The organism is Paractinoplanes lichenicola (genome assembly GCF_016785085.1).
Classification (GTDB): domain Bacteria; phylum Actinomycetota; class Actinomycetes; order Mycobacteriales; family Micromonosporaceae; genus Actinoplanes; species Actinoplanes lichenicola.
This window is the reverse complement of record NZ_JAENHO010000010.1, coordinates 112,654-168,199: the sequence shown is the minus strand read 5'-3', so window position 1 is coordinate 168,199 and position 55,546 is coordinate 112,654. Positions and strand designations below refer to the sequence as shown.

Here is a 55,546-nt window from a genome sequence, read left to right as displayed (position 1 = left end):
CCGCGCGGACCTTACTAGAAGTTGAACAGGCCTGGAAGAGAGGCTGGGGCGTGTCGGAAATCGAGGAGCTTTTCGGTCACGCGCCGTTAATTTGCCGGTGATCTACCCGATGGGGGGAACCTTGTGGACGCCGAACACGTGGCGGACGATCTCGAAGCGGTGATCTTGACCGAGGAGCAGATCCTGGCCCGGGTCGCGGCGCTGGCGGCCGAGCTGCACGAGGTCCTCGAAGCCCGTACGCCGGTGCTCGTGGGAGTGCTGGGCGGGGCGGCCACCTTCACGGTCGACCTGGCTCGGGCGTACCCGGGGCAGGTCGAGATCGGCTGGATGGCCGTCAAGTCGTACACCACCCACAACCGCGCGTCGGGATCCGTACGGCTGCTCAAGGATCTGGACGTCGACATCACCGGCCGCGACGTCGTGATCGTCGACGGCGTGATCGACACCGGGCTGACGATGTCGTGGCTGATCGCGAACCTGGTCCAGCGCGACCCGGCCTCGATCGCGGTGTGCGCGCTGCTGCGCAAGCCGGAGACCGCCCGGTTCGCCGACACCCCGACGTACGTGGGCTTCGACGTCGGCCCGGGGCTGATCGTGGGCTACGGGCTGGACCATCGGGGCCGCTACCGCAACCTGCGGTGCGCCGCCGTGCTCGCTCCGAGCGTCTACGCGGTGGCCCCGGCCTGAGGGCTGCTCAGCGGATCGGCCGGGGTGCCGATCAGTACAGAGTGCGCGACGGCGGGCGGTTCAGCGGACTCGCGCTGGTGTTCGCGGTGCTGGTGACCGGCACTGTGGTCTCCTTGGCGATCTTCGACGCCCAGCGGCGCAGCGAGGACGTCTACGCCTCGCAGCTGATGGACCGCTACGCCGACGACGTCACCTCGGCGATCGACGACCGGGTCAGCCGGTACGGCGAGACACTGTCCGACCTCGCCTCCGCGGTGGGCGCCCAGGCCGACCTGGATGCCGACGACTTCGGCCGGTCGAGTGCCGCGCTCAACGCGGCCCGCCTGCCGGGGGCGAGCGCGGTCGCGTTCGTGGTGCCCGCGGCCAGTGCCGAGGTGGCCGCGGCCCAGCAGCACTGGCGGGGCCGCGGCGCCCCCGGGCTGACGCTGAAGCCGAAGGCCGGCGCCGCCCAGCACTACTTCGTGATCTTCAACCGGGTCTTCGACAACGGCACGGCCCTGCCCGGCACCGACCTGGCCGCGAGCCCCGAGGCGACCAAGGCGATGACGCTGTCCCGGCAGATCAGCGCCATGGTGATCAGCCCGGCCTATCAGCTGCTGTCGGACCGCGCGGTGGCCGCCGACCGCCGGCAGACCTCGATCGTGCTCGCCGTGCCCGTGCTGACCGGGGTCGGCACCGACGAGCCGGACCGGTTCGAGGGCTGGGTCGTGATGGGTGTGCGGGGTCAGAACTTCCTGTCCCAGACGCTGATCGATCGCGGACAGGGCGCGGTGCAGGCCAGCCTGACCGACGCCGCGGCCGACAACCGCCTGATCGCCGCCGTGCTGCCCGGCACCCGCGTCTCCGACGACAAGCTGCTACGGGAGCGGTCCGTGCGGGCCGGGCAGCGCCGCTGGCAGGTCACGATGTGGCCGACGACCCGGCTGCTGGCCGCGACCGACCGGGGCATGAGCGTGCTCTCGGGCGGCGCCGGCCTGGCCCTGACGATCATGCTGGCGGTGGTCACCGGGGTACTGCTGAGCAGCCGCAACCGCGCCTTCCGGCAGGTCGAGGAGGCCACCGGGGCGCTGCGCAAGGACATCGTGCGCCGCGAGGCCGTGGAGGCGCAGCTGCGCGAACGGGAGCAGCAGCTGCATCAGCTGGCCTTCCACGACTCGCTGACCGGGCTGGCCAACCGGCAGTCGTTCTACGAGCGGCTCGAGCAGGCCCTGGCCTCCGACGGCGAGGGCGCGGTGGCCGTGCTCTTCATCGACCTGGACGGCTTCAAACAGATCAACGACGCCCGCGGTCACCACGCCGGCGACACGGTGCTGCAGGTGGTGGCCGAGCGGCTGCGGGACGGGATCCGGCAGGGCGACACCGTGGCCCGGTTCGGCGGCGACGAGTTCGCGATCCTGCTCGAACGGGTCAGCGACATCGTCGACGCGCACGCGGCGGCCGAGCGGATCATCGCCGACGTCCGGGTGCCGATCGACATCGCCGGGGTGCCCGCATACGTGTCGACCAGCGTCGGCATCGCCCTGCACCACCCCGGCTGGGACGCGGCCGACCTGCTGCGCGAGGCCGACGCGGCCATGTACGCGGCCAAGGCGGCCGGCAAGAACCGCTACGTGATGGCTTGACCGGCGGCCGGGACCGGGCGAACCCTGAGACGCATGGGGGCCCAGATTCACTCCGTGCCGGCGGTCGTCTCCGCCGAGCCGTGCGAGGTCGCGACGCGGGCCGCGAGTCCCGAGCTGCGCCCGTACGTCTTGGGCTATGCGGGCTTTCGCTCCTGTCACGGCCGGCCGATCCCGCATCTGCTGCTGCCCCTGGCGTACACGACGGTGATCGTGGACTTCGGCTCGCGCGCGGGGCTCGTTCACGGGGCCCGGGCGGCCGCCACCACCCGCGGCGAGACGACCTGGGGGCACGGGGTCAGCGTCGGCCTGACCCCGCTCGGCACGGCGGCGCTGCTCGGGGTGCCGATGGGGGAGCTGGGCGGCGGCGCCGTGCCGCTGGACGCGCTGCTGGGCCCGGCCGCGACCGAGCTGCCGGGCCGGCTGGGCGCCGAGCCGGGCTGGGCGCAGCGCTTCGACCTGATCGAGCGGATCCTGACCGGCCTGCGCCGGACCCGGGGTGGGGCGCAGCCCGGCCCGACCGCGCCGCCCGAGCGGGCCGTGGTGGCGGCGTGGCAGCGGCTGCAACGCGCGGACCGGCCGAGCATGGAGTCGCTGGCAGCCGACCTGAACGTGACGCGGCGCCGCCTCGAGCGCGGCTTCCGGCAGCACCTGGGCCTGTCCCCGGCGACGGTGGCGCGGATCGCCCGGTTCCAGCGGGTGGTCGACCGGCTCAGCACCGGCGCGGGCCCGTCGCGGGCCGCGGCCGACAGCGGCTTCGCCGACCACCCGCACCTGGCCCGGGAGACGCGGGCGATGGCCGGGCTGACCCCGACCGAGCTGGCCGCCTTCCTGAGCACGCCACCGGTCGTCGCAAACGTCCAAGACGGACGGGACCGGTGAGCCCTAGCGTGCCCTCATGAGTCTTGAGGGGAAGACCGCGCTGGTCACGGGCGGGTCGAAGGGGATCGGGCGGGCGGTCGTGGAGCAGCTCGCGGCGCGCGGCGCGACGGTCGTGTTCACGTACCGGCAGGACAAGACGGCCGCCGACGAGGTCGTGCAGCAAAACCCGGGCACGACGGCCGTGCGCGCCGATCAGGAGAGCCTCGACGGTCTCGACGCCATGTTCGAGCCCGTACGGGCTGGTCTGGACATCCTGGTGAACAACGTGGGCCTGGTGACGGCGGCCCCGATCGGCGAGCTGACGCCGCAGGACTTCGACCGCGTGTTCACCGTCAACACCAAGTTCCCGCTGTTCGCCATCCAGCGCGCCACCCCGCTGCTGCGCGACGGCGGCCGGATCGTCAACGTCTCGACGCTGAACACGCTGCTGCCCGCGGCCCGGCTGGCGCTGTACTGCTCCAGCAAGGCCGCCCTGGAACAACTCACGGCGGTCGCGTCCCGAGAGCTCGGCCCGCGCAACATCACCGTCAACACGGTCTCACCCGGCGCCACCGACACCGGCACGCTGCGCGCCGCCAACCCACCCGAAGCCCTCGAAGCCGCGGCCACGATGACCGCCCTGGGCCGGCTCGGCCACCCCGCCGACGTGGCCGCCGTCGTCACGTTCCTGGCCTCCGCCGAGGCCCGCTGGATAACCGGCCAGAACATACGCGCGACCGGCGGGCTCTACGTGTGAGGGCCCGGCCGGTCGCGGATCGAACGGTCAGATGAACGCGCGGATGATGACGATGGCGAAGAAGACGATGAGGAACGCCACGTCGATGGCGGCGCCGCCGAGGCGGAGCGGGGGGACGACGCGGCGGACGGGGGCGAGGATCGGCTCGGTGACGGTGTAGACGCCGGACATCAGCCGGGAGCGGAAACCGCCGGGAGCGGCCGGGCCGGCCAAGACCGTGCTCCAGTCGAGCAGGGCCCGCGCCACGAGCAACAGCTGCACCAGCAGCAGCAGGAAGTCCACGAGGGCCAGGACCACAAATGCCTCCAGATACGGGGGTGGGAAGTCCCTCTACTGTGCGTCGTCCAGCTGTGTGCTTGCTGTACGAGTGTTGAGTAAACGGGACACCAGGGCGTGCACCTGCCGTTGCTCGTCGTCGCTGAGTACACCATCGAGCCGTTCGGCCACCGCCCGGTCGTACGTGCGGCTCGCCTCACGCAGCACCGCGCGGCCCCCGGTCGTCAGGGCGATCAGGCTGGCCCGCCGGTCGTCGGGGTCGGGCCGCCGCTCGATCAGGCCCGCGGTCCGCACCCGCTCCGCCAGCTTGCTGGCCCCGCCGACGGTGATCCGCAGCTCGCGGGCCAGGTCGCCGATCCGCAGCGTCTCCTGCCCCGACCGGTCGAGCGTCCAGAGCGTCTCGAACGCGGCCAGCGAAACGCCGTGCGCCTGCTTGAGGCGGGCGTCGACGTGTTCCCACAGCATGATCTCGACGCGGACGAGGTCGTTCAGCCACCCGATGCGCCGGTCGGTCGTCATGCCGGGAACAGTAGCAAAACATTCCGCGGAATTAGATTCCATGGAATGTTGTTAGGCCGGGCATGAGAGCGATCGTCTTGAGCGAGCCGGGTCCTGTCGAGAACCTTGAGTTTCGTGAGCTGCCGTTGCCTGTGCCGGGGCCTGGTCAGGTGCGGATCCGGGTCAGGGCCTTCGGGATCAACCGGTCCGAGTTGCACCTCCGGCTGGGGTATGCCGAGGGGGCCAGGTTTCCGATCGTGCCCGGGATCGAGGCGGTGGGGGTGGTCGACGAGGCGCCGGGCAGCGACCTCGAGCCGGGGCAGCAGGTCGTCGCGATGATGGGGGGCATGGGGCGCAGCTTCGACGGCGGGTATGCCGAGTTCACGGTGGTGCCGCGGGAGCAGGTCATCCCGTTCCGCTCCGAGCTGCCCTGGGCGATGCTCGGCAGTGTTCCCGAGACCTTACAGACCGCGTACGGGTCCTTGACCGCCGGTCTTGATCTGCGGGCCGGGCAGACGTTGCTGATCCGTGGTGGCACCTCGGCCCTGGGCTACGCCACCGCCGCGCTGGCCAAGAGTCTCGGCGCGACGGTGCTGGCGACCACCCGGCAGCCGGGGCGGCTGGCCGAGCTCGCGGCGCACGGCGTCGACCACCCGATCCTGGACGACGGCGCCGTCGCGGTCCGGGTGCGGGAGCTCGTGAGGGACGGGGTCGATGCCGCCCTCGAACTCGTGGGCACGCCGACGCTGCCGGACACGCTGGCCGCGACCCGGGTGCACGGCACGGTGTGCTTCGCCGGGATGCTTTCCAACCAGTGGACCGTCCCCGACTTTTATCCGATCGCCTACCTGCCGACCGGGGTCCGGCTCACCTCGTACAGCGGCGACGCCGGTTCGCTTCCGCCGGCTGTGCTGCAGGACGCCCTCGACCGTATCGCCGCGGGGACGCTGAGCCTGGGGCCGGTGGACGTGCGGTCGTTCGAGGACATCCGCGGCGTGCACCGGGACGTCGAGGAGAACCGGGTCAGCGGCAAGGTGGTCGTCGTGGTCGGCTGAGCGGGACTGACCCGGGGGCGCGAAGTCGCTACGGTGACCCGATGCGCGTACGGGGAACGGTTTTCGGGGAAGTCGCCGACGACTACGACCGGATTCGGCCGGGTTATCCGGTTGAGCTGGCCGACGAGCTGCTCGGGCTGGCCGGCGGGCCGGTGCTCGAGGTGGGCTCGGGCACGGGCAAGGCGACCCGGCTCTTCGCCCGCGACGGGGTCGACCTGACCTGTGTCGAGCCCGACGCGCGGATGGCCGAGGTGCTGCGCCGCAACCTGCCCGGCGTCGAGGTGGTCGAGTCCGCGTTCGAGGACTGGACACCCCCGCGCCCGTACGGGCTGCTGGTCAGCGGGCAGGCGTGGCACTGGGTCGACCCGGCCCGCCGCGCCGATCTGGCCTTCGCCGCGCTCGCGCCGGGCGGGCTGTTCGCGCCGTTCTGGAACGTGTTCCTGGTCGCCGACCCGGGGTTGCACGCGGCGCTGGCCGAGGTCGACGCGCGGCACGGCCTGACCGGTCACACGTCGCACCGGCTGAGCGCGGCAGGCCTGGTCCCGCTGGGCGAATTCGAGCAGGAGTGGGCCGACCTCGGGCTCACCGACGGGCGCTTCACCGGCCTGCGGAGCCTCCGATACGAGTCGGTTCTGTCCTACGACGCCGAGCAGTATCGTGAGTATCTGATGTCGACGTCGCTGCTCCGGATGCTCGACCCGATCAAAGCCGACGTCGTGCTGGACGAGACGATCGCCGTCATCGAGGGCTCCGGCGGGGTGGTCGATTTCAAGGTGTGCACCGACGTTGCGCTGGCTCAGCGGGTGTAGCTGAGCGTCCGCATCCGCTGCATCAGGGTGGTGGCGGTCGTGGCGTCGAGCGCCTCGGGCGTGAACTCGTAACCCGGCAGCACGTCGCGCAACGCCACCCGCAGGTCGGGCGAGGTGCTGTCGACCAGGCCCATCGACCAGTCGGGGAAGCAGCGCTCGGCGACGTCGCCGACCGCGATCAGGGCGACCTCGCGGTGCCGGGGGTCGTCGCTGATCGTCCGGAACGTCCTGGTCACCTGCTCGGCGTCACCTTCGAGGCACTGCAGGAAGTAGTCGCGGTTGAACAGCAGCACGCCGGTGAGGTCCCGCTCCGCGTTGTTGCGGCGGGCCTGATCCTGGATCGCGAAGATGCCGTTGGGCGGCAGCGTGTTCTTCCGGCTCCGATAGATCAGCTGGGTGACGCTCATTTTCCCAGGTTAGCGCCTGTTGCGTGGCTGGGGTGGCAGCGAGGCCGGGTTCAGATTTCGTCTGGTGGTGGCCCGGGGAAGCTCGGCTCCCGGGGTTGGAACCGGGCTTCCCCGGGACGCCGCCAGGCGGGATCTGGGCCCTGCCGCAGCCCCGCCCCAGCCACGCAACAGGCGCTAAGCCGTTGCTCCGAAGGTCACCGGCACTCCGGGCGAATAGAGCACGCTCAGCGGCGGGCCGGCCGGCTGGGGGAGCCCGGCCGCGGCGATCAGCGTGTCCGACAGGGAGAGCAGCTCGGCCCGGTGCAGCGGCCACGCGGGGTGGTCGTTGGCCAGGTGGATCGTGCGCCCGTGGGCGCTGGTGTGCAGGCCCCAGCGGGCGGTGACGAACCGCTCGAACGGCGTCGGGTCCTCGATCGGGGCGTCGACCCGCACGGTCATCTCGCTGACCGCGTCGCGGGGGCCGGGCCAGCGGCGGCGGGTCGTGTACGACAGCACGTCGCCGTCGCGGGTCAGCCGCATCCGCGACCACATGTACGGCAGGTTGAGCGAGGCCCGCGCGACCAGCACCGGGATCAGGCGCTCGGCCTCCAGCGACCGGAAGACGACCCCGCGGCGGCCCTCGGCGTCGACGCTGTAGAGCCGCACGTTGGTCTCGGCGAACGTGCCCAGATAGGGCACCCCGGGGCCGCGCAGGAAGCCGACGCCCTGCATCCGGAAGCCGATCAGACCCACGTACGTGACGCCGTCGAGCGTGTCGGGCACCGTGCCCGCGGGCAGCAGCGGGGCGACCAGGGCCGGGTCGGCCGCCCAGTGCAGGAACGCCAGGTCGGTCCAGCGCTGCACGAGCAGTGAGCGCCGCACCGGCCGGGGCGTGCGCAGAGTGACGGCTTCCGGGGTCATGTGAGCGAAGGTACGCGCCCGGAACGAGTCATCCGGGGGAGAATGGTCGCGGCAAAGCCCACCACGATCACGGAGGCTCATCCTGAACGCGCGACAACCCGCCGCGGTGCTCTTCGACATGGACGGCACGCTGGTCGACAGCGAGAAGGTGTGGGAGATCGCCCTGCACGAGCTGGCCGCGAACGCGGGCGGCACCCTGTCGCCGGCGGCCCGCCAAGCCATGATCGGCAGCAGCATGGCCAACAGCATGCAGATCCTGCGTGACGACCTGGGCCAGCCCGACCGGCCCGAGGCGCCCGACGTCGAGTGGCTGACCGACCGGGTGTTCGAGTTGTTCGGCGCGGGCCTGGTGTGGCGGCCGGGGGCGCTCGAGCTGCTGCACGCGGTGCGCTTCGCGGGCCTGCCCACGGCCCTGGTCACCTCGACCGGCCGCAAGCTGGTCGAGGTCGCGCTCGACACGCTGGGCCGCGAGAACTTCGACGTGGTGGTCTGCGGCGACGAGGTGTCGATGCCCAAGCCCGACCCCGAGCCCTACCGTACGGCGGCCGCCCTGCTCGGCGTGGCCATCGAGGACTGCGTGGCCATCGAGGACTCGCCGACCGGTGTCTCGAGCGCGCTCGCCTCGGGCGCGGCCGTGCTGGCGGTGCCGGCCGAGCTGGAGCTGCCGCCGACCGACGGGGTCCACCTCCGCACCTCGCTGGTGGGTGTGGACCCCGCCTACCTGGCCGACCTGCTCGTGCACCGGGGGCTGCTCCAGCCGGAGCGCTGAGCCCGTTCTCAGTCGTGGGCGATGGCGGCCAGGACGTTGAGCCTGGCCGCCTTGATCGAGGGCAGCACGGCCGCCAGCACGCCGACGATGGCGGCCAGCCCCAGATAGAGACCCATCTGCCCCCAGGGCAGCACCAGGTCGGTGATGCCCTCGCCCTCCAGCGCCCGCACCACCGCGGCGCCCAGCCCGGAGCCGACCACGACGCCCAGCAGCGCGCCGAAGACCGAGATCACCACCGCCTCGACCGTCACCATGCGCATGGTCTGGGCCCGGCCGAGGCCGACCGCGCGGAGCAGACCCAGTTCCCTCGTACGCTCCAGGACCGACAGCGCCAAGGTGTTGATCACGCCGAGGACCGCGATGAGGATCGCCAGCCCCAGCAGCACCTGCACCATCAGGATGACGGTGTCGAACGTGCCGACCTGCTGGTCGATGAAGCTGCTGCGGTCGGTCGCGTTGACCTCCGGGCTGTCCGCCACCAGCGCCTTGACCTGCGGCAGCACCTGAGCCACGGTGGCGCCGTCGGCGAGCCGGACGAACCCGAAGCTGGGCTGGGTGATCCCGAACTCCTTGGTGGCCGCGGCCGGCAACATGATGCTGCCCGGCACCCTTTCCTCGTCGTACGTGGTGACGATCGTGTAGCTGTGCTCGCCGCCGCGCGGCATCTGCACCTTGACCACGCTGCCGGTCGCCCAGCCGTGCTCGGTGGCCTGCTTCGTGCTCACGGCCATCTGGTCCGGCTTCAGGGCGGGCAGGGCCGGCGACCCGAACGCCTCGGCCAGCTCGGCCAGGTTCTCGGTGGCGGTCACGTACGCCCGTTCGCCGTCGATCAGCACCTGCTCGTTCCAGATGCCGGCCGCCGCCCGTACGCCGGGGATCTTCGCGGCCTCGGCCAGGACGGCGTCGTCGAAGACCGGCGGCCGGGGACCGTTCTGGTCGCCCCCGATGACGATCTCGGCCTTGACCGTGTCCTCGGCCGTGGCGGCCACGCTGGCCTTGACCGAGCCGATCACCACCGTGACCCCGGTGACCAGCGCGATGCCGACCATCAGGGCCGCCGCCGTGATCGCCGTGCGGCGCGGGTTGCGGCCCGAGTTGAGCCGGCCCAGCCGCCCGGGCACCGACCACGAGAACAGCCGGCCCAGCCCGCCCACGACCGGCTTGGCGATCAGCGGGGTGAGCAGGGCGACGCCGATGAACGTGACGAGCACGCCGCCCAGGATCAGCCACAGCGACCCGCTGCCGTACAGGCCGACGCCGAGCAGGGCCGCGCCGATCGCGCCGATGACGCCGCCGGTGACGGTGACCCGGGTCAGCGGGCGGTCCGGGGTGGCGACGTCCTGCATCGCGGCGATCGGTGAGATCCGCGAGGCCCGTACGGCGGGCAGCACCGCGGCCACGACAGTGACCACGACCCCGACGATCAGCGAGCTCAGGATCGCGGCCAAGGGCACGCCGACCGGGGCCGGGTCGAGCCCGCCGCCGATCGAGCCGAACAGGGTCACCAGCAGCCAGCCCACGCCGATGCCCGCGGCCAGGCCCAGCACCGCCGCGATCAGGCCGATGACCAGCGCCTCGACGAGCACCGAATTGATCACCTGGCGGCGGCCGGCGCCGAGCGCGCGCATCAGCGCCAGCTCCCGGGTCCGCTGGGCCACGATGATCGAGAACGTGTTGAGGATCAGGAACGTGCCGACGAACAGGGCCACGCCGGCGAACCCGAGCAGGATGTTGTTGAAGAAGCCGAGGGCCTCCTTGAACTCCGCGGCGCTGTCCGCGGCGAGCTGCTTGCCGGTCTTGACGTCGTAGCCACTGCCGAGCTGGGCCGCGATCTGATCCCGTACGCGGGCCGGGTCTTGATCTTTGGTGACGTCGACGACGACCTGGGTGAACATGCCGCTCTGGCCGAGCATCGAGCGCTGCGCCTGCGCGGTCGTGAAGGCAGTCTCCTGCACGCCGCCGATGCTGTCCCGGTCGTTGGTGTAGCCCCACACGCCGACCAGCGTGAACGTCTGCTTGGGGAGCTGGGTGAGCACGCCGACCTGGTCGCCGACCTTGATGCCGGCCGCCTTGGCCACGGCCTCGTTGACGGCGATCTCGTTGTCCTTCTCGGGGCCGCGGCCCTGGCGCATCTGCATCAGGTCGTCGGTGCCGACCCAGTTCATGCCGATCCGCGGCGGGCCGTAGCTGGTGACCACCTTGCCGTCCGAGCCGATCACCCGGGCGCCGTCGTCGGAGATCACACCGGTCGCCTTCTCGACCCCGCCGACCTTGGCCACCTGGTCGACCAGCGCGGCCGGCAGCGGGGTGAGGATCTGCTCGCCCTCCATCTCGGACACCGCCACCTTGGGCTTGGCCGTCACGGCCACGTCGACCTGCGAATAGCCCTCGGCGAACAGGTTGTCGAACGTGCGCCCCAGCGTGTCCGTCGTGACGAACGCGCCCGCCACGAACATGACGCCGAGCACGACGGCCAGGCCGGAGAGCACCAGCCGAAGCTTGCGGCTGAGCAGGCTCTTCAGCGTCGCGCGCAGCATCAGACCAGCACCTCCCCGGCCTTCATCGCCTCGAGCACCGTCTCCGGCGTCGGGTTCTCGAGCTCCGAGACGATCGCGCCGTCGGCCAGGAACACGACGCGGTCGGTGTAGCTCGCCGCGACCGGGTCGTGGGTGACCATGACGATCGTCTGGCCGTGCTCCATCACGCTGCTGCGCAGGAACGACAGGATCTCGGCGCCCGCCTTGGAGTCGAGGTTGCCGGTCGGCTCGTCGGCGAAGATGACGTCGGGCCGGCTCATCAGCGCCCGCGCGCACGCCACCCGCTGCTGCTGACCGCCGGAGAGCTGGTTGGGCCGGTGGCCGAGCCGGTCGCCGAGACCCACGGTGCCGATCACGGTGTCCCACCACTGCGGGTCGGGCTTGCGGCCCGCGATGTCGAGCGGGAGCCGGATGTTCTCGGCCGCGGTCAGCGTCGGCAGCAGGTTGAACTGCTGGAAGATGAAGCCCACGCGGTCGCGCCGGAGCCGGGTCAGCGCCTTGTCGCTCAGGCCGGTGACCTCGGTGCCGCCGATGTGCACCGAGCCGCGGGTGACCGTGTCGAGACCCGCGAGGCAGTGCATGAGCGTCGACTTGCCGCTGCCCGACGGCCCCATGATGGCCGTGAACTTGCCGCGCGCGAAGCTCGCGCTCACCCCGCGCAGGGCGACCACGCGCGCCTCCTCGGAGCCGTACACCTTCCACACATCATCGGCGCGCGCCGCGACCGGCTCGGCCGCCCTCGTCCCGATCATTCCAGCCCCCTGGAGTCATGCGGACCGCCCCCGTCGGCCGGTCCGTGCGACTCAGTGTTTCGTCGCCCGAGGGCTCCGGCGTCCGACCACGGGCGTAGAGGGACGCGGAGATTTCGATACGGGGAACACCCAGGGGACTCTCAGGGTCGACCCTGAGATGTCACCGTGACGCTTGACTGACGTCATCAGTGACGTCATAGTGGAGTCATGGATTTGACGCCGTACCTCGAGACCCTCCGCGCCGACCTCACGGCCGCCGCGGCGCCGGCCGGGCCGGAGACGATCCGGGCGGCCGAGCTGCTCGGGCACTCACTCGAGTCGTCGGCCCGGCTGGCGCTGCTGGAGGCGCTCTCCGACGCCGCCGCCGAGATCACCACGCGGCTGCCCGAGTCGAGCGTCGAGGTGCGGCTGCGCGGCCGGGACGCCGACCTGGTGGTCACCCACCACGCGCCGGAGCCCCCGGCGCCCCCGGCCCCGCCCGCCCCGCCGGTGCCGCCCGACAGCGGCGACCTGAGCCGGCTCACCCTGCGGATGCCCGAGTCGCTCAAGACCCACGTCGAGCAGACGGCCGCGGCCGAGGGCATCTCCGTCAACGCGTGGCTGGTGCGCGCGGTGACCATGGCTGTCAACGTGCCGCCACCCGCCCCTTATCCGGGCGGTCGCAACCCCAAGCGAGTGACCGGCTTCTTCCAGGCCTGATCTCCCTCCGTTCCGCCTCTTGACTCTTCCCCTGGGTGAGGGTCGAGCGTTTCCGCATGCCCTCTTCACCGTTAGGAGACCCCTCATGTTCGAGTTCGAGCACCCCACCCCGGTCACGGTCACCCTGCGCGCCAACTCCGGCGTCGTGGCCCTGCACGCCGAGGAGCGCGACACCGTGCAGGTCACGGTCGAGCCGATGGACGACCGGGACAGCTCGGCCGAGGCCGCCGACAAGACCCGCGTCGTCCTCGACGGCGACACGCTGCTCATCGAGGTCCCGCACGACGCGAAGATCTGGCGCCGCTCGGCCAAGCTCGCCATCACGGCCCGGGTGCCGATCGGAAGCGCCCTCAACGGCAAGAGCGCCTCGGCCGACATCCAGGCCGCAGGCGTCTGGTCGGACGTCAAGCTCGACGTCGCCTCGGCCGACGTGGAGCTGGCCGAGGCCACCGGCAACGTCTCGCTGGACTCCGCGAGCGGCGACCTCAGCGTCGGCCGGGCCGGCGGCCTGGTGAAGCTGGACACCGCCTCCGGCGACGTGCGGCTCAATGACGTCACCGGTGACGCCAAAGTGAAGTCGGCGAGCGGCGATGTGTTCGTCGGAACGGCCGCGGGAGCGCTCCGGGCGTCCACGGCGTCGGGCGACGTCATCGTCGGCCGCCTCAGCGCCGGCCAGAGCGAGATCCGTACGGCCTCGGGCGATGTGCAGGCCGGCATCGCGGCCGGCGCCGGGGTGTGGCTCGACCTCAACACCGCCTCCGGCCGCACCACCAGCGACCTCGCGCCGCAGAGCGAGACCCCGGCCACCGGCAGCACGATCGAGCTGCGGGTCCGCACGGCCAGCGGCGACATCCACATCCACCGCGCCACCACCGAAGGGAAGGCCCTCTGATGCTGCCCGACAACCGCTTCGAGATCGAGAACTCCGCCCGCCGCCGCCTCACTGGGGGCCGCCGCAAGCGAGCCGGACGCTTCACCCCGCCGGAGTGGCCGGTGAGCCGGGGCCCGACACCCAACCCGCGCCGCGAGAACTGAGCCTGTGGACGACTCCGGATCGGCGGGACCGGCCTGGGGACAACTGCGGCAGCGGGCTTGACGGCGCGCTAACCTGGCCCTCCCTCCCAAGGCTGGGGTGGGGGTGGGGGCGGCGGCTCGGCAAGATCCTTGATCAAGGGCGGTTGCCGATCTTGGTCAGGCGCCGGGTTTGACCAGGCCCGTCTCGTAGGCCAGGACCACCGCCTGGGTGCGGTCGCGCAGGCGCAGTTTGGTCAGCACGTGGCCGACATGAGTCTTGATCGTCGTCTCGCTCACCTGGAGCGCGGCGGCGATCTCGGCGTTGGAGTGCCCGCGCGCGACGTGGATCAGCACCTCGCGTTCGCGCTCGGTGAGAGTGTCGAGCTTGCCGGCGGCGGTCGTCTCGGGGGCGGGCAGGGCCTCAGCGACCCGTACGAGGATGTGGGCCAGCACCGGGGGAGCGATGACCGCGCCGCCCGCCGCCACGGCCCGCACGGCGGCCACCAGCTCCTCGGCCGGGGCGTTCTTGAGCAGGAAGCCCGCGGCGCCGGCGGTGATCGCGGCCAGCACGTCCTCGTCGGTGCCGTGCTCGGTGAGCAGCAGCACCCGGACGGGCAGGCCGGACTGCGCCACGGCGCGGGCCACGCCCAGGCCGTCGACGCGGGGCAGGTCGAAGTCGGCGATCAGCACGTCGGGCAGCAGCCGGCGGGCCAGATCGACCGCCTCGCCGCCGTCGCCGGTCTCACCCGCGGCCACGATCTCGACCGGCCCGCCGGCCGCGGTCAGGATCGCCCGCAACCCGGACCGCTGCATCGGCGCGGCGTCGGCGAGGAGCACGCGCAGGGGCCGTTGCGCCGTCAACGCGGCCCCCGGGTGGCGAGCGGGCGGGGCGAGTGCATGGCGACACCCTAGGGGGTCAGGCCAGGCGGTCGTCGTCGGCCGGGCCGACTTGCAGGGGCACGCCGGGGGCGGACGGGTAGGGCGGCGGGGTGCCGCCCTTGGCCGGGCACAGGGCCTGGTGGCTGCACCAGCCGCACAGCCGGCTCGGCTTGGGCAGGAAATTCTGCTCGCGCTTGGCCCGCTCGATCGCCTCGGACAGGGCGACCAGGGTGCGCTCGAAACGCTCCAGCTCGTCGGCGTCGGGGCTGTAGTCGCAGACCTCGGCGTCCTTCAGATAGAGCAGGCGCAGGACCCGGGGGACGACGCCGCGGGTGCGCCACAGCACCAGCGCGTAGAACTTCAGCTGGAACAAGGCCCGGCCCTCGAAGGCCTCGCGGGGGGCGCCGCCGGTCTTGTAGTCGACCACGCGCAGGTCGCCGCTGGGGGCCACGTCGAGGCGGTCGATGTAGCCGCGGATCAGCAGCTCGTCGTCGACCAGGGTGGAGACCAGGGTCTCGCGCTCGGCGGGCTCAAGCCGCCGCGGATCCTCCACCGCGAAATAGCCGGGGAGCAGGGCCTGGGCGCCGGCCAGGAAGGCGGCCAGCCGGGCGGGCTCGTCGGCGCCGGGGGAGAGGCCACCGGTCGCGTCGGCCTCGGCGGCGACAGCGGCGGGATCGGCGAGCCCAGCCGAAGCGGCGACAGCGGCGGGATCGGCGAGCCCAGCCGAAGCGGCGACAGCGGCGGGATCGGCGGACCCAGCCGAAGCGGCGACAGCGGCGGGATCGGCGGACCCAGCCGAGGCGGCGACAGCGGCGGGATCGGCGAGCCCAGCCGAGGCGGCGGCACCGACGGGATCGGCGGCGCGGACCGGTGCGAATCCGGCATCGGCCGGCAGGGCGACCCCCGCCGAGGCGGCCACCGGATCAAGAACGGGCGCCGACCCATCTAGAACGGTCTGACCGGGGATTTCAGAACTCGTGGCCGCCGCGAAGATCTCGGACAGCTCGGGCTCCTGCTCCAGCAGCCGTTGCCACGAGGGGGCGACCAGCGCGGCCGCGGCCTCCGGCGTGCGCTCGGCGGCGGGCAGGTCGAACAGCGACTCGAGCACGGCGTGCACCAGTGTGCCCCGCACCTGGTCGGCGGTGGGCTGCTCGGGCAGGCGGTCGATCGTGCGGAAGCGGAACAGCAGCGGGCACGTCTTGAAGTCGGCCGCGCGCGACGGTGACAACGAGGGGCCGGCGTGCGGCGCCTGGACCTCGGCGGGCGAGGCGGGGGAGACCGTCATGGCAAGAAGGCTAGGGCAGAGGTATGACAAAAACGCTGAGAGGGGCTCTCAGGTCGCTTCCGTAGCATCGACGCCGTGGACGACAGCACGGCGAGCAGCAACGGGGCGCGGCAGCGGCGGCAGACACGGCGCGCCGGGCGGCCCGTGGGTCACGTGCTGGGCATCCCGATCTTCGTCAACGGGTCCATGGTGCTGCTGGCCGCCCTGGTCACGTTCGTCTACGGCGGCTACGTGCGCGACCGGCTCGACCTGCCCGGCCCCCTGGCGTACGTGGTGGGCTTCGGCTTCGTGGTCTGCCTGCTGGGCTCGGTGCTGCTGCACGAGCTGGGCCACGCGCTGACCGCCCGCCGCTTCAAGATCGGCGTCCGCGGCATCACCCTCGAGCTGCTCGGCGGCTGGACCGAGATGGATCGCGACGCGCCCACCCCGCGCGTCGACGCCCTGGTCAGCCTGGCCGGCCCGGCCGTCAGCCTCGTGCTCGGCGGCGTCGCCACGGCGGCCTTCCTGGCCCTGCCCGACCGCACGATGCCCGAGCAGATCGCGTTCCAGCTGGCCGCCAGCAACATCCTCGTGGCGATCTTCAACGTGCTGCCGGGGCTGCCGCTCGACGGCGGGCGGGCGCTGCGGGCCGGACTGTGGGCGATCTTCAAGGACCGCAACCGCGCCACCGAGCTGGCCGGCTGGGCGGGCCGGCTGATCGCGTTCGGCACCGGCATGACCGCCTTCTGGTTCTACCGGCTGGGCACGATCACCCTGCTCGGGCTGCTGTTCGTGCTGCTCGTCGTGTTCACCCTGTGGCAGGGCGCGGGCCAGTCGATCCGGCTGGCCCGGATGACCCGCCGGTTCCCCCTGGTCGACCTCAACCAGCTGGCCCGCCCGCTGCTCACCGTGCCCGCCGGCACCCCGCTCGGCGAGGCCCAGCGCCGCCGCTCGGAGGACCCGCGGCCCAACGTGGTGCTCGCCGTGTCGGACTCGGCCGGTAATCTCACCGCACTGGTCGACCCGGTCGCCGCCGAGCGCGTGCCGGTCGACCGGCGCCCGTGGGTGGCCGTCGACAGCGTGGCCCGCTCGCGTGACGCGGTGCCCGCGCTCCCGCTCGGGCTCAGCGGCGAGCAGGTCGTCCGCGCGCTGCAGGCGCACCCTGCCGCGCAATACGTGGTCACCTCGGGCGAGGATGTGGTGGGAGTTCTGCGGGTGGGTGACGTCGCTCAGGTGCTGGAACCCCGCCGCCCGCAACGCCCCGTGAAGCAGAAAGAGAAGTAGTGACCATTTCGCCTGCCACCGTCGTCGACGACTCGCAGCCCGCGCACCGCGGGCCGTTCCGGGCGGGTGACCGCGTCCAGCTCACCGACCCCAAGGGCCGGATGCACACGATCGTGCTCGAGCCGGGCAAGTCGTTCCACACCCACCGCGGCGCGATCGAGCACGACGCCCTGATCGGCCTGCCCGACGGCAGCGTCGTCACCTCGACCGGCAGCACGTCCTACCTGGCGCTGCGCCCGCTGCTGAGCGACTTCGTGCTGTCCATGCCGCGCGGCGCGCAGGTCATCTATCCCAAGGACGCCGCCCAGATCGTCGCCATGGGTGACATCTTCCCGGGCGCCAAGGTCCTCGAGGCCGGGGTCGGCTCGGGCGCGCTGACCTGCTCGCTGCTGCGGGCGGTGGGCACGAGCGGAGAGCTTCACTCGTACGAGTTGAGGGACGACTTCGCCGCGATCGCGCGCAAAAATGTGGAGTCGTTCTTCGGCGGCCCGCACCCGGCGTGGCACCTGCACTCGGGCGACGTGGCGGGCAACCCGGAGACCGGTTTCGACCGGATCGTCCTCGACATGCTGACCCCGTGGGAGGCCCTCGACATGGTCGAGAAGGCGCTCGTGCCGGGCGGGGTGTTCATCGGGTACGTGGCCACCACGCCGCAGCTCTCCGAGCTCGTGGAGGCCCTGCGCGAGCGGGGCGGGTGGACCGAGCCGCGGGCCTGGGAGTCGCTGGTGCGCGACTGGCACGCCGAGGGCCTGGCCGTGCGGCCCGACCACCGGATGATCGCGCACACGGCGTTCCTGGTCTCGGCGCGCAAGCTCGCGCCCGGCGTCACCGCGCCGCCGCGCCGGCGCAAGCCGAGCAAGGGCGCCGAGGCGTACGCGCTCAAGCGGGCCGCCCAGGCCGCGCTCGCCGCCGAGCCCGCCGCCGAGCCCGCCGCGGAGATCGACGCGGAGATCGACGAAACACCGGCCGACCAGGGTCCCTCGCCAGAGATGTGACGCGGCGTGGCGCGGTCGGGTAGCTTCCTTTTCGGCAGTGGCACGGCTCGGGGAGGATCGGGTGGGCGCGATGAGTTCTCCGCCGTTCGGCGGCAGCAACGAGATGCCGGCGGTCTTCCCGGACTGGTCGCCCTACCAGGATCTCGACTCGGCCGCCCGCGCCTACCTGCGTGATCCCGAGGTGGCGCTGGACGCGCTGTTTGGCGTGCTGCGCGGCGCCTCGGTGCTCAGCTTCACCCTCGAGCGCTTCGTCAACGAGGTCAACGGCGTCTGGCAGGAGGTCGTCATCTGCGACGGCAGCCGCCTGGTGCTCTGGCACGGCGAGGACGTGGCGCCAGGCGACGGCCCGGTCGGCTCGATGACCTCGTCGCTGCGGGTGGTGCCGCTGTCTACGGTCACCGAGGTGGGCTGCCGGCGCCGGCTCACCCGCACGTCCAACGGCCAGGCCCGGGTCGACAGCATCGACGTCTACCTGCTGCTCAGCTCGGTCGACGACGCCGTGCCGCCGCCCGGCATGGATGAAGGTGAATCACGCGCCACCATCCGGCACGACGCGCTGCGCTTCGGCAAGACCCTCGACGACGGCGGGCCGGGCCAGATCGCCCGTCTCGAGGAGTTCTCGCGCGTCGTCGCGTCGCTCGTGGGGCGTCCGACACTGTAGGGGTCGTCCGGACCCCCTAACGTTCGTTTCGGGCTTGTGACTTTTTTCCCGTTCTCACCAGGGCCATCGACGGGTTTGCGCGGCCGCCGGCACCCCATCCCGTACGGGGGAAGGGTTTGCTCGGTTTTCCGCTGCGCAGCAGGTAGACGCCGTCGCGCGCCGGGAGGCCGTCCGGGCGGAAAACAACCCCGGGGACGGTATCGGAACCCACCGACAAAGACCTTGCGGGCACCGGCCTAATGGATCAAGACTCGGTGACGAGGGTGTTGCACGGGTCGAAATCCGGTCCGCAGCGGCTAGTGTTATCCCAAGACGTTCGAGCCCCCGGGGAGGTGGGACGTGGCACGTAGCGACGAGGCGGATTCACGCGCCGCACGTTGGGAGAAAGAGGCCAACGATCTCTCCAGCCAGGTCGCGTTCCTGCAAGAGGAACTCGCCCTTGTTCGGCGGAAGTTGACCGAAAGCCCACGACACGTCCGGCAGCTCGAGGAACGGCTCGCGGCAACGCAGGCGCAGCTGGCCCGACTGACCGAGAACAACGACCGGCTCGTGGCGACCTTGAAGGAAGCCCGGGCCCAGATCGTCACTCTCAAGGAAGAGATTGACCGGCTCGCCCAGCCGCCCAGCGGTTACGGCGTTTTCCTCATCGCCCACGAGGACGGCACGGTGGATGTCTTCACCGGCGGCCGCAAGCTCCGCGTGGCGGTCTCCCCGTCCCTCGAGGTCGAGGAGCTCCAGCGCGGGCAGGAGGTGCTGCTCAACGATGCGCTGAACGTGGTCGACGCGTTCGGCTTCGAGCGCACCGGTGAGGTGGTCACGCTCAAGGAGGTCCTCGCGGGCCCCGACGGGCAGCGCGGCGACCGGGCCTTGGTCGTCTCGCACGCCGACGAGGAGCGGATCGTCTCGCTCGCCGACTCGCTCGAGATCGAGAAGCTCCGTGCGGGCGACTCGCTCATGATCGAGCCGCGGTCGGCGTACGCCTACGAGCGCATTCCCAAGAGTGAGGTCGAGGAGCTCGTGCTGGAGGAGGTGCCCGACGTCGACTACACCGACATCGGCGGCCTGCACTCCCAGATCGAGCAGATCCGCGACGCTGTCGAGCTGCCGTTCCTGCACGCCGACCTGTTCCGGGAGCACCAGCTGCGCCCGCCGAAGGGCATCCTGCTCTACGGCCCGCCCGGCTGCGGCAAGACCTTGATCGCCAAGGCGGTCGCCAACTCGCTGGCGAAGAAGATCGCCGAGCGGCGCGGCGAGGAGAAGCACACCAGCTACTTCCTCAACATCAAGGGCCCGGAGCTGCTCAACAAGTACGTGGGTGAGACCGAGCGGCACATCCGCCTGGTCTTCCAGCGGGCCCGGGAGAAGGCCGGCGAGGGCACGCCGGTCATCGTGTTCTTCGACGAGATGGACTCGATCTTCCGCACCCGTGGCTCGGGTGTCTCCAGCGACGTCGAGAACACCATCGTTCCGCAGCTCCTCAGCGAGATCGACGGCGTCGAGGGCCTGGAGAACGTGATCGTGATCGGCGCCTCCAACCGTGAGGACATGATCGACCCGGCCATCCTGCGCCCCGGCCGGCTCGACGTGAAGATCAAGATCGAGCGCCCGGACGCCGAGGCGGCGAAGGACATCTTCGGCAAGTACATCCTGCAGGGCCTGCCGCTCAGCACGGACGACCTGGCCGAGCACGGCAACGACGCCGCCGTCACGGTGGCCGCGATGATCGACGCCGTGGTCATGCGGATGTACACGGAGTCCGAGGAGAACAGGTTCCTCGAGGTCACCTACGCCAACGGTGACAAGGAAGTCCTCTACTTCAAGGACTTCAACTCCGGCGCCATGATCCAGAACATCGTGGACCGCGGCAAGAAGATGGCCATCAAGGAGTTCCTCACCAGCGGCAAGAAGGGGCTGCGCCTGCAGCACCTGCTCGACTCCTGCGTCGACGAGTTCCGCGAAAATGAGGACCTGCCCAACACGACCAACCCCGACGACTGGGCCCGCATCTCCGGCAAGAAGGGCGAGCGGATCGTCTACATCCGCACGCTCGTCTCCGGTGGCAAGGGCGCCGAGGCCGGCCGCTCGATCGAGACGGCCAGCAACACCGGTCAGTACCTGTAACGACGGTTTTCCAGCGCGGGCCGGGGGTTTCCCCCGGCCCGCGCCGTCGTTGCACCACCCATGAGGCGCTTGGACTGGCTCGATGCCTTGCGGGGGCTCGCCGCGCTGACGGTCGTGCTGTTCCACCTGAGCCCGCAGGTGATCGGCACCGAGGCGCACCTGGCCGTCATGCGCCACATCGACCTCGGCAAGACCGCAGTGCTGCTGTTCTTCCTGGTCAGCGGGTACGTCATCCCGATGTCGCTGGAACGGCACGGCTCGCTGCGCCGGTTCTGGATCGGGCGGCTGTTCCGGATCTACCCGGCCTACCTGGCCACGATCGCCGTGTTCGCCCTGCTCGCCGCGGCCGGGCTGCTGCACTGGCAGGCCTCGCTGCGTGCGGAGACCGGCACCGGGGTGCTCGCGCACGTGACGATGATGCCCGACCTGGTCGGCGTGCGCGGCGTCGTGCGCGTCTTCTGGACCCTGTCGTACGAGATGGTCTTCTACCTCGTCGTGACCGGGCTCTACGCGTGGGGCCTGCACCGGCACAGCGCGTGGTACGCGGCGGCGCTCGCCCTGACGGCGTGGGCGGTGCCGCTGCCGGACGCGCTGCTGGGGGAGAACCGTCGCCTCCTGGCCGCTTTGCTGCTGCTGGGCCTGCTCCTGACCCTGACCTTGGTCTTCGCGGCTCGGTCGCGGGCGGCGGGAGTGATCGGGATCGGCTTCGTGCTCGTGCCGGCGCTCAACGGGCATCCGGCGGCGGCCAGCACGGTGCGGTCGTCCCAGCAGGCACTGCTCCTGCTCGCCGTGATGTTTGCGGGCACAGTGGTGTATCGCTGGCAACACGGGCAGATCGGACGAGTTGCCGGGCCGGCCGCCCTCGGGGTGGTCGCCGCGAGCGTCGTCGGTGCGCAGTGGACACAGCGCGCCTGGCTCGCCGACGTGTTCGCGGTTGCGACGATTTTCCTTATCGCGTACGTATTTCGGCACCGAACGATGCCGCGGGCGCTCACCTGGCTCGGCCGGATCAGCTACTCCCTGTATCTGCTGCACGTGATCGTGCTCTTCCTTTTGCCGCGAATCGTCCCGGATCTCGGGACACAACCCCTCCCCGTACGCGTGATTACCGGGCTGGCGTACCTCGCGAGCGTTCTCGGTCTCGCCTGGCTGTCGTACCGCATCGTGGAACGCCCGGCACAGCGACTCGGCCGCCGCCTGCTCGACAAGATCGATACCCGTCACCCACCGCCGCCGATCCCGGCCACCCAGCGTGCCGCGCCGGGCACGGGGCGGGGCGAGAACGCGCGCGAGAGCGTCTAGGCTCGATACATGAGCAGCAGGGGCAGCGTGGCGGGCGGGGTGGTCGCATGAGCGTTCGACGGATTATGGGCACCGAGGTCGAGTACGGCATCTCCGTTCCCGGGCAGCCCGGCGCCAACCCGATGGTCACCTCGTCGCAGGTGGTCAACGCGTACGGGGCCCGGCCCGAACTCAACCGCGGCGGACGCGCCCGGTGGGACTACGAGGAAGAGTCGCCGCTGCGCGACGCACGCGGCTTCACCTACTCCGGGGCGGCCTACGACCCGGCCGACGCCCTCGCCGACGAAGACCTCGGCCTGGCCAACGTGATACTGACCAACGGGGCCCGGCTCTACGTCGACCACGCCCACCCCGAATACAGCACCCCCGAATGCACCAACCCGCTCGACATCGTCAAATGGGACAAGGCCGGCGAGCGCGTGATGGCCGAAGCGTCCCGGCGCGCGGCCACCATCCCCGGCACCCACCGCATCCAGCTCTACAAGAACAACACCGACAACAAAGGCGCCTCGTACGGGTCGCACGAGAACTACCTGATGAAGCGGCAGACGCCGTTCGCCGACATCGTCGCCCACCTCACGCCGTTCTTCGTCACCCGGCAGATCTTCACCGGCGTCGGCCGCGTCGGCCTCGGGCAGGACGGCTCCGGCGCCGGCTTCCAGATCAGCTCCCGCGCCGACTTCTTCGAGGTCGAGGTCGGGCTCGAGACCACGCTCAAGCGGCCGATCATCAACACCCGCGACGAGCCCCACGCCGACGCCGACAAATACCGCCGGCTGCACGTCATCATCGGCGACGCCAACCTCTCCGAGATCGCCACCTACCTCAAGATGGGCACCACGGCGCTGGTGCTCAACATGATCGAGGAGAAGGTGTTCAGCGGCGACCTCGGCATCGCCGACCCGGTCAGCGAGCTCAAAGCCGTCAGCCACGACCCGACGCTGCAACACCTCATCCGGCTGCGCGACGGCCGCAAGCTCACGGCCCTCGACCTGCAATGGGCCTACTACGAGCGGGCGCGGGCGTTCGTCGACGAGCGTGAGGGTGACGACGCCGACGAGCAGACGAAGGACGTGCTCGACCGGTGGGAAGACATCCTCGACAAGCTCGGCCGCGACCCCATGGAATGCGCCGACACCCTCGACTGGGTGGCCAAACTGCGGCTGCTCGAGGGCTACCGCGAGCGGGAAAACCTGGGCTGGTCCTCGCCCAAGCTCCAGCTCGTCGACCTGCAATACGCCGACGTGCGCCCCGAGAAGGGCCTCTACCACCGGCTCGTGGCGCGGGGGTCGATGAAGACGCTGCTCGACCCCGAGGACACGCAGCTCGCCATGTCGGAGCCGCCGGAGGACACCCGGGCCTACTTCCGGGGGCGCTGCCTCGCGCAGTACGCGTCCGAAGTGGTCGCGGCCAGCTGGGACTCGGTCATCTTCGACGTCGGGCGCGAGTCTCTCGTACGGGTGCCGATGATGGAGCCCGAGCGCGGGACGAAGAAGCACGTGGGCGCGCTGTTCGACAAGTGCGAGAGCGCGAAGGACCTTCTCGAAGTGATCACCAGCCGCTGAGAAACACCCGGACCGGCGGGGCGTTTTGTCACAGGGGCGAGGTAGATTTTTCTCAACCCGTAGTCGCTGGCTTCGGGTGGCGCAGAAGGGGGAAACCGATGGCAACTCGGGACACCGGCGGGCAGTCGCAGTCGGGCAAGGGCCGGCAGGACGAGCAAGTCGACGAGACCACCACTGAAGCCAACCCTGAGGTAGCCGAGCGGCACGCCGAAATCACCGAGGACGTCGACGACCTCCTGGACGAAATCGACTCCGTCCTCGAAGAGAACGCAGAAGAGTTCGTGAGGGGATACGTGCAAAAAGGCGGGCAATGAGGCTATTGTCCGATTCGCGTAGGGGCTAAGCCCTCAGCGAAATGATCGCCGCGGCAACCCCGCGGAGGCTCCGTGCGGCCGTCAGGTGCTCCCTCGCCTGGCGGCCGTTGCCGTCCGGCCCAACACGTCGACCACGATCATCGCCCCGGCGTTGTGCAGCGGGATAAGGTTCTTCAACTGCACCGGTAACCCGGGGATGCCGGAGCGAACACGTATCTGAAAGGAACCACGTGGCAAAGGACTTTGATCCATCCGGGCGCATGCCGGATTACTTCACCAACGCGGGGACGTCCTCCTTCACGCAGTTCCTGACCCACGCGTCACCCGAGCTGCTTCCGGGCCGCCGGCCGTTGCCGCCGGGGTTGTCGGCTGACATCGCGCCGCATGCGACGACGATCGTGGCCATCGCTACGGCTGACGGTGTTGTGATGGGTGGCGACCGGCGGGCGACGATGGGCAATCTCATCGCCAGCCGGGATATCGAGAAGGTGCACCCCGCCGACTCGTATTCGCTGATCGGCATCGCGGGCACGGCCGGTATCGGTATCGAGCTGATGCGGCTGTTCCAGGTGGAGCTGGAGCACTACGAGAAGATCGAGGGCACGATGCTCTCGCTCGACGGCAAGGCGAACCGGCTGGCCGGCATGGTGCGCGGCAACCTCGGCGCGGCGATGCAGGGCCTGGCCGTGGTGCCGCTGTTCGCCGGCTTCGACCTGTCGCCGACCGACCCGGCCAAGATCGGGCGCATTTTCAGCTTCGACGTGGCCGGCGGCCTCTACGAGGAGACCGGGTACGACGCGATCGGCTCGGGTTCGCTGTTCGCCAAGTCGGCGCTGAAGAAGAAGTACCGGGTGGGGCTGAGCACCGACGAGGCGATCCGGTTCGCGGTCGAGGCGCTGTACGACGCGGCCGACGACGACACCGCGACGGGCGGTCCCGACCTCACCCGCAAGATCTTCCCGGTGGTGATGACGGCGACGGCGAGCGGTGTGCACCGGCTGACCGACGCCGAGATCACCGCGGTGGCCGAGCAGGTCGTCGCCGGGCGCATGGAAAATCCGGGCGGCTGAGTCCGGTTGTTGTTCGCAGCCGAATTCACCAGGGACGAGAGGGAGTAGCCACCCGTGGCCATGCAGTTCTACGCATCACCCGAGCAGGTCCAGCGGGACCGCTCGGAGTACGCCCGTAAGGGCATCGCCCGCGGCCGTTCCGCCGTGGTGCTCACGTACGAGGGCGGCATTCTGCTGGTCGCCGAGAACATCACCACGCTGCGGAAGATCAGCGAGATCTACGACAAGATCGGGTTCGCGGCGGTCGGGCGATACAACGAGTTCGAGTCGTTGCGCCGGGCCGGCATCCGGATGGCCGACGTGAACGGCTACAGCTACGACCGGCGCGACGTCACCGGCCGGTTCCTGGCCAACGCGTACACGCAGACGCTGGGCGCGATCTTCACCGAGACCCAGAAGCCGTACGAGGTGGAGATCTGCATCGCGCAGGTCGGCGCCTCGCCCGAGACCGACGAGCTGTATCGGATCACGTACGACGGCTCGGTCATGGACGAGCCCGGGTTCATGGCGATGGGCGGGCAGGCCGAGGCCATCTCGACCGTGCTGCGCGAGCGGCACGACGGGGCGGCCGAGCTGCCGACGGCGCTGCACCTGGCGGCCGAGGCGCTGGGCAGCGTGGGTGGCGAGAACGGTGCGACCCGCACGCTTGACGCCAAACAGCTCGAGGTGGCGGTGCTCGACCGGCGCCGCAAGGGCCGCGCGTTCCGGCGGATCCAGGGCGCGGCGCTGACGACGCTGCTCGAGGGTGACAAGAGCGTGCCGGAGCAGGACCTGGGCGACGTGGACGCCGCTCCGCCGCCGCCCGCCACCGACAAGCCCACGGTGTCGGCCGCGTCCGAGGAGGAGCCGAACTCCCCGGAGAGCGCCGACCCGGCCGAGCCGTCCGACGGCGTCAACGGCGACGGTTCCTGACCGCTGAGCCCGGGACGCGGCGCCGACCGCGTCCCGGGTCTACGGCCTGCCGGGTCCTCGCGCCCGCCCGCCGTCCCGCGGCTCCGCGTCCTGCCACGGCGGGGCGGGCTTAGTCGCGGGCAGGGCCTAGGATGCCGCTCATGTGGACCGTGGAGCTGTCCTTTTCCGATGCCCCCGAGCGGCTCGCTGCCCGGCCCGCTCATCGGCAGTCGCTGACCGCGTTGCACGGCGCCGGCAAGGTGCGCCAGGCGGGGCCGTACGCGGACGACAGCGGCGCCCTCATCGTGCTTGACCTGCCCTCCCGCGAGGAGGTCGACGCCGTTCTGGCGGCCGACCCGTATTTCACGACTCCCGGCGTGACAGTGGTTCGCGTACGGGAATGGGTGCCGTTCTTGGGGTGAGGCGTCGACACTGACGTAATGGACAGTGCGCGCACCATCGCCCTCGCCTCGTCGTGTGCCGCGTTCGTGGCCGTGCCCTGTCTGGGGGCGCTGCTGGGCAAAGGGGAGCGAACCGACCGGTACGACACGGTCATCACGCCGCCGGACTACGCGTTCGCGGTATGGGGGCCGATCTTCGCCGGGTGTGTCGCGTCGACGGTGGCGCAGTGCCGGCGGCAGGACGATCCGATGAGCCGGCGCACGGGGTGGCCGCTGGCCGGGGCCTACGCCGTGAACACGGCCTGGTCCGTGGCGGCGCAGAGCGAACGGTTCAAGTTGACACCGGTGTTGCTGCCGGTCGCCACGGCTTTCGCGGCGGTTGCGCACGGGCGGGCGCAGGGGGCCGAGTCGCAGGCCGTGGCCACGCCGGTCAGCACGGGCCTGCTGCTGGGGTGGACGGCCCTGGCCAGCACGGTGAACTTGGTCGCGGGGGCGGTGGCCGCGGGCACGCCCAAGATGTCGCCGAAGCTGGTGGCCGCGTCCACGGCGGGCCTGGTGGCGGCGTCGGCGGTCGTGGCGGCCTCGGTGGCCCGGAGCCGGCGGGGTGCGGTGCCGTTCGCGGTGACGGCGGCCTGGGGGCTGGCTACTACGGCGCTGAGCCGGAGACGGCCGCGGGGAGTGCGCGTGGCCGCGGGGGCGGGCGCGATGGCGGTTGCCGCGGGGAGCGTCGTGTCGTCCCGCCGGGGTTGACGTGCCTGACCGCTGGAGTGGTCGGATCGTGCGGGGCGGTCCGCGGCTTGGAGGGCACGTCGGGGTTTAGGCGCGCTGGTTGGAGCGCGACCACCGGGGACATCCCGGTCGGGCGCTACGGCCTTTCGTGGCAGCGAGGTCGCCGAGGCTACGGGTTCTGGCTCATTGCGGTTGTGGGAGGCCTCAGGGCGTACGGGAAAGGGTTTACAGGGGTTGCCACCAGTCCGGATTGTCGCGATACCAGCGGACCGTCGTGTTGAGGCCGGCGTCGAATTCGACTCGGGGGCGCCAGCCCAGGTCTTGACGGATCTTGTCGTCGTCGAGGGCGTGGCGGGCGTCGTGGGGTGGGTGGTCGGCCACGGTTTCGACTCTGTCCCAGGTCAGGCCCAGTTGGTCGAGCAGCAGGGTCGTCAGGACGCGGGTGGTGATCTCGATGCTGCCGCCGACGTTGTAGGTCTCGCCGGGGCGGCCGTCGGTCAGAACCAGGGCGAGGGCCCGGGTCAGGTCGTAGACGTGCAGCCAGTCGCGGCTGTCGGAGCCGTCGCCGAACAGGGGAGCGGTGTCGCCCGCGAGCAGGCGGGTCACCATGCGCGGGATGATCTTGTCGGGGTGCTGGTGGGAGCCGTACGTGCCGGTCGGGCGGACGATCGTCGCGGGCAGGCCGTGGGTGCGGTGGTAGGCCAGGGTCAGCAGGTCGGCGCCCGCTTTCGCCGCCGCGAACGGAGTCGTCGGGTTGAGCGGTGCGCGTTCGGTGCTCGAACCCGACTTGACCGATCCGTACACCGACCCCGCCGATACCGTGACAAATCGCTCGACTCCGTAGCGATGCGCGGCGTCGAGCAGGGCCTGGGCGCCGAGCACGCCGGACGCGGGATCGCTGTCGGCGGCCAGGTGGACGATCGCGTCGTGCTTGCGGACCAGGGCCGACGTCAGGGCGGCGTCGGCCACGTCACCGGGCACGAAGTCGAGCCGCTTGTCGTGGGCGACCTCGCCGAGGTTGTTGAAATTGCCGGCCGAGGTCAGCTTGTCGAGCACGGTGACCCGGGCGCCCTCGAGACCCGGCAGGCGGTCGGCCAGGACCGCGCGCACGAAGTGTGAGCCGACGAAGCCGGCGCCGCCGGTGACGAGAACGTTCATCAGTAACGACTCTGCCAATGGGTGGCTTATGCGGCTAGTGTTTCGTCATGGAACGGCGAATTTTCGGCCTCGAGACCGAGTACGGCGTCACGTGTACTTACCGGGGGCAGCGGCGGCTGTCGCCGGACGAGGTGGCCCGCTACCTGTTCCGCCGAGTGGTGTCCTGGGGACGCAGCAGCAACGTCTTTCTCCGTAACGGCGCCCGCCTCTACCTCGACGTCGGTTCCCACCCGGAGTATGCGACGCCCGAGTGCGACTCCGTCACCGACCTGGTCGCCCACGACCGGGCCGGCGAGCGGATCCTGGAGGGCCTGCTCGTCGACGCCGAGAAGCGGCTGCACGACGAGGGCATCGCGGGCGAGATCTACCTCTTCAAGAACAACACCGACTCGGCCGGCAACTCCTACGGCTGCCACGAGAACTACCTCGTGTCGCGGCACGGCGAGTTCGGCCGGCTCGCCGACGTCCTCATCCCGTTCCTCGTCACCCGCCAGCTGATCTGCGGCGCGGGCAAGGTGCTGCAGACCCCGCGCGGGGCGGTGTTCTGCCTGTCGCAGCGCGCCGAGCACATCTGGGAGGGCGTCTCCAGCGCGACGACGCGGTCCCGCCCGATCATCAACACGCGCGACGAGCCGCATGCGGACGCCGAGCGCTATCGCCGCCTGCACGTGATCGTCGGCGACTCGAACATGAACGAGGTGACGACGCTGCTCAAGGTGGGCAGCGCCGACATCGTCCTGCGCATGATCGAGGCCGGCGTCGTCATGCGTGACCTGTCGCTGGAGAACCCGATCCGCGCGATCCGCGAGGTCAGCCACGACATCACCGGCCGCCGCAAGATCCGCCTGGCCAACAACAAAGAGGTCAGCGCCCTCGAGATCCAGCAGGAATACCTCGCGAAGGCGACCGAGTTCGTCGAGCGCCGCGGTGGCGACCAGACCGCCAAGCGCGTCGTCGAGCTGTGGGGCCGCGTGCTCAACGCCATCGAGAGCGGCGACCTCGACCCGGTCTCACGCGAGATCGACTGGGTCTCGAAGTACAAGCTGATCGAGAAGTATCAGGCCAAGCACGAGATCCCGATGTCGCACCCGCGGATCGCCCAGCTCGACCTGGCCTACCACGACGTGCGCCGGGGCCGCGGCCTCTACGCGCTGATGGAGAAGCGCAAGCAGGTCGACCGCATCTCCAACGACCTCGACATCTTCGAGGCCAAGGAGACGCCGCCGCAGACCACCCGGGCCCGCCTGCGCGGCGAGTTCATCCGCCACGCCCAGGAGAAGCGCCGCGACTTCACGGTCGACTGGGTGCACCTGAAGCTGAACGACCAGGCCCAGCGGACGGTGCTGTGCAAGGACCCGTTCCGGGCCTACGACGAACGAGTCGAACGCCTCATCGCCAGCATGTGAGGGCTTAGGCTGGTCGGGTCATGACGAGACCCGGCCAGCCCCCATCGTCGCCGCCGCCCGAGCGTTCCGAGGAGCAGGTGCGGTGGGGCCGAATCGAGCGCCGCCGCGAACGCATCCGGGCCGAGATCGCGCGCAACCGCGAGGGCGGGCATCGCATCCCAACGTGGGCGCTGGCAGCAATCCTGGGACTGATCGTCGGGAGTTGGCTGCTCTTGATCCTGACATCCTGAAGCGTCGCCGGGACTTATGCCGGCCGCCTCTGATGTCAGCCGGTCACTCGGCTCGTCTCGCTTTGCCCGTGTCATCCCGCCCGTGTCGCCCTGCCCGTCATCCCGCCCTGCCCGTCTCTTCCCGCCCGTGCCGCTCTGTCTGCATCGCCCTACCCCCGCTCGTGCCGCCCTGCCTGCATCGCTCTACCTCCGCTCGTGCCGCTCTGTCTGCATCGCTCTACTCCGCCCGGCCCCCTCCGGCCGGTGCAAATCGCTTATTTCCGACTTGTCAGGCGAATTCGAGGCTGAGGCGATGGGGTCAAAAGCAGCGGTCAAAGGCTGATGTCCCATCGGGGTGGTGGGTGACGGACCGTCGCTCCCGCGGGGACCCGGGCGGGATTCGCTGGCCGCTGGCGCGTCCAGAACGCGAAACCCACCCGGGCGGCCTGAGTGCGTGGTTGCGCCCGAAAGACTCGAAAAGCAGCGATGGTTGCGGTCGCGGGGGCTGTGTGGCCTGTTGCAACAGTGAGTGGTCGCCTCCGCAGGCCCGGCGGGCTGAGCTCCGTGGCTCTGGGGCGCGGGAGCCGTTACCCGAGTCGCTGGCCAACCGGTGGACGGCCTCCTGGGGGACGGCGCGGGAGCCGTTACCTGGGTCAGCGGCTCGGGCGAGTCGCTGGGCAACCGGTGGACGGGGGATCTCGACGACCTGCCGCAGGCACGCGAGGGGTCAGGTGGTGGGTTGGCGGGCCTGGGCGAAGGGGAGGCGGTCGAAGAGGAAGCGGCTGTAGGTGATGCGGTCGTGGAGGACGGTGACTAGTTCGGCGCCGGGGGCTGAGGGGACCGGGTGTGTCGACGTGTCGTACATGATGAGGGCTGTGGTGTCGTTGCCGAAGGCGGCCAGCACTGTGGTGGACTTCAGGATCGCGACGAAGCCTGCCATGAAGGCTCGGTAGGCGGGTGCGCCCTCGAGGCGGCCGGCCGGGGCGTCGCAGATGATGTCGTCGGCGATGTGGGTCATGGCCTCGTCGAGGTCTTGGTGGGCCCAGGCCGAGTGGTAGGCCAGGGCGGTCTTCAGGGCGATGCTCACGGTGTCTCCTCCAAAGGGGTTCGCGGGGGTAGACACCGCCGGGCGCCGGATCGGAACGGTGGGGTGGAAAAGATCGAGGCGTTCCGGGAGCTGGCCGGGCCGTACGAGCGGGAGCTGCTGCTGCACTGCTATCGCGTGATGGGGTCGCTGACCGACGCCGAGGATCTGCTGCAGGAGACGATGATCGCGGCCTGGCGGGGGCTGCCGGGCTTCGAGGGGCGCAGCTCGTTGCGCACCTGGCTCTACCGGATCGCGACCAACCGGTGCCTCAACGCGCTGCGCGACCGCCGGCGGCGGCTGCCGAGGGAGCCGGTGCCGCCGTTCGAGCCGCCCGCGCCGACGCGGTGGGGTGAGGTCACGTGGCTGCAGCCGTACCCGGATGTGCTGCTCGACGGTCTGCCCGCGAGCGCGCCGGGGCCCGATGCGCGACTCGAGCTCAAGGAGTCGGTCGCGCTGGCGTTCGTGGCGGCCCTGCAGCGGATGCCACCCCGGCAGGCGGCCACCCTGATCCTGCGGGACGTGCTCGGCTTCACCGGGCCGGAGACCGCCGAGATGCTGGGCACGACGGAGACGGCGGTGAAGGGTGCCCTGCAGCGGGCGCGGGCCGCGACGCCGGCGCCACCGGTCGAGCAGCCCGACGACGGGGTGGCCGGCCGGTTCGCCGAGGCTTTCACGCGCGGCGACGTCGACGCGGTGGTCGCGCTGCTCACCGATGACGTCTGGCTCAGCATGCCGCCCGCGCCGCACGAATATCAGGGGCGGGACGCCGTACGGGAGTTTCTGGCTCGCAGTTTCGCGTATGCGAGGAGCAGCCTGACGCGGGTCGGGGCCAACCGGCAGCCCGCGTTCGCGGCCGAGCGGGACGGGCCGGCCGGGATCATCGTGCTGACCCTGCGCGGGGATCGGATCGCGGCGCTCACCCGCTTCCACGACACGGCGCTAGCTGCCCGTTTCTGAGAAGTGGGCGCGCAGCTTGAGGGCGTACGGGAGCCTTTCCGAGGCGGGGACGAAGCCGGGGCGGGACGGCAGCGCGTAGAGGTCGTCGCCGGGGTATCTCGGGAAGACAAGACGTGCACGTGGTAGTGCCAGGCCGTCTGGTGACCGGCGGGCTCGTTGTGCGGGTTCGTGGTTGAACATGCGCGTCATTGAAGCGGAAGCTGTCGACCACCGTACGGGGGCGCGCGTGCGTCGTTCGGCGGCGGATGGCAAGCTGCTCTTCCGTGATTAGTGAACGCGCGGCCGGGACGCCGAGCTCATGAAGGCGGTCATCGTCGCGGCGGCGGTCGCGTTCATCGTCTCCCTGCTCACCACGCCGGTGGCGATCCGCGTCTTCACGGCGCTCAAGGCCGGCCAGCCGATCCGGTCCATCGGGCCGGCGACCCACCTGACCAAGACGGGCACCCCCACGATGGGCGGTGTCGCCTTCATCATCGCGACGGTCGTCGCGTACGTGGCCGGGCACATCGCCCTGACCACGCTGCCCGAGCGGCAGATCGCGCAGGAGGGGCCGACCATGACGGCCCTGGTGCTGCTCGGCCTGTTCGTCTTCTGCGGCGCGGTCGGCTTCCTGGACGACATGCTCAAGGTGCGCCGGCGCAACTCCGACGGCCTGAGCGCCAAGGGCAAGCTGCTCGGGCAGGCGGTGGTGGGCATCGGGTTCGGCGTCGCCGCGCTCTACATGGCCAGCACCAACGGCGAGACCGTGGCCAGCGAGAAGATCTCGTTCATCCGCGACATCGAGTGGCTGGACGTCGGCAAGGTCGGCTCGGTGATGATGTTCGTCTTCATCATCACGGCCATGTCGAACGGGGTGAACCTGACCGACGGCCTCGACGGCCTGGCCACCGGCGCCTCAGTGCTGGTGCTGGGGGCGTACGCGCTGATCGGCTTCTGGCAGTATCGGCACTGGTGCGGCGACACCGACTACTCCTCGGTCAACGAATACTGCTACCAGGTGCGAGATCCCCTGGAGATCGCGATGATCGCCGCCGCGGCGGCCGCCGCCTGCGTGGGCTTCCTGTGGTGGAACACGTCGCCGGCCCGGATCTTCATGGGTGACGTGGGCTCGCTCGCGCTCGGCGCCCTGATCGGCGGGCTCGCGGTGGCCACCCGCACCACGCTGCTGTCGATCATCATCGGCGGGCTCTTCGTCATCATCGTCGTGACCTGGGTGATCCAGATCGTCTCGTTCCGCACCACCGGCCGCCGCGTCTTCCGGATGGTGCCGCTGCACCACCACTTCGAGCTGGCCGGCTGGAGCGAGGTCAACATCGTGGTCCGGTTCTGGATCGTGGCCGGCGTCTGCGTCGCGATCGGCCTGGGCCTGTTCTACACCGACTTCCTGGCCGCCGTCGGGTAGCGGTCCCGCGACGCGTCGATCGCGTCCGGGGCCCCGCCGAACTCGTCGGCGATCTCGCCGGTCACGTCGGGCTGGGCGTGCGAGGTGAGCTGGGCGTCGGCCCGGGTCAGCATGCGGTGGCCGCTGGCCAGCACGAGCACGCCGAGCAGCACGGCCACGGCGCCGGCGACGAACGGCACGTGGATGTTCCAGCGGTCGACCATCTTGCCGGCCACGAACGGGGCCAGGCCGCCGCCGATGAAGCGGACGAAGCCGTACGTGGCCGAGGCGATCGGGCGGTCGACCGGCGAGACCAGCATGACGGCCTGCGTGGTCAGCGTGTTGTTGATGCCGACGGTCACGCCGCTGAGGATCACGCACGTGATCAGGGCCCAGCGCACGTCGGTGAACAGGCCGATGAGCAGCAGCAGGACGGCGAACGAGCCGAGCGCGCCGTAGAGGGCGGGCGCGGTGCCGAAACGGGTCTGCAGCCAGGGCGCGCCGGTGATCGAGAAGATCGCGACGAGCAGGCCCCAGCCGAAGAACACGAAGCCGAGCTGGATCGCCGACAGCTCCATCGGGTACGGCGCGTAGCCGAGCATCGTGAAGAAGCCCCAGTTGTAGAACAGGGCCGCGATGCACATGGTGAGCAGCGGGCGGTGACGCAGCGCGAGCAGCGGCTCGGCGAGGGCCACCTTGCGGGGCGGCGGGGGAGTCTTGTCGAGCAGCGTGACCGTGGCGATCAGCGCGATCGCCATCAGGGCGGCGACGCCGAAGAACGGGCCGCGCCAGCTGATGTCGCCGAGCAGGCCCCCGATCAGCGGGCCGGCCGCGATGCCCAGGCCCAGTGCGGCCTCGTAGAGCACGATCGCGCCCGCGAAGCCGCCCGACGCCGAGGCGACGATGACGGCCAGCGAGGTGGCGATGAACAGGGCGTTGCCCAGGCCCCAACCGGCCCGGAAGCCGACGATGCCGCCGATCGAGCCGGACAGGCCGGCCAGGGCGCTGAACACGACGATCACGGCCAGGCCGGTGATCAGGGTGCGTTTGGGGCCGATCCGGCTGGACACCCAGTTGACGCCGAGCATGGCGACCGCGGTGACCACCAGATAGCTGGTGAACAGCAGGCTGACCTGGCTCGGCGAGGCGTGCAGCTGCGACGAGAGGGCGGGCAGGATCGGGTCGACCAGGCCGATGCCCATGAAGCTGACGACGCAGGCGAAGGCGACGGCGAAGACGGCCTTGGGTTGCTGAAGAAGAGTGGCTCGCACCCCAGAAGCATAAGCCTCTTATGTATTGCTTGCGAGCCGCGCAGGTGTGACGGTGGTCGGCATGACCGACATCATTCAGCCGGCGATCAGCGACTACCTGCTCGCGCACTGCACCCCGGCCGACGACGTCCTGCGCGACCTGGCCGCGGAGACCCACGAGAACCTCCCGGACGAGGCCGGCATGCAGATCTCGCACGACGAGGGTGAGCTGCTGACCATGCTGGTGCGGCTCACCGGGGCCAGGCTGGCCGTGGAGATCGGCGTCTTCACCGGCTACTCGTCGATCTGCATCGCCCGCGGCCTGCCCAAGGACGGGCGGCTGCTGGCCTTCGACGTCTCCGAGGAGTTCACCGGCGTGGCCCGCCGCTACTGGGCGCGGGCGGGCGTCGACGAGCTGATCGACCTCACCCTGGGCCCGGCCGTCGACACGGTCAAGGCGCTCAGCACGGAGCCGGTGATCGACTTCGCGTTCGTCGACGCCGACAAGACCAGCTACCCGGCCTACTACGCCGAGCTCGTGCCGCGGATGCGCCCGGGCGGGCTGATCGCGATCGACAACGTGCTGCGCGGCGGCCGCGTGCTCGATCCGGGCACCGAGAGCGACCGGGCCGTGAGCGAGCTCAACGACCACATCGTGCGCGACGACCGGGTCGAGTCGGTGATGCTCCCCGTACGGGACGGGGTGACGCTGGTCCGCAAGAAGGGTTAGCAACCGGCTCGCAACCCAGGGGGACCGCGGAAACAACCGGGCGGAGGTCTCCTTGGAGGAATGTCGAAGGTGTTCGCGGTGGCCGCCGCCCTGGCCATCGCCGTCTACCAGCTGTTGCCCGACAACGCCTGGTGGACCGCCGGCTGGCAGATGGGCCTCGGGTACGCCGGCGCGGCCGCGATCCTCGCCGGCGCGCGCCGGCTGCCCCGCCGTGAGCGGCTGCCCTGGTGGTGCTTCGCGGCCGGGATCGCCGCCAACGTCACCGGCATCGGCGTCGCCGTGTTCAGCGACAACGTGCTGCACTGGGTCGACCTGCCGACCCCGGCCGACCCGTTCTTCCTGCTGCTCTACCCGTTCTGCGCGATCGGCATCGCCGCCCTGATCCGGCGCCGCGAGACCGGCCGCGGCCGCAACTGGACCGCCATGGTCGACGCGACCACCATCACGACCGGTTTCGGGCTGCTGGCCTGGGTCTATGTGATCGCGCCGTCGGCCGAGGGCGGCAAGATCACCATGCTGGGCGAGGCGACCCAGGTGGCGTACCCGATCGGCGACCTGATCATGATCGCCATGATGACCCGGCTGCTGCGCGGCGGCGGCCGGCGCGGCGCGCCCTTCTGGTGGGTCACCGGGTCGCTCGCGGCGTTCCTGATCGGCGACACCGTCTGGGTCGTCATGGGCAACCTGATCGACCAGGGCTACCCGGTCGAGGACATCCTCTGGCTCAACCGGGCCATCGAGTCGATCTTCCTGGTCGCGTTCACGCTGTTCGGGGTGGGCGCGCTGCACGCCGACGCGCGGTCGCTGGCGGCACCGGCCGGCACCGACGTCGTCCGGCTGGGCCGGACGCACCTGCTGCTGCTGACCGCGGCCTCGCTGATCGCGCCGGCCCTGCTGGCCGTGGAGGTGCTGCACGGCGAGGTGCACGACGGCATGGCCATCGTGATCGGCTCGGCCGCCCTGTTCCTGCTGGTCGTCACGCGGATGGCGCAGCTCGTGCGCGAGGTCGAGCGGCAGGCGCTGCAGGTGCGCGAGCTGGCCCGCCGCGACGACCTGACCGGGCTGCCCAACCGGCGGGCCTGGAACGACGAGCTGCCGCGGGCGCTCGAGCACGCCCGCCGCGACGGCCGCCCGGTGAGCGTGGCGCTGCTCGACCTCGACCACTTCAAGCAGTTCAACGACACGTACGGGCATCCGGCCGGCGACCGCCTGCTCAAGTCGGCCGCCGCGGCCTGGCACGACCAGCTGCGCGCGGTCGACACGCTGGCCCGCTACGGCGGCGAGGAGTTCGTCGTGCTGCTGCCCGGGGCCGGCGTCGACGAGGCCCGCGACGTGCTCGAACGCGCGCTGGCGGCCACCCCGCTGGGGCAGACGTTCTCGGCCGGCCTGGCGCTGTGGGACGGCGCCGAGACGTCGGACGAGCTGATCGAGCGGGCCGACACCGCGCTCTACCGGGCCAAGTCGGGCGGGCGGTGTCAGATCAGCGAGGCCGCGAACCGGCCTGCCGCGGCGGCGGCGACGAAGTAGGCGTAGTCCTCGTCGAGCTTGCGGCCCATGGTCGACAGCGGCACCGGGCTCGCCCGCAGCGCCGCGTCGAGCCCGTCGACGCTTACCCGGGGCAGGCGATGCCGGTTGCTCAGCGGCGCCAGTTCGGCGGCCAGGCCGGCGTCGAGATCCTCCGGCACGGGCAGATCCGCAGTCACCAGAGCCACTTTCCCGTACGCGGTGAGGCTGTGATGCGACACGCCGCGGTGCCGGGGCCGCCCGTCGCCGGTGGAGATGCGCAGCGACCCGACCGGCCGCCCGCCCAGCACGCCGATCGCGTTGACCGCCTCGCCCAGCGCCACCCCGGAGAACCCCCAGGTCGTGCCCGTGCCCAGGTTACCCGGCCCCTGCGCGACGATCGTGACGTCGGCCCGCAGCACGTGGCGCGCGGCGAGCAGTCCGGTGTGCACGGTGCTCGCCTCCAGATCACCCCCGTACGCCTGACCGGTCGTGACCGTGCCGGCCAGCACCGGGCGCAGGCCGTCGAGCGTGCGCGAGAACCACGCGGGCAGCGCCCCGCCGTCGGTCATCACGTACGCGACCCTGGCCTGTGACTTGTCGGCGTGAATGCCCGCGAGGATGGCCGGCAGCGCCGAGTGCAGGTCGGCGGTGACCACGGGCATGCCGTCGAGCGACTCGGCCGCGGCCATGACCTCGCGGTGCGGCGAGGCCTCCTCGTCGACGCAGAGCCGGATCACCTGCAGCGGCGTGTATCGGGCCTTGACCAGGTGGCCCGTGTCGCGGGTGGTGCCGTCGTCGGGCGGGTCGGCCGGCAACCGGTCGGGCAGCGCGACGACCAGCGCGTAGCCGCCCGTGCCGAGCCCCATGACCAGCGCGCCCACGTTGAGCAGGACGCGATCCCCGACGACGGGCTCGCCGGTCAGCTCGACGTACGCGAGCGCGCGCAGCGGCCCCTCGTCGGTCACCACGTCCAGCTCGGCCGCGCCGTGCCACCGCCGCCGGACCGCCTGGACCGTCCCCGAACGCCACCGCACCATGGCCGTCAACCCTATAGGTCGACCCCGCCGTCGACGTGGTTGCGGCCCGCCGTGCCGCGGGTGGGGTCGAGGAACACGTAGCGGATCGCGGGGAAGCGGGCCCGCAGGCGGCGCTCGGCGTCGTCGGAGGCGGCCTCGATCTCGCCGCCGCTGACGTCGTCGCGGAAGTCGACCTTGGCCGCGACCAGCACGTCGCCCGGCCCCAGCTGCATCGTCAGCAGCGTCGGCACGGCGTCCACGACTCCGATCGAGGCCAGGTCGGCCGCGATCTGGTTGTGCATCCGGCGCGGCACCGCCCGGCCCACCAGCAGCGACGCGTTGGTGCGGGCGAGGATGGCGGCCACGACGAACAGCAGCAGGCCGATCGCGATCGAGGCGACGCCGTCCCACACCGTGTTGCCGGTCAGCTCGGTCAGGGCCAGCCCGGCTCCGGCCAGGATCAGGCCGATCAGGGCGGCCGAGTCCTCGAAGTAGACGGCCTTGACCGTGGTGTCGGGGGTCAGCCGCAGGAACCGCGACGGCGTGATGCCCCAGCGCCGCGACGCGCCCTTGACCTGCCGCCGGGCCCGCAAGAACGAGGTGCCCTCGGCGACGAACGAGACGGCCAGCACCACGTACGACCAGAGGAAAGCGCCCATCTCCTCGCCGTGCACGATCGTCTCGACGCCGTGGTAGATCGAGAAGCCGGCGCCACCCACGAAGGTGAACACCGCGGCGATGAACGCCCAGACGAAGCTCTCCTTGCCGTACCCGAACGGGTGCTCCTCGTCGGCCGGGCGCACGCCGCGGCGCAGCGCGACGAACAGGAAGACCTCGGTGATCGTGTCGGCCAGCGAGTGCGCCGACTCCGAGACCATGGCCGCGGAGCCCGAGAACAGCCCGGCGACCAGCTTCGCGACCGCGATGGCCAGGTTGGCCAGGCCGGCGATGATGACGGTGCCGACACTCTCGTTCTCTGGCTGTTCGGACTGTTGTGGCGAATCGGTCGGATCGAGCGGCAGCGCGGCGGCCAGCCCGACCGGGAGCTGGTCGTCGGGGATCTGTGGGGTGGTCACTCCGCCCTGCTTTCCACACTCCGGTCGCCGGGAAACCGTCCGGGCGTAGCGCGTACGTCACTGTCGCGTCCACCCTGCTAGCGTTGCCAATCGTGTCGCGGACCCGCACCGAGCGCCTGGTGAATTTGGTAATCTGCCTGCTTTCCACGCGGCGGTTCCTGACCGCCGCCCAGATCGCCGCGACCGTCCCCGGTTACGAGCACGATCCGGAGGATCCGCGCGACCACGAGGCCTTCCAGCGCAAGTTCGAGCGCGACAAGGCCGAGCTGCGCGACCTCGGGGTGCCGCTCGAGACCGGCACGGCCAGCGTCTTCGATCAGGAACCGGGCTATCGCATCGCCCATCGCGAATACGCACTGCCCGCGATCATCCTCGAGCCCGACGAGGCCGCCGCCGTGGGCATCGCGGCCCGCCTCTGGCAGCACGCCGGGCTGGCCGCCGCCGCGTCGTCCGGCCTGGCCAAGCTGCGGGCGGCCGGGGTCGAGGTCGACCCGCAGGCCACCCTCGGGGTCGAGCCGGTCGTCACCGTCGACCCCGCGTTCGGGCCGCTGACCAGCGCCGCCCGCGACCGCCGGGCGGTGACGTTCAGCTATCGCGTGCCCGAGGTCGACGACCCGGCCGTGCGCAAGGTCGAGCCGTGGGGCGTGGTCTGCTGGCAGGGCCGGTGGTATGTGGTCGGCCACGACCGCGACCGCGGCGCGACCAGGTGTTTCCGGCTCTCGCGGATCGTCGGCACGGTCAAGGCGCTGGGCCGGCCGGGCGCGTTCACCCCGCCCGAGAACGAGGATCTGATCAGCCACGTCGCCCGCTGGTCGGGCCCGGTGCCGCACACCGGCCGGGCCACCGTGACCGTGCGGCCGGGCCGGGCCGCCGGGCTGCGCCGCTGGGCCACCGAGTCGGTGCCGGGGCCCGGCGGCGACTGCCTGACGATCCCGTACTCGGACGCCGAGCGGCTCGCCGCCACGATCGTCGGCTACGGGCCGGACGTGCGCGCCGACGGGCCGCCCGAGGTCCGCGACGCCGTGATCCAGCTGCTCAAAGAGGTCGTCACCCGGCACGAGGTGGCCGCGTGACCGGGCCCCGGCAGAGCGCCGACCGGCTCGGCCGCCTGCTCAACCTGGTGCCGTACCTGCTGGCCCGGCCGGGCATCCTGGTCGCCGAGGCCGCGGCCGACCTCGGGGTCAGCGAGCGTCAGCTGCGCGAGGACCTCGAGCTGCTCTGGGTCTGCGGCCTGCCCGGCTACGGCCCCGGCGACCTGATCGACATGGCGCTCGACGGCGACCGGGTCACGATCAGCCACGACGCCGGCATCGACCGCCCGCTGCGGCTGACCCAGGACGAGGCGCTGGCCCTGGTCGTCGCGCTGCGGATGCTGGCCGAGACCCCCGGCACGGGTCACCGCGACGTCATCGAGCGGGCCCTGGCCAAGATCGAGAACGCGGCCGGGGACCTGGCCGACGCGCCCGTGGCCGTCCGGCTGCCGGCCAACTCCAAGCGCGTCGACAAGGTGCGGGCCGCGGTCGAGAGCGGTCACGCGCTGCGGATGACCTATTACACGGCGGCCCGCGACGAGACGACCGACCGCGTCGTCGACCCGATGCGGGTGCTGATGGTCGGCGGCAAGGCCTATCTGGAGGCCTGGTGCCGGCGCGCCGAGGCCACCCGGCTGTTCCGGATCGACCGGATCGACGACTTCACCGAGCTCGACGAGCCGTCCCGGCCGCCCGCCGGGGCCGAGCCGCACGACCTCACCGAGGGCGTCTTCCGCCCCACGCCCGACCTGCAGCTGGTCACGCTGCGGGTGGGCCGGCGCAGCCGCTGGATCACCGAGTACTACCCGGTGGAGGAGGTGCACCGCTCGGGCGGCGACGAGTGGATCGTGACCATGCGGGTCACCGACCTGGGCTGGGCGCAGCGGCTGCTGCTCGGCCTCGGGCCCGACGTGACCGTGGTCGGCCCGCCCGAGCTGCTCACCCGCATCCGCGAGCAGGCCACGGCGGCGCTCGACCAGTACAGCACGCCCGGCCGGTAGGGTGGCCCGGTGCTGATGTGGATCTGGATCGCCGTGGTCGTCGTCGCCGTGATCATCTTGCTGGCCGTCGGGGTGCGGCTGCTCGGCAAGCTCGACGGGCTCAGCCGCGCGGGCGTGCGGCTGCAGAAGCGCCAGGCCGAGGCGGCCAAGCTGCAGGCGGCCGCGGCTGAGCTGCAGGAGACGGTGCTCGTCGTGCAGCAGCGCGCCGAACTGGTGCAGGAGCACGTCGCGGCCCTGTCGCCGTCGGACAAGAAGGGGTAACCTGCGGCGTTCCTTCCCCGTTGTCCAAGGATTTGGGGGATGGTGGCAAACCCACGAGGGTCCGTGGGCCGCATCACCAGATTTGACACGTACGATGGACCCCGCACACCTGATCCGACCGACTGGAGTTCACCCATGGGCGCCCTCAAGCCATGGCACATCATTGTTTTCGTGGTCGTCCTCGTGCTGCTGTTCGGCGCGAAGCGGCTGCCTGACGCGGCGCGCTCGCTGGGCCGGTCGCTGCGGATCATCAAGGCCGAGACCAAGGGCCTGGTGGACGACAACAACGACGTCGCCGAGAAGGCCGAGCCGCAGTATTCGCGCCAGCCGATCCAGGGTGAGGTGCAGCAGCCGGGCCAGCCGGGCTACCAGCAGGCCCCGCCGCCCCAGGGTTACCAGCAGCCGCAGCAGGGCTACCAGGCGCCCCCGGCGCAGCCCTTCGTCGACCCGGTGCAGCAGCGCACCAACGACCGCTGAGCTGACCGCCGGTCATGAAGCTAGCCCTTAGCCGTCAGGGGCCCAGCAAGTTTCAGCAGGCCTCCGACGGTTCCATGACGCTGATCGACCACGTCCGGGAGCTCCGTAACCGGCTCTTCATCGCGTCGCTCGGCCTGGTCGTCGGCCTGATCGTCGGCTTCATCGTCTCCCAGTGGGTGTTCGGGCTGCTCGAAGCCCCCTACTGCGACCTGCCGTCGTCGATCGCCACCCGCGCCGACGGCTCGACGTACTGCGACTGGGTCGTCCTCAACGTCACCGACACCCTGATCCTGCGCCTCAAGATCGCGCTGTGGGTCGGCCTGATCGTCGGCTCCCCGGTCTGGCTCTACCAGCTGTGGGCCTTCATCGCGCCCGGCCTGCACCGCCACGAGCGCAAATGGGCGTACGTGTTCGTCGCGATCGCCGCCCCGCTGTTCATCGGCGGCGGCATCCTGGCCTACTTCGTGGTCGGCCACAGCCTGGCGTTCATCATGGAGGCCGGCGTCCTCGGGGAGGCGACCAAACTAGAAGTCTCGTCGTACATCGGGTTCGTGACCAACATGATCCTGATCTTCGGCGTGGCCTTCGAGTTCCCGCTGATCCTGCTCATGCTCAACTTCACCGGCGTCGTGTCGGCGAAGAAGCTGCTGGGCTGGTGGCGAATCGTGGTCTTCCTGTCGTTCGCGTTCGCGGCGATCGCCACCCCCGACCCGGGCCCGTTCGGCATGACGCTGCTGGCGCTGTGCATGGTCGTGCTCTATCTGATCGCGACCGGCGTGGCCGCGATCAACGACAAGCGCAAGGGCCGCGGCAAGGAGCTGTACGCCGGTCTCGACGACGACGCGATCTCGCCGCTGGAGGAGGAGCGGGTCGCGGTCGGCGCGTCCGACCCGATCGAGGCCCCGACCCCGGTCGAGGCGCCCTCGCCGGTCGCCAAGCCCCGCCCGTTGGACGGACGCTTCGACGACATGACGTAGGTCACTGCCCGGGCGGCTATGCTGCCCGGCTGTGACGACCTTCGAGATCGCGGTGCTGGCCAACCCCTCGGCGGGGCGCGGCCGGCACCGCGATCTGCTTTCTCAGGTGCTGCGCCGGCTGGGCCCGGCGGCCCGGCTGCTGGAGGCCCACAGCAGCGAGGAAGCGGAAGCGGCGTGCCGGGCAGCCGTCGCCGGCGGGGCCGCGGCGCTGGTCGCGGTCGGCGGCGACGGCACGATCCACCGCGCGCTGCAGGCAGTGGCCGAGCAACCGATCGGTTTCGGCGTGGTCCCGGCCGGCACGGGCAACGACTTCGCGGCCGGCGTCGGCATGCCGGCCGACCCGCTGGCCGCGGCCGAGGCGATCGCCGCCGCGCTGACCGAGGGCCGGCACGTGGCGATCGACTTGGCGCGGGCGGTCGGCGCGAACTCCGAGGTGCGGTGGTTCGGGGCGGTGCTGGCCGGGGGCTTTGACGCGCTGGTGAACGAGCGGGCCAACCTGATGCGCTGGCCGCGCGGGCCCCGCCGGTACGACCTGGCCATTCTGCTCGAGCTGGCCCGGCTCAGGCCCCGGGCGTACGGGATGGAACTGGACGGCGAGGACCACAGCTTCGAGGGCATGCTCGTGGCCGTGGGCAACTGCGCCAGCTATGGCGGGGGGATGCGGATCCTGCCCGACGCCGACCCCGCCGACGGGCTGCTCGACGTCGTGATCGCGGCTCCCTTCGGGCGGGCGGCCCTGGCCCGGCTCAAGCCCCGGCTGCGGCGTGGCACGCACGTCACCGACCCCAGGGTCACCGTCTTCCGCGCCCGGCACGTGCGGCTCAAGTCCGACGGCATCATCGCGTACGCGGACGGGGAGCGCCTCGGACCGCTCGACCTGGACTTGACGTGTGTCCCGGGTGCGGTTCGGTTGCTCCGGTGAGAACTTCATCAGTTCCCGCAACCGTGGCCGATCGAGGGGGACATGCAGATCAACTCGCTCAGCTCCCTGGTCACCTCCGCCTACGACACCGCCCGCAGCAACCTCAAGAGCATGGCCGACACCGCCACCGCGGTTAAGCCGGCTCTGGCCGAGGCGCCGAAGCCCGAAGCGCCTGCGGCCCCGAAGCCCGTCCCCGGTCAGCGTCAGGGCGTCAACCTCGACTCGTACGCTTAGCCCGCCCGTAAGGCCAGAACCAATCTAAGTCCATCTATGCTCGCGAGGCTGCGGGCATGGCCCTTTCCCGACGCACCCTCCTGCTCAGCTCCGCCGCGGCAGGCGTCGCCGGCGCCGCGACCACCTGGCCGCTCGCCGCCGCGGCCGCGCCCCATCGGGGTCCGCTGCGCGCCGACCCGTTCACGCTCGGCGTCGCCTCGGGCGACCCGGAACCCGACGGCTTCGTGATCTGGACCCGGCTGGCCCCGGCCCCCGTGGCCGAGGACGGGCTCGGCGGCATGCCCGCCCGCGTCGTGCCCGTCGAGTGGCAGCTCGCCGCCGACGAGCGCTTCCGCAAGATCGTGCGGCGGGGAGTGACCGCCGCGCGCCCCGAGTCGGCCCACGCCGTGCACGTCGAGCTGGGCCATCTGCTGCCCGGCCGCGAATACTTCTACCGCTTCCGTGCCGAGGGTTACGTCTCGCCGGTGGGCCGCACCCGCACGGCCCCGCCGCTGTGGGCGACCGGCGGCACCCTGGCCATGGCGTTCGCGTCGTGCTCGCAGTACGAGCACGGCTACTTCACCGCCTATCGCCACCTGGCCGCCGACGAGCCCGACATCGTGCTGCACCTGGGCGACTACCAGTACGAATACGAGGCCGGCGGCTACACGATCCCCGGCGGCAACCCGCGCGACCACGCCGGCCCCGAGACCGTCACGCTGGCCAACTACCGGCAGCGGCACGCGCAGTACAAGGCCGACCCCGACCTGCAGGCCGCGCACGCCGTCGCGCCCTGGGCCGTGGTGTTCGACGACCACGAGGTCGAGAACAACTGGGCCGACGAGGCGCCCGAGCAGCCCGACCCGAACTTCCTGGCCCGGCGCGCGGCCGCCTTCCAGGCCTACTACGAGAACATGCCGCTGCGCCGCACCTCGATCCCGCGCGGCATCGACATGCAGCTCTACCGGCGGCTGCACTGGGGCCGGCTGGCCACGTTCCACATGCTCGACACCCGGCAGTTCCGCGACGACCAGGCCTGCGGCGACGGCTACAAGGACTGCGCCGACGCGTACGACCCGGCCCGCTCGATCACCGGCGAGCGGCAGGAGAAGTGGCTGCTCGACGGGTTCCGCCGCTCGTCCGCGCGCTGGGACATCCTCGGCCAGCAGGTCTTCTTCGGCCAGCGCGACAACAACTCGGGCCCGCAGGTGGTGACCAGCATGGACTCGTGGGACGGGTACGCCGCGTCGCGCGATCGGATCACCCGGGGCTGGGTGGACGCGGGCGTACGGAATCCGGTCGTGCTCACCGGTGACGTGCACGCGCACTGGGCCGACGAGCTCAAGCTGGACTACGCCGACCCGACCTCGAGGACCGTCGGCACCGAGCTGGTCTGCTCGTCGATCACGTCCACCGGCGACGGCGCCGACGTGCCCTCCGGCCGGCACCCGTGGGCGGCCTGGAACCCGCACCTGCGCTTCTACAACAACCAGCGCGGTTACGTCCGTACGCGGATCACGCCCGACAGTCTCACCGCGGACTTCCGAGTGCTCCCGTACGTGACCACGCCGGGAGCGCCCGTGCACACGCGCGCCACGTTCGTCGTCGAGGACCGCGTGCCCGGCCTGCACCAGACCGCCGACAACCCGACGCCGTCGGTGCTTGCCGCGGGCGCCCTGATCGACACCGTCGAGCAGGAGACCGTACGCCCCTAGACCGCGCAGCCGGCCAGGGCCAGGGTCGCCCCCAGACCGTTGGGGCGGCCCGGCTCCGCCGCGGGCAGCACCAGCGCGGCGCACCCGGCGGCCACAGCCCCGGCGTCGGCGGGCGTGTCGCCGACCATCAGCGTGCGCTCCGGGTCGGCGCCGATCATCCCGCAGGCCCGCAGGAAGATCGCCGGGTCGGGCTTGGTGCGCCCGATCTCGTAGCTCAGCGCGTACGCGTCGATCAGCGGGCTCAGACCCCACGCGTCGAACAGGGGACGGATGTCGAAGCCGACGTTGCTGACGACCGCCACCTTGATCCCGGCCTCGTGCAGGGTGCGCAGCGTTGATTTGGTGTCGGCGTACGGCAGCCAGCCGTCCGGCGCGAGCAGCCGCTCGTAGAGCGCGTCGGCCAGCCCCTCCACATCCGTCGAGACGGTCGAGGCCAGGCCCGTGAACGCCGCGCGGTGGCTCTGCGCGTACAGGTCGCGGTCGGCCCAGTGCTCGGCCAGGTGGGGCGGCACCCGGTGGGGCAGCGGACCCCCGGCCCGCCCGGCTGTGACCAATCTGTCGGCCAGCACTGTCGCCTTGCCCCGGTCGAGCTCGCGGCCGCAGGCCCGGGCGGCCGCCACGACCCAGGTCACGGGGTCTTCCACCTGGGCCAACGTGCCGTGGAAGTCGAACAGCACGGCGTCGACCTCACGGCGCGGCCGATGGGGAGGGTGATCGGTCGATGCGACATCCGGCACGGGAGCACCATACCCACCAGGCTTCCCGAGGCGGGACGCAACCGCCCGTGCTCCTTCTTGTCACACCGACGAACTAGCCTGGTGTTCATGACGAGTCCCGCCGAGAAGTATGCGCAATCCCAGAGGCGGGCGGCCCGGGTGGCCGAGTTCCCCGCGCTCGAGGATTTCATGCTCGACGTCGGCTTCGACCTGGACGACTTCCAGCGCGCCGCCTGCGAGTCCCTCGAAGGGGGCAGCGGCGTGCTGGTCTGCGCCCCCACCGGCGCCGGCAAGACCGTGGTCGGCGAGTTCGCGGTGCATCTGGCCCTGCGTGCCGGCGAGCGCAAATGCTTCTACACCACGCCGATCAAGGCGCTGTCCAACCAGAAGTATCACGACCTCGTCGAGCGCTACGGCCCCGACAAGGTCGGCCTGCTGACCGGTGACAACGCCATCAACGGCGACGCCCCCGTGGTCGTGATGACCACCGAGGTGCTGCGCAACATGCTCTACTCGGGCTCGTCGGCGCTGACCAACCTGGCCTACGTGGTGATGGACGAGGTGCACTACCTGGCCGACCGGTTCCGCGGCGCGGTCTGGGAAGAGGTGATCATCCACCTGCCCGCCTCGGTCACCCTGGTCTCGCTGTCGGCCACGGTCAGCAACTACGAGGAGTTCGCCGACTGGCTGGTCACCGTGCGGGGCAAGACCGAGGTCGTCGTCAGCGAGCACCGGCCCGTCCCGCTCTGGCAGCACATGCTCGTCGGCCGGCGCATGTTCGACCTGTTCCACGACGCCGACGCCGCCAAGAAGCACGACGTGCACCCCGAGCTGCTGCGCTACGCCCGCGAGATGCAGCGCCGGCTCGAGATGACCGACCGGTCGTACGGTCCCGGTCGCGGCGGGCGGGGCAAGCGCTGGCAGCCGCCGCCCCGGGCCGAGGTGGTCGACCGGCTCGAACGCGCCGACCTGCTGCCGGCGATCCTGTTCATCTTCAGCCGGGCCGGCTGCGACGCCGCCGTGCAGCAGTGCCTGGCCGCCGGGCTGCGCCTGACCAACGCCGACGAGCGGGCCGAGATCCGCCGCATCGCCGAGGCCAAGGTCGCCTCGATCCCGCGCGAGGACTTGTCGGTGCTGGGCTACTGGGAGTGGCTCGACGGTCTCGAGCGCGGCGTCGCGGCCCACCACGCCGGCATGCTGCCCGCCTTCAAGGAGGCGGTCGAGGAGTGCTTCGTGCAGGGCCTGGTCAAGGCGGTCTTCGCCACCGAGACCCTCGCGCTCGGCATCAACATGCCCGCCCGCTGCGTCGTCCTGGAGCGCCTGGTCAAGTTCAACGGCGAGGCCCACGTCGACCTCACCCCGGGGGAGTACACGCAGCTCACCGGGCGGGCCGGGCGCCGCGGCATCGACGTCGAGGGTCACGCGCTGGTGCTGTGGAGCCCCGAGGTCGACCCGCGGCACGTCGCCGGCCTGGCCTCCACCCGCACCTACCCGCTGCGCTCGTCGTTCCGCCCGTCGTACAACATGGCGGTCAACCTGGTCGGCTCGGTCGGCGCCGACAAGGCCCGCGACCTGCTCGAGTCGTCGTTCGCCCAGTTCCAGGCCGACCGTTCGGTGGTGGGCCTGGCCCGCCAGGTGCAGCGCAACGTCGACACCATGCAGACGTACGGGGAGGACGCCGCCTGCCACCACGGCGACTTCGACGAATACTTCGCCCTGCGCGTCGCGATCGCCGACCGGGAACGCGCGCTCGCCCGGCAGGGCGCCTCGCACCGCCGCGCGGCCATCGTCACCTCGCTCGAGAAGCTGCGGGTGGGCGACGTGATCCGGGTCGCCCAGGGCCGCCGGGCCGGGCTGGCGGTGGTGCTCGAGGCGCCGACCGGCGGGTTCGGCGAGCCCCGCCCGATGGTGCTCACCCAGGACAGGTGGGCCGGGCGGGTCAGCCCGGCCGACTTCGCGGCCGAGGCCGAGGTGCTCGACCGGGTTCGCGTCCCCAAGCACTTCAACCCCCGCTCACCGGCCGCCCGCCGCGACCTGGCGGCGCAGGTCAGCGCGACCGGTCACGACCGGCAGAGCGGCGGCGGCCGGCGGCGCAACCGGGGCGGCGGCAACACCGGCGAGGACGCCGAGATCGCCCTGCTCAAGGTGAAGATGCGGCAGCACCCGTGCCACGCCTGCCCCGACCGGGAGGAGCACGCCCGCTGGGCCGAGCGGCGGCACCGGCTGGCCCGCGACACCGACGCCCTGCGCGACAAGGTGGCCGGGCGGACGGGCTCGCTGGCCCGCACGTTCGACCAGGTCTGCGCGGTGCTGGCCCAGCGGGGCTACCTGTCCGCCGACGGCAACGTCACCGAGACCGGCCGCATGCTGGGCCGCATCTGGTCGGAGGCCGACCTGCTGATCGCCGAGTGCCTGCGCCACGGCGTGTGGGACGGGCTCGACCCCGAGGAGCTGGCCGCGGCGGTCTCGATGGTGCTCTACGAATCGCGCCGCGAGAGCGACGACCGGGCCTCCGTGCCCAAGGGCGCGATCACCGCGTCCGTCGACGCCTGCGCCAAGCTGTGGGGCGACATCGCGGCCGACGAGTCCGACCACGGGCTGACGCTGACCCGCGAGCCCGACCCGGGGTTCGTCTGGCCGATGTATCGCTGGGCCCGGGGCGAGCCGCTGGCCCGGGTGCTGGCCAGCGGTCACAACTACGACGCGGACATGCCCGCGGGCGACTTCGTGCGCTGGGCGCGGCAGGTGCTCGACCTGCTCGGCCAGCTGCGGGAGGCCTCGGCGGCGTCGGAGGAGCTGCGCGCCACCGCCCGCAAGGCGATCACCGCGGTCAATCGAGGGGTGCTGGCCTACCAAGCCGGTCTGTGACGGCCAGGGCCAGCTCGGCGCACTCGACGACGAGCTCGGGCCGGCCGACCCGGGGCTCGTCGGTGCGGAAGTGCATCGCGAGCACCCCGATGAGCCGGCCGTCCGCGCCGCGCAGCGGATACGACCGCGCCGTGGCGAAGTCGTCCGGCTCGGCGAGGCCACGCAGCCGCACCGTCGACGCCGCGTCCTCGAGCCGCAGCTCGCACGCGTCGGCCGAGCCGACGATGGTGGCCGCCATCAGGATCGCGGTGTGCACGGTGTCGGTGTCGGCGAGGGCCAGGAAATTGTCGTCGGCCAGGGCCCGCGGGTCGGTCCGCAGCCGTTCGCGCAGATCGGCCAGCAGGGTGCGCCGGGTCGCCCGGACCTCGCCGTCGACCGCCTGCTGCTGGATGCGGGCGCGGATCCGGACCTGATCGTTCTCGGCGCGACGGCGTCCGGCGGAGGCCCGGGCCAGATCCTCGGCGCCGTCCGGAAGATGCATGCTCGGGTCCTCGTCATCGATGCTTTCACTCGTGCGGGGGAGAAGCCGGTGGCCCGCGCCGGCCGCCTCGATGGCCCGGCGCACCGCATCGCTCGGCCCGACCAGCCGGAGCCGGCGCCCCGCGTCGGCCGCGGCCTCATACGTCTCGATCAGCAGCCGGATCGTGCCCGCGTCGATGAACCGCACGGCTCGCACATCCACCACGACCTCGGCCCGGTGGCGGGCTGCGGCCCAGGCCAGGGCCGCTCCGAGCGCCGCGCGCACCCGATCGTGGGCGAACGAATCGAGGCTGCCGGCGAGCGAGATGATGCCGGCCTGTTCGCCGGGGGCGAGCGGAACGTGGAAGATCGGGTCGCTCATGGGTACCGCCGATGCGGGAAGTTTTGCCCAGGTTACGTGACCGGTGGTGATGGCGGCCATCCGGCGGGCCTCCTGGTATGAATGCCGGATGGCGGACAACGATCCCCTGGACCGTACGGTCGGCGACGCCGAAGTGGTGCGTCAGGTCTTCGACCAGATGCCGCTACTCGTCTTCGCGCTCGACGGGCCCGACCTGCGGTTGTCGGCGGCATCCGGTGCCTACCGGACCTATGTGGGCCGCGCCGAGATGATCGGTGAGCGGGTCTGGGACGTGTATTCCGAGGTCGCCGGACAGCAGGTACTGGAGATCTTCGAGCAGGTTTATCGGACGGGTGAACCGGCACAGGCCCGGGAGATGCGGGTCTTGTTCCACCGGCCCGACCTCGGGGAGGACGTGGAGTTGTACGTGGACTTCAACGTCGTCCCCCGCCGGGGGCCGGACGGCGCACTGGTCGGACTGGTGAGCGACGTCGTCGACTCCACGGCCCGGGTGCTCGAACGGCAGGCCGCCCAGCAGCGGGTCGACGAGGCCGAGCGGCGCTACGCCGAGGTCCTCGACGTCGTGCAGGCGTTGCAGCGCGAGCTGCTGCCGGCCGGCGTGCCGGTGCTGCCCCGATTGCACATCGCCGGCGCCTACCTGCTGGCCGACGCCGACACCGCCGCCGGTGGGGACTGGTTCGACGCGGTGGCGCTGCCGGACGGGCGGGTCGCCCTGGTCGTCGGAGACGTGGTCGGGCACGGTGTGACCGCCTCGGCCACGATGGGTCAGCTTCGTGTGCTGCTCAACGAGCGGCTGCTGGCGACGGGGGACGTGCGCGCGGCCGTGGCCGACGTCGACCGGATGTCCGGGCGGATCCGGGGCGCCCACGCGGCGACGATCGGGGTCGCCGTGCTTGACCCTGTCACCGGTGACTTGACCTACTGCACGGCCGGGCATCCGCCGCCGTTGCTCGTTCCGCTCGACGGCGAGCCGCGCTACCTGCCCGGCACCGGCGACGGGCCGCTGGGCACGGGTAACGGCGACTTCAGCATCGGCACCGAGCGACTCGGCCAGGGGGACGTCCTGCTGCTCTACACCGACGGGATTCTGGAACGGCCGGGGCGCACCTTGGCTCGCGCCACCGTCGAGCTGGCCAAGGCGGGCGCTGACACCGTGGCCGGACGGGCGTTGCCCGACCACGACCGTACGGTGGCCGATCGGGTCTGCAACCAGACGCTCGAGATGCTTGTGCGGGTGACCGGGCACAGCGACGACATCACGCTGCTGGCCGCCCAGCGCGTCGCGGCGCCGGCCCCATTCGCCGTCACCGTGCCGGCCGACCTGGGCCTGCTGCTCGACCTGCGCAAACAGCTGGGCGACTGGATGGAACGGGCTGCGATCGCGGACGGGGACGCCGGGATGATCGAGCACGCGATCAACGAGCTGGTCACCAACGGGATGGAACACGCCTACGGCGACCCGGCGGCGGGTTCGGTCGAGGTCACCGCCGAGATCACAGCGGCGGGGGAGCTGCGGGCCGAGGTGCGCGATCGCGGCCGCTGGCGTGAACCGTCCTCCCGGCCGGGCCGCGGGCTCGGGCTCGTGATGACCCGCAACCTGGTCGGCTCGCTGCGGCTCGACCACGGCGACAGCGGCACCACGGCGACGATCACCCATCCGCTGACCCGGCCGGTGCGTTTGCTCAGCGTCTCCGAGCTCAGCCCGGGAACGGCCGCGCCGACGACCGGGAACCCCGATCCGTTCCTGGTGCTCGAGCAGCCCGACGGCTCCCTGCGCGTCGATGGGCCGGTCGATGCCCGTACGGCTCAGTCTTTGGAGAATGCCCTGGTGGCGGCGACCGCGGCGGGCACCCGGGACCTGACCGTGGACCTCACCGGTGTCACCCACCTGGCCAGCGCCGGCGTGGCCGCGCTGCACCGGGTGAGCGCGCTGGCCGAGGGCAACAACGGCCGGCTGCGCCTGGTCGCGCCGCCCGGCAGCCCGGCCAACATGATCATGACGTTGGTCGGACTGGTTCCTCTCTCATAATTAATCACGGGTGGGCGGCAAGAACAAGACTTGTTTTATCGGGGCGAAACGGGCAGTTTTTTCTGCGTGGAATGGACATATGAAGGAACCGTCCGAAACGCATTGTGGATCGGCGGCGGGCAATGGGCCGGCAAGACGACCGTGTCCGGATTGCTCGTCGACCGCTTCGGTGTGACGCACTATCACTACGACTTCCACAGCGCCCGCGGCCATGAGGACAGGCGGGTCGCGGCGGGCGTGCGGCGCGGCGACTACGCGGGCGACACGGACTGGGAAGCGGTCTGGATCGGACCGACGCCGGCCGAGATGGCCCGCGACGTGATCGCGAGCTTCCCCGAGCGTTTCGAGTGGGTGCTCGACGACCTGCGCGGCCTCGTGACCCCGCGGCCCGTGCTGGTCGACGGCTGGGGCTGCCGGCCCTCGCTGGTGGCGGCGGTCACCGACCCGGCCCGCATGATCGTGCTCGTGCCGACCGACGAGTGGCGGCTGCGGCAGTCCCGGCAGCTGCCGCGGGCGGCCCGGATCGGTCACCAGGTCAGCGACCCCGACCTGGCCGCCCGCAACCGGATCGAGCGGGATCGGCTGATCGCCCTGGACGCCGTCGCGCAGGCGCGGGCGCTCGGCATCCGAGTGATCGAAGTGGACGGCACCCGCCCGGCGACGGCGATCGCCGACGAGGTGGGCGAGCATTTCCGGGCGTTCCTGCCGGTCCCGGCCGCCTGAGCCGCCGGCATGGGTGAGCTGGTCGTGCGGGCCGCCGACGCCTCCCAGCGCGAGATCGTCGCCGCGTTGCTGACCGGATCGTGGGGCAGCACAACGGTCGTCGCGCACGGGATCGCCTACGACGCGGCGGCCCTCCCGGCGCTGATCGCTTGGCTCGACGGCGGACCGGTCGGCCTGCTCACGTACGAGCTGGGAACCGACGGCCTCGAGGTGGTGACCCTCGACGCCGTCGTGGCCGGCGCAGGGGTGGGCAGCGCCCTGCTCGAGGCCGCGGCCAACCGCGCGTGGGCGGCCGGGGCGTCGAGAGTCTGGCTGATCACGACGAACGACAACCTCGACGCACTGCGCTTCTATCAGCGCCGCGGCATGCGCCTGGTCGGCCTCGCGCCGGGCGCGGTCGACCGGAGCCGTGCCGTCAAACCGTCGATCCCGCTGGTGGGGGAGTACGGCATCGAGATTCGCGACGAGCTGACGCTGGAACTGCGGCGGGGATGGTTCCGATGAGTTCGGGCGGGACGCCGAGTCTGACCCAGCACAACGAACTCACCGAGGAGTCGAATCCGATGACCGAGCTGAACCCGGACCGCGCCCGGCGGGCGATCGTCGAGCACACCCGGCGCCTGGCCGAATCGGCGGCCGCGGCCGGACCCGGCGCCGCCGTGCCGAACGCCCCCGGCTGGACCGTCACCGAGCTGGTCGAACACGTGGGCCAGACCCAGCACTGGGTCGCCGACATCATCGAGCGGCGCATCACCGACCCGGCCCAGCTGCCCACCGAGATGGCCGTGCTCCCCACCGACCCGTACGACTGGCCGGCCTGGCTGACCTCGTCGGCGCGGCGAGTCGCGAACGCCTGCTCCGACGACGCACTCGACGCGCCGGTGTTCAACGCCGCGGGCGACGGGCGTACGGGAACGCGTTTCTGGCTGGCCAGCGTGCTCAACGAGTCGGTCGTCCACGGCGCCGACGCCCACAACGCGGCGGGACGCCCGGCGCCGGTCGAACCGGACATCGCGGCCGGGCTGGTGACGAACCACTTCGCGATGCTCACCTCACCGACGTGGGCCATGATGCGGTCCTCATCGGCGGAGGCGATCCGGGGCACGGGGCAGACCCTGCAGTGGCGGGCCACCGACATCTCGGACGCATGGTTGATCGAGCGCCGTCCGGACGGCGCGACCTGGCGTCCTGGGGCCGGGCCGGCCGACGTCAGCGTGACCGGGCCGGCGGGGTCGCTGCTGCTTGCCTTGACCCGCCGCCGGCCCCCGACCGACTTAACCATCACCGGCGACGCGGACCTGGTGCGGCACTGGCTGGACAACACCGCCCACGTCGCCGATTGACCTTCACCTCCGCGTAGTCCACCCACCTGAGGGCCCTCCTCCGCCCAGACCACCCACCCGGGGGCCCTTCTCCGCCCAGACCACCCACCCGGGGGCCCTCCTCCGCCCAGACCACCCACCCGGGGGAATGGCGGCGACTCTAGTGGCTTGTCAAGCCTGCGTGGGGGGTTGTCCACAGGGCACGGATGTGAGTTCCGGGTTGTCCACAGGGGCGGAAAATCGCTGGTCAGCTTGGGGTGGAGGGCCTAGCCTGCTGGCGATGGCTCAATTTGTTCACCTCGCGCCGCAGGGGGTCTCGGGTGGGATCCTCCGCGATGGCGTGCGCGCTCGCAGCCGGGGGTGGTTCGGGCAGCGGGGCGTTTACTGCATGCCGGTGCTGGGGTCGTTCAGCCTGACCTATCAGTGGGTTCGGGAGCTGCGGCGGTGGCATCCGGGGGTGCTCGCCGGGGTGCAGTTGCGGATTGCGGATGATGAGCCGGTCACCGTGGGGCGTTATGGGGTCGAGCCGCGGCGGGTGACTGCGGCCGAGGCTGTGGCGGTGGTTCGCGGGCTGGACGATCCGCGTGGGTGGGAAGTGTTCGTGCCGCGAGCGCTCACCGCCGGGGAGGTGCGCCGGGTCCGGCAGGTGCCGCAGGGGGTCGGGTGGCGATACAAGCCGGATGCTCACGGGCGGCGGCCCTGCCCGTGCCCCTCGTGTCTGGGGCGGGGCGAGTGGGGAGCGGCCCGGCTGCGGCGGCGCTTCCCCATCGGCTCGCCGCGGCCGACGAAACCGCAGCTCATGACCTTGCTCCGGGACGCTGCCACCGCCGATGAGATCATCGATGCGCTGATGATGCTGGGCGCCCGGCGGCGCGGGGATGCGCAAGAGTTGGCATACCTCGTGGAGCACCCGGATCCGGAGGTGCGGGAGACGCTGGCCGAGACGCTCGAGAGCTACCGGGGCCGCGCGGCGCGGGTCTTGAGGGCGCAGCTCGAGCAGGATCCGGTGGCGGCCGATCACCACGACCGGGCCGAGCTGCGCTGATCCCGCCGGCCGTGATAGCCGGAGCCCTGGAGAGGCCATCTAACGAGTGCGCCGGGTGGCTACCGCGGTGCGGCGGCGTGTGGGAACGGGGGCCGGGTAAAGGTGACTGAGACGACGGCGTACGAGATGGGGGCTTCGGACGTCGTCGAAGTCGTGCGTGGGGTGGGTGTCGAGGTCTGTCTCAGTGGGGGCTGGGCGGTCGACGCGCTGCTCGGGGAGCAGACCCGCAAGCACGACGACCTCGACCTGTGGCTCCCCGCGGTCGACCTGCATCGAGCTTTCCAGGGTCTGACCCGCCTCGGGATCGATCGGATCTTTCCCTGGCCCGGTGATCGGCCCTGGAACTTCGTGCTGCACGACGGGGCGAGGCGCCGGCTCGACCTCCACCTGTACGAGACCAGGGCCGACGGCCGGATCCACTACGGGTCGGCTGTGCAGGGGGAGTCGTTTCCGGCGGCGGCTCTCGACGGGCGGGGGACGGTCGGGGGTGTTCCGGTGCGGTGTGAGGCTGTG

The 55,546-nt window shown here is 71.4% G+C and carries 55 protein-coding genes and 2 pseudogenes (1 of these 57 cut by a window edge); 41 read left to right on the top strand and 16 right to left on the bottom strand.

The window, feature by feature from the left end; all coding sequences use genetic code 11:
- Positions 1–123 precede the first annotated feature (123 nt).
- Genes JKJ07_RS32570 through JKJ07_RS32555 form a run of 4 tightly spaced genes read left to right on the top strand, consistent with a single transcriptional unit; the run spans position 124 to position 3,924 of the window.
- Positions 124–687 carry a phosphoribosyltransferase gene (locus tag JKJ07_RS32570; RefSeq protein WP_307834518.1) on the top strand — a complete coding sequence of 188 codons (564 nt, stop codon included), beginning with the start codon at positions 124–126 and terminating at the stop codon, positions 685–687.
- Positions 688–728: 41 nt separating this feature from the next.
- Entirely contained in the window at positions 729–2,309 is a 1,581-nt protein-coding gene (locus JKJ07_RS32565) for a sensor domain-containing diguanylate cyclase (RefSeq protein WP_202995709.1), read from the top strand.
- 33 nt (positions 2,310–2,342) lie between these two features.
- Complete coding sequence (locus JKJ07_RS32560; protein WP_202995708.1) at positions 2,343–3,188, top strand: AraC family transcriptional regulator; 846 nt, start codon at positions 2,343–2,345, stop codon at positions 3,186–3,188.
- Positions 3,189–3,204: 16 nt separating this feature from the next.
- Positions 3,205–3,924, top strand: a complete 720-nt coding sequence (locus tag JKJ07_RS32555) for an SDR family oxidoreductase (protein WP_202995707.1) — start codon at positions 3,205–3,207, stop codon at positions 3,922–3,924.
- Between the two features lie 27 nt (positions 3,925–3,951).
- Here JKJ07_RS32555 and JKJ07_RS32550 read toward each other — a convergent pair whose 3' ends face one another.
- Positions 3,952–4,221, bottom strand: a complete 270-nt coding sequence (locus JKJ07_RS32550; RefSeq protein ID WP_202995706.1) for a YggT family protein — start codon at positions 4,219–4,221, stop codon at positions 3,952–3,954.
- Between the two features lie 33 nt (positions 4,222–4,254).
- A complete protein-coding gene (locus JKJ07_RS32545) occupies positions 4,255–4,719 on the bottom strand; it encodes a MarR family winged helix-turn-helix transcriptional regulator (protein ID WP_202995705.1) in 465 nt (154 codons plus the stop codon).
- Positions 4,720–4,781: 62 nt separating this feature from the next.
- Between JKJ07_RS32545 and JKJ07_RS32540 the strand changes: the two genes are divergently transcribed.
- The gene (locus JKJ07_RS32540; protein ID WP_202995704.1) at positions 4,782–5,753 is read left to right on the top strand and encodes an alcohol dehydrogenase catalytic domain-containing protein; all 972 of its coding nucleotides are present in this window, start codon (positions 4,782–4,784) and stop codon (positions 5,751–5,753) included.
- A gap of 41 nt (positions 5,754–5,794) precedes the next feature.
- Positions 5,795–6,562 (top strand): class I SAM-dependent methyltransferase, encoded by a 768-nt coding sequence (locus JKJ07_RS32535; protein ID WP_202995703.1) that lies wholly within the window; start codon positions 5,795–5,797, stop codon positions 6,560–6,562.
- Here the strand turns inward: JKJ07_RS32535 and JKJ07_RS32530 are convergent.
- Complete coding sequence (locus JKJ07_RS32530; RefSeq protein WP_202995702.1) at positions 6,550–6,969, bottom strand: BLUF domain-containing protein; 420 nt, start codon at positions 6,967–6,969, stop codon at positions 6,550–6,552. The two genes, JKJ07_RS32535 and JKJ07_RS32530, sit on opposite strands and share 13 nt — an antisense overlap.
- Before the next feature lie 174 nt (positions 6,970–7,143).
- Positions 7,144–7,869 (bottom strand): YqjF family protein, encoded by a 726-nt coding sequence (locus JKJ07_RS32525; RefSeq protein WP_202995701.1) that lies wholly within the window; start codon positions 7,867–7,869, stop codon positions 7,144–7,146.
- Positions 7,870–7,975: 106 nt separating this feature from the next.
- On the opposite strand from JKJ07_RS32525, the gene JKJ07_RS32520 reads away from it, so the two are divergent.
- A complete protein-coding gene (locus tag JKJ07_RS32520; RefSeq protein WP_307834517.1) occupies positions 7,976–8,638 on the top strand; it encodes an HAD family hydrolase in 663 nt (220 codons plus the stop codon).
- Between the two features lie 8 nt (positions 8,639–8,646).
- Here JKJ07_RS32520 and JKJ07_RS32515 read toward each other — a convergent pair whose 3' ends face one another.
- Positions 8,647–11,175: an ABC transporter permease gene (locus tag JKJ07_RS32515; protein WP_202995700.1), complete on the bottom strand. Its 2,529-nt coding sequence runs from the start codon at positions 11,173–11,175 to the stop codon at positions 8,647–8,649.
- Positions 11,175–11,927 (bottom strand): ABC transporter ATP-binding protein, encoded by a 753-nt coding sequence (locus JKJ07_RS32510; protein WP_202995699.1) that lies wholly within the window; start codon positions 11,925–11,927, stop codon positions 11,175–11,177. The genes JKJ07_RS32515 and JKJ07_RS32510 overlap by 1 nt, the downstream gene beginning before the upstream one ends.
- A gap of 207 nt (positions 11,928–12,134) precedes the next feature.
- Between JKJ07_RS32510 and JKJ07_RS32505 the strand changes: the two genes are divergently transcribed.
- Together JKJ07_RS32505 and JKJ07_RS32500 are read left to right on the top strand one after the other, a co-directional pair.
- Positions 12,135–12,626, top strand: coding sequence for a hypothetical protein (locus JKJ07_RS32505; protein ID WP_202995698.1), 492 nt, complete (start codon positions 12,135–12,137; stop codon positions 12,624–12,626).
- An 85-nt stretch (positions 12,627–12,711) separates the two neighbouring features.
- Positions 12,712–13,518: a DUF4097 family beta strand repeat-containing protein gene (locus JKJ07_RS32500; RefSeq protein ID WP_202995697.1), complete on the top strand. Its 807-nt coding sequence runs from the start codon at positions 12,712–12,714 to the stop codon at positions 13,516–13,518.
- Positions 13,519–13,817: 299 nt separating this feature from the next.
- Here JKJ07_RS32500 and JKJ07_RS32495 read toward each other — a convergent pair whose 3' ends face one another.
- The 3 genes and pseudogenes from JKJ07_RS32495 to JKJ07_RS50335 all read right to left on the bottom strand — a co-directional run.
- On the bottom strand, positions 13,818–14,501 hold the full coding sequence (locus tag JKJ07_RS32495; RefSeq protein ID WP_268919314.1) for a LuxR C-terminal-related transcriptional regulator: 684 nt from the start codon (positions 14,499–14,501) through the stop codon (positions 13,818–13,820).
- Positions 14,502–14,556: 55 nt separating this feature from the next.
- Positions 14,557–15,141 (bottom strand): annotated as a pseudogene (locus JKJ07_RS50345) (RecB family exonuclease); the annotation flags it as partial.
- Positions 15,142–15,489: 348 nt separating this feature from the next.
- Positions 15,490–15,804: pseudogene (locus JKJ07_RS50335) on the bottom strand (RecB family exonuclease); the annotation flags it as partial.
- A gap of 153 nt (positions 15,805–15,957) precedes the next feature.
- Between JKJ07_RS50335 and JKJ07_RS32485 the strand changes: the two are divergent.
- The 11 genes from JKJ07_RS32485 to JKJ07_RS32435 all read left to right on the top strand — a co-directional run bounded on the left by JKJ07_RS32485 (position 15,958) and on the right by JKJ07_RS32435 (position 27,137).
- Positions 15,958–17,067 carry a site-2 protease family protein gene (locus JKJ07_RS32485; RefSeq protein ID WP_202995974.1) on the top strand — a complete coding sequence of 370 codons (1,110 nt, stop codon included), beginning with the start codon at positions 15,958–15,960 and terminating at the stop codon, positions 17,065–17,067.
- Positions 17,067–18,062 carry a tRNA (adenine-N1)-methyltransferase gene (locus JKJ07_RS32480; protein ID WP_307834516.1) on the top strand — a complete coding sequence of 332 codons (996 nt, stop codon included), beginning with the start codon at positions 17,067–17,069 and terminating at the stop codon, positions 18,060–18,062. Before JKJ07_RS32485 ends, JKJ07_RS32480 begins: the two co-directional genes overlap by 1 nt.
- Before the next feature lie 70 nt (positions 18,063–18,132).
- A complete protein-coding gene (locus JKJ07_RS32475; RefSeq protein WP_166661368.1) occupies positions 18,133–18,723 on the top strand; it encodes a hypothetical protein in 591 nt (196 codons plus the stop codon).
- 339 nt (positions 18,724–19,062) lie between these two features.
- The gene (gene arc / locus JKJ07_RS32470) at positions 19,063–20,844 is read left to right on the top strand and encodes a proteasome ATPase (RefSeq protein WP_202995695.1); all 1,782 of its coding nucleotides are present in this window, start codon (positions 19,063–19,065) and stop codon (positions 20,842–20,844) included.
- A 60-nt stretch (positions 20,845–20,904) separates the two neighbouring features.
- The gene (locus JKJ07_RS32465) at positions 20,905–22,146 is read left to right on the top strand and encodes an acyltransferase family protein (RefSeq protein WP_202995694.1); all 1,242 of its coding nucleotides are present in this window, start codon (positions 20,905–20,907) and stop codon (positions 22,144–22,146) included.
- Positions 22,147–22,193: 47 nt separating this feature from the next.
- Positions 22,194–23,711 (top strand): depupylase/deamidase Dop, encoded by a 1,518-nt coding sequence (gene dop / locus JKJ07_RS32460; protein WP_369077009.1) that lies wholly within the window; start codon positions 22,194–22,196, stop codon positions 23,709–23,711.
- Between the two features lie 98 nt (positions 23,712–23,809).
- Positions 23,810–24,025 (top strand): ubiquitin-like protein Pup, encoded by a 216-nt coding sequence (locus JKJ07_RS32455; protein WP_202995693.1) that lies wholly within the window; start codon positions 23,810–23,812, stop codon positions 24,023–24,025.
- A gap of 230 nt (positions 24,026–24,255) precedes the next feature.
- On the top strand, positions 24,256–25,095 hold the full coding sequence (gene prcB, locus JKJ07_RS32450) for a proteasome subunit beta (RefSeq protein WP_202995692.1): 840 nt from the start codon (positions 24,256–24,258) through the stop codon (positions 25,093–25,095).
- A gap of 54 nt (positions 25,096–25,149) precedes the next feature.
- Positions 25,150–26,007 (top strand): proteasome subunit alpha, encoded by an 858-nt coding sequence (prcA, locus tag JKJ07_RS32445; RefSeq protein ID WP_202995691.1) that lies wholly within the window; start codon positions 25,150–25,152, stop codon positions 26,005–26,007.
- Positions 26,008–26,147: 140 nt separating this feature from the next.
- Positions 26,148–26,408 (top strand): YciI family protein, encoded by a 261-nt coding sequence (locus JKJ07_RS32440; RefSeq protein ID WP_202995690.1) that lies wholly within the window; start codon positions 26,148–26,150, stop codon positions 26,406–26,408.
- A gap of 18 nt (positions 26,409–26,426) precedes the next feature.
- Entirely contained in the window at positions 26,427–27,137 is a 711-nt protein-coding gene (locus JKJ07_RS32435) for a TspO-related membrane protein (protein WP_202995689.1), read from the top strand.
- 204 nt (positions 27,138–27,341) lie between these two features.
- On the opposite strand, the gene JKJ07_RS32430 is transcribed toward JKJ07_RS32435, so the two are convergent.
- Positions 27,342–28,274 (bottom strand): dTDP-glucose 4,6-dehydratase, encoded by a 933-nt coding sequence (locus JKJ07_RS32430; protein WP_202995688.1) that lies wholly within the window; start codon positions 28,272–28,274, stop codon positions 27,342–27,344.
- Between the two features lie 47 nt (positions 28,275–28,321).
- On the opposite strand from JKJ07_RS32430, the gene pafA reads away from it, so the two are divergent.
- Together pafA and JKJ07_RS32420 are read left to right on the top strand one after the other, a co-directional pair.
- Positions 28,322–29,680 carry a Pup--protein ligase gene (gene pafA, locus JKJ07_RS32425; protein ID WP_202995687.1) on the top strand — a complete coding sequence of 453 codons (1,359 nt, stop codon included), beginning with the start codon at positions 28,322–28,324 and terminating at the stop codon, positions 29,678–29,680.
- Between the two features lie 20 nt (positions 29,681–29,700).
- Positions 29,701–29,910, top strand: coding sequence for a hypothetical protein (locus tag JKJ07_RS32420; RefSeq protein ID WP_202996006.1), 210 nt, complete (start codon positions 29,701–29,703; stop codon positions 29,908–29,910).
- A gap of 706 nt (positions 29,911–30,616) precedes the next feature.
- Here JKJ07_RS32420 and JKJ07_RS32415 read toward each other — a convergent pair.
- The gene (locus JKJ07_RS32415) at positions 30,617–30,976 is read right to left on the bottom strand and encodes a nuclear transport factor 2 family protein (protein ID WP_307834515.1); all 360 of its coding nucleotides are present in this window, start codon (positions 30,974–30,976) and stop codon (positions 30,617–30,619) included.
- A gap of 63 nt (positions 30,977–31,039) precedes the next feature.
- On the opposite strand from JKJ07_RS32415, the gene JKJ07_RS32410 reads away from it, so the two are divergent.
- On the top strand, positions 31,040–31,933 hold the full coding sequence (locus JKJ07_RS32410) for an RNA polymerase subunit sigma-70 (RefSeq protein ID WP_202995686.1): 894 nt from the start codon (positions 31,040–31,042) through the stop codon (positions 31,931–31,933).
- A 298-nt stretch (positions 31,934–32,231) separates the two neighbouring features.
- Positions 32,232–33,335: a phospho-N-acetylmuramoyl-pentapeptide-transferase gene (gene mraY / locus JKJ07_RS32405; RefSeq protein ID WP_202995685.1), complete on the top strand. Its 1,104-nt coding sequence runs from the start codon at positions 32,232–32,234 to the stop codon at positions 33,333–33,335.
- On the opposite strand, the gene JKJ07_RS51930 is transcribed toward mraY, so the two are convergent.
- Entirely contained in the window at positions 33,305–34,585 is a 1,281-nt protein-coding gene (locus tag JKJ07_RS51930; protein ID WP_307834514.1) for an MFS transporter, read from the bottom strand. The genes mraY and JKJ07_RS51930 overlap by 31 nt on opposite strands.
- 61 nt (positions 34,586–34,646) lie before the next feature.
- Here JKJ07_RS51930 and JKJ07_RS32395 point away from each other — a divergent pair, with 61 nt between their 5' ends.
- Complete coding sequence (locus tag JKJ07_RS32395; protein WP_202995684.1) at positions 34,647–35,294, top strand: O-methyltransferase; 648 nt, start codon at positions 34,647–34,649, stop codon at positions 35,292–35,294.
- 60 nt (positions 35,295–35,354) lie between these two features.
- A complete protein-coding gene (locus JKJ07_RS32390) occupies positions 35,355–36,821 on the top strand; it encodes a GGDEF domain-containing protein (protein WP_236030279.1) in 1,467 nt (488 codons plus the stop codon).
- Here the strand turns inward: JKJ07_RS32390 and JKJ07_RS32385 are convergent.
- Both JKJ07_RS32385 and JKJ07_RS32380 read right to left on the bottom strand, forming a co-directional pair.
- Positions 36,770–37,837 carry a DUF3866 family protein gene (locus JKJ07_RS32385; protein WP_202995683.1) on the bottom strand — a complete coding sequence of 356 codons (1,068 nt, stop codon included), beginning with the start codon at positions 37,835–37,837 and terminating at the stop codon, positions 36,770–36,772. The genes JKJ07_RS32390 and JKJ07_RS32385 overlap by 52 nt on opposite strands.
- Positions 37,838–37,848: 11 nt before the next feature.
- Positions 37,849–38,850 carry a cation diffusion facilitator family transporter gene (locus tag JKJ07_RS32380; protein WP_438871455.1) on the bottom strand — a complete coding sequence of 334 codons (1,002 nt, stop codon included), beginning with the start codon at positions 38,848–38,850 and terminating at the stop codon, positions 37,849–37,851.
- A gap of 134 nt (positions 38,851–38,984) precedes the next feature.
- Here JKJ07_RS32380 and JKJ07_RS32375 point away from each other — a divergent pair, with 134 nt between their 5' ends.
- The 8 genes from JKJ07_RS32375 to JKJ07_RS32340 all read left to right on the top strand — a co-directional run bounded on the left by JKJ07_RS32375 (position 38,985) and on the right by JKJ07_RS32340 (position 45,489).
- A complete protein-coding gene (locus JKJ07_RS32375) occupies positions 38,985–39,965 on the top strand; it encodes a helix-turn-helix transcriptional regulator (RefSeq protein WP_202995682.1) in 981 nt (326 codons plus the stop codon).
- A complete protein-coding gene (locus JKJ07_RS32370) occupies positions 39,962–40,924 on the top strand; it encodes a helix-turn-helix transcriptional regulator (protein ID WP_202995681.1) in 963 nt (320 codons plus the stop codon). Before JKJ07_RS32375 ends, JKJ07_RS32370 begins: the two co-directional genes overlap by 4 nt.
- Before the next feature lie 15 nt (positions 40,925–40,939).
- Positions 40,940–41,185: a hypothetical protein gene (locus tag JKJ07_RS32365; RefSeq protein ID WP_202995967.1), complete on the top strand. Its 246-nt coding sequence runs from the start codon at positions 40,940–40,942 to the stop codon at positions 41,183–41,185.
- 135 nt (positions 41,186–41,320) lie between these two features.
- Positions 41,321–41,662: a Sec-independent protein translocase subunit TatA gene (tatA, locus tag JKJ07_RS32360; RefSeq protein WP_202995680.1), complete on the top strand. Its 342-nt coding sequence runs from the start codon at positions 41,321–41,323 to the stop codon at positions 41,660–41,662.
- Between the two features lie 14 nt (positions 41,663–41,676).
- Complete coding sequence (gene tatC / locus JKJ07_RS32355; RefSeq protein ID WP_202995679.1) at positions 41,677–42,639, top strand: twin-arginine translocase subunit TatC; 963 nt, start codon at positions 41,677–41,679, stop codon at positions 42,637–42,639.
- 31 nt (positions 42,640–42,670) lie between these two features.
- Positions 42,671–43,561, top strand: a complete 891-nt coding sequence (locus JKJ07_RS32350) for a diacylglycerol kinase family protein (protein ID WP_202995678.1) — start codon at positions 42,671–42,673, stop codon at positions 43,559–43,561.
- A 42-nt stretch (positions 43,562–43,603) separates the two neighbouring features.
- Positions 43,604–43,795, top strand: coding sequence for a hypothetical protein (locus JKJ07_RS32345; RefSeq protein WP_202995677.1), 192 nt, complete (start codon positions 43,604–43,606; stop codon positions 43,793–43,795).
- Between the two features lie 56 nt (positions 43,796–43,851).
- Complete coding sequence (locus tag JKJ07_RS32340; RefSeq protein WP_202995676.1) at positions 43,852–45,489, top strand: alkaline phosphatase D family protein; 1,638 nt, start codon at positions 43,852–43,854, stop codon at positions 45,487–45,489.
- Here the strand turns inward: JKJ07_RS32340 and JKJ07_RS32335 are convergent.
- A complete protein-coding gene (locus JKJ07_RS32335; RefSeq protein ID WP_202995675.1) occupies positions 45,486–46,226 on the bottom strand; it encodes an HAD family hydrolase in 741 nt (246 codons plus the stop codon). The two genes, JKJ07_RS32340 and JKJ07_RS32335, sit on opposite strands and share 4 nt — an antisense overlap.
- A gap of 87 nt (positions 46,227–46,313) precedes the next feature.
- On the opposite strand from JKJ07_RS32335, the gene JKJ07_RS32330 reads away from it, so the two are divergent.
- Complete coding sequence (locus JKJ07_RS32330; protein ID WP_202995674.1) at positions 46,314–49,073, top strand: DEAD/DEAH box helicase; 2,760 nt, start codon at positions 46,314–46,316, stop codon at positions 49,071–49,073.
- On the opposite strand, the gene JKJ07_RS32325 is transcribed toward JKJ07_RS32330, so the two are convergent.
- Positions 49,036–49,914 (bottom strand): STAS domain-containing protein, encoded by an 879-nt coding sequence (locus tag JKJ07_RS32325; protein ID WP_202995673.1) that lies wholly within the window; start codon positions 49,912–49,914, stop codon positions 49,036–49,038. The two genes, JKJ07_RS32330 and JKJ07_RS32325, sit on opposite strands and share 38 nt — an antisense overlap.
- Before the next feature lie 88 nt (positions 49,915–50,002).
- Here JKJ07_RS32325 and JKJ07_RS32320 point away from each other — a divergent pair, with 88 nt between their 5' ends.
- The 6 genes from JKJ07_RS32320 to JKJ07_RS32295 form a co-directional block, all read left to right on the top strand.
- A complete protein-coding gene (locus JKJ07_RS32320; protein ID WP_202995672.1) occupies positions 50,003–51,943 on the top strand; it encodes a SpoIIE family protein phosphatase in 1,941 nt (646 codons plus the stop codon).
- Between the two features lie 66 nt (positions 51,944–52,009).
- Positions 52,010–52,666, top strand: coding sequence for a hypothetical protein (locus tag JKJ07_RS50330; RefSeq protein WP_236030277.1), 657 nt, complete (start codon positions 52,010–52,012; stop codon positions 52,664–52,666).
- 9 nt (positions 52,667–52,675) lie between these two features.
- Positions 52,676–53,170: a GNAT family N-acetyltransferase gene (locus JKJ07_RS32310; protein WP_202995671.1), complete on the top strand. Its 495-nt coding sequence runs from the start codon at positions 52,676–52,678 to the stop codon at positions 53,168–53,170.
- A complete protein-coding gene (locus JKJ07_RS32305; RefSeq protein WP_236030276.1) occupies positions 53,167–54,009 on the top strand; it encodes a maleylpyruvate isomerase family mycothiol-dependent enzyme in 843 nt (280 codons plus the stop codon). Before JKJ07_RS32310 ends, JKJ07_RS32305 begins: the two co-directional genes overlap by 4 nt.
- 367 nt (positions 54,010–54,376) lie before the next feature.
- Complete coding sequence (locus JKJ07_RS32300; protein WP_202995670.1) at positions 54,377–55,033, top strand: HEAT repeat domain-containing protein; 657 nt, start codon at positions 54,377–54,379, stop codon at positions 55,031–55,033.
- 102 nt (positions 55,034–55,135) lie between these two features.
- Positions 55,136–55,546, top strand: partial view of a nucleotidyltransferase domain-containing protein gene (locus JKJ07_RS32295; protein ID WP_307834513.1) — the 5' portion only. 87 nt of this gene lie beyond the right edge of the window; 411 of the gene's 498 nt are visible here — the first part of the coding sequence; it begins with the start codon at positions 55,136–55,138; its stop codon lies off the right edge, out of view.

Excerpts from the sequence above, each read along its gene's own strand:
- JKJ07_RS32475 (WP_166661368.1), top strand. The coding sequence starts at position 18,133 with ATGAGTTCTCCGCCGTTCGGCGGCAGCAACGAGATGCCGGCGGTCTTC.
- dop (WP_369077009.1), top strand. The coding sequence starts at position 22,194 with ATGAGCGTTCGACGGATTATGGGCACCGAGGTCGAGTACGGCATCTCC.
- JKJ07_RS32390 (WP_236030279.1), top strand. The coding sequence starts at position 35,355 with ATGTCGAAGGTGTTCGCGGTGGCCGCCGCCCTGGCCATCGCCGTCTAC.
- tatC (WP_202995679.1), top strand. The coding sequence starts at position 41,677 with ATGAAGCTAGCCCTTAGCCGTCAGGGGCCCAGCAAGTTTCAGCAGGCC.
- JKJ07_RS32465 (WP_202995694.1), top strand. The coding sequence starts at position 20,905 with ATGAGGCGCTTGGACTGGCTCGATGCCTTGCGGGGGCTCGCCGCGCTG.
- JKJ07_RS32500 (WP_202995697.1), top strand. The coding sequence starts at position 12,712 with ATGTTCGAGTTCGAGCACCCCACCCCGGTCACGGTCACCCTGCGCGCC.
- JKJ07_RS32435 (WP_202995689.1), top strand. The coding sequence starts at position 26,427 with ATGGACAGTGCGCGCACCATCGCCCTCGCCTCGTCGTGTGCCGCGTTC.
- JKJ07_RS32545 (WP_202995705.1), bottom strand. The coding sequence starts at position 4,719 with ATGACGACCGACCGGCGCATCGGGTGGCTGAACGACCTCGTCCGCGTC.
- JKJ07_RS32525 (WP_202995701.1), bottom strand. The coding sequence starts at position 7,869 with ATGACCCCGGAAGCCGTCACTCTGCGCACGCCCCGGCCGGTGCGGCGC.
- JKJ07_RS32305 (WP_236030276.1), top strand. The coding sequence starts at position 53,167 with ATGAGTTCGGGCGGGACGCCGAGTCTGACCCAGCACAACGAACTCACC.
- JKJ07_RS32365 (WP_202995967.1), top strand. The coding sequence starts at position 40,940 with ATGTGGATCTGGATCGCCGTGGTCGTCGTCGCCGTGATCATCTTGCTG.
- JKJ07_RS32510 (WP_202995699.1), bottom strand. The coding sequence starts at position 11,927 with ATGATCGGGACGAGGGCGGCCGAGCCGGTCGCGGCGCGCGCCGATGAT.
- JKJ07_RS32330 (WP_202995674.1), top strand. The coding sequence starts at position 46,314 with ATGACGAGTCCCGCCGAGAAGTATGCGCAATCCCAGAGGCGGGCGGCC.
- JKJ07_RS32440 (WP_202995690.1), top strand. The coding sequence starts at position 26,148 with ATGTGGACCGTGGAGCTGTCCTTTTCCGATGCCCCCGAGCGGCTCGCT.
- JKJ07_RS32310 (WP_202995671.1), top strand. The coding sequence starts at position 52,676 with ATGGGTGAGCTGGTCGTGCGGGCCGCCGACGCCTCCCAGCGCGAGATC.
- JKJ07_RS32345 (WP_202995677.1), top strand. The coding sequence starts at position 43,604 with ATGCAGATCAACTCGCTCAGCTCCCTGGTCACCTCCGCCTACGACACC.
- JKJ07_RS32385 (WP_202995683.1), bottom strand. The coding sequence starts at position 37,837 with ATGGTGCGGTGGCGTTCGGGGACGGTCCAGGCGGTCCGGCGGCGGTGG.
- JKJ07_RS32540 (WP_202995704.1), top strand. The coding sequence starts at position 4,782 with ATGAGAGCGATCGTCTTGAGCGAGCCGGGTCCTGTCGAGAACCTTGAG.
- JKJ07_RS32560 (WP_202995708.1), top strand. The coding sequence starts at position 2,343 with ATGGGGGCCCAGATTCACTCCGTGCCGGCGGTCGTCTCCGCCGAGCCG.
- tatA (WP_202995680.1), top strand. The coding sequence starts at position 41,321 with ATGGGCGCCCTCAAGCCATGGCACATCATTGTTTTCGTGGTCGTCCTC.
- JKJ07_RS32395 (WP_202995684.1), top strand. The coding sequence starts at position 34,647 with ATGACCGACATCATTCAGCCGGCGATCAGCGACTACCTGCTCGCGCAC.
- JKJ07_RS32530 (WP_202995702.1), bottom strand. The coding sequence starts at position 6,969 with ATGAGCGTCACCCAGCTGATCTATCGGAGCCGGAAGAACACGCTGCCG.
- JKJ07_RS32455 (WP_202995693.1), top strand. The coding sequence starts at position 23,810 with ATGGCAACTCGGGACACCGGCGGGCAGTCGCAGTCGGGCAAGGGCCGG.
- JKJ07_RS32300 (WP_202995670.1), top strand. The coding sequence starts at position 54,377 with ATGCCGGTGCTGGGGTCGTTCAGCCTGACCTATCAGTGGGTTCGGGAG.
- JKJ07_RS32535 (WP_202995703.1), top strand. The coding sequence starts at position 5,795 with ATGCGCGTACGGGGAACGGTTTTCGGGGAAGTCGCCGACGACTACGAC.
- mraY (WP_202995685.1), top strand. The coding sequence starts at position 32,232 with ATGAAGGCGGTCATCGTCGCGGCGGCGGTCGCGTTCATCGTCTCCCTG.
- JKJ07_RS32420 (WP_202996006.1), top strand. The coding sequence starts at position 29,701 with ATGACGAGACCCGGCCAGCCCCCATCGTCGCCGCCGCCCGAGCGTTCC.
- JKJ07_RS32340 (WP_202995676.1), top strand. The coding sequence starts at position 43,852 with ATGGCCCTTTCCCGACGCACCCTCCTGCTCAGCTCCGCCGCGGCAGGC.
- JKJ07_RS32325 (WP_202995673.1), bottom strand. The coding sequence starts at position 49,914 with ATGAGCGACCCGATCTTCCACGTTCCGCTCGCCCCCGGCGAACAGGCC.
- JKJ07_RS32555 (WP_202995707.1), top strand. The coding sequence starts at position 3,205 with ATGAGTCTTGAGGGGAAGACCGCGCTGGTCACGGGCGGGTCGAAGGGG.
- pafA (WP_202995687.1), top strand. The coding sequence starts at position 28,322 with ATGGAACGGCGAATTTTCGGCCTCGAGACCGAGTACGGCGTCACGTGT.
- JKJ07_RS32515 (WP_202995700.1), bottom strand. The coding sequence starts at position 11,175 with ATGCTGCGCGCGACGCTGAAGAGCCTGCTCAGCCGCAAGCTTCGGCTG.
- JKJ07_RS32505 (WP_202995698.1), top strand. The coding sequence starts at position 12,135 with ATGGATTTGACGCCGTACCTCGAGACCCTCCGCGCCGACCTCACGGCC.
- JKJ07_RS32320 (WP_202995672.1), top strand. The coding sequence starts at position 50,003 with ATGGCGGACAACGATCCCCTGGACCGTACGGTCGGCGACGCCGAAGTG.
- JKJ07_RS32430 (WP_202995688.1), bottom strand. The coding sequence starts at position 28,274 with ATGAACGTTCTCGTCACCGGCGGCGCCGGCTTCGTCGGCTCACACTTC.